General features: G+C 63.8%; 50 protein-coding genes (2 of these 50 only partly in view). 27 read left to right on the top strand and 23 right to left on the bottom strand.

Features of this window, described 5'->3' with window-relative positions:
- The 3 genes from F2P44_RS20260 to F2P44_RS20250 all read left to right on the top strand — a co-directional run.
- Positions 1-423: the 3' end of a M61 family metallopeptidase gene (locus tag F2P44_RS20260; protein ID WP_167088851.1), read on the top strand. It extends 1,497 nt beyond the left edge of the window; only the last 423 of its 1,920 coding nucleotides appear in the window; its start codon lies beyond the left edge, outside the window; its stop codon occupies positions 421-423.
- A 130-nt stretch (positions 424-553) separates the two neighbouring features.
- On the top strand, positions 554-1,531 hold the full coding sequence (locus F2P44_RS20255) for a sensor domain-containing diguanylate cyclase (RefSeq protein ID WP_167088850.1): 978 nt from the start codon (positions 554-556) through the stop codon (positions 1,529-1,531).
- 19 nt (positions 1,532-1,550) lie between these two features.
- The gene (locus F2P44_RS20250) at positions 1,551-1,901 is read left to right on the top strand and encodes a hypothetical protein (protein ID WP_054264689.1); all 351 of its coding nucleotides are present in this window, start codon (positions 1,551-1,553) and stop codon (positions 1,899-1,901) included.
- Positions 1,902-2,122: 221 nt separating this feature from the next.
- Here F2P44_RS20250 and F2P44_RS20245 read toward each other — a convergent pair whose 3' ends face one another.
- The 6 genes from F2P44_RS20245 to F2P44_RS36160 all read right to left on the bottom strand — a co-directional run bounded on the left by F2P44_RS20245 (position 2,123) and on the right by F2P44_RS36160 (position 7,000).
- Positions 2,123-2,884, bottom strand: a complete 762-nt coding sequence (locus F2P44_RS20245) for an alpha/beta hydrolase family protein (protein WP_167088849.1) — start codon at positions 2,882-2,884, stop codon at positions 2,123-2,125.
- A gap of 65 nt (positions 2,885-2,949) precedes the next feature.
- Positions 2,950-4,437, bottom strand: a complete 1,488-nt coding sequence (locus F2P44_RS20240; protein ID WP_167088848.1) for a Y-family DNA polymerase — start codon at positions 4,435-4,437, stop codon at positions 2,950-2,952.
- On the bottom strand, positions 4,367-5,074 hold the full coding sequence (gene imuA, locus F2P44_RS20235) for a translesion DNA synthesis-associated protein ImuA (RefSeq protein WP_167088847.1): 708 nt from the start codon (positions 5,072-5,074) through the stop codon (positions 4,367-4,369). Before imuA ends, F2P44_RS20240 begins: the two co-directional genes overlap by 71 nt.
- A gap of 133 nt (positions 5,075-5,207) precedes the next feature.
- Positions 5,208-5,630, bottom strand: a complete 423-nt coding sequence (locus tag F2P44_RS20230; protein WP_167088846.1) for a hypothetical protein — start codon at positions 5,628-5,630, stop codon at positions 5,208-5,210.
- 57 nt (positions 5,631-5,687) lie between these two features.
- A complete protein-coding gene (locus tag F2P44_RS20225; RefSeq protein WP_167088845.1) occupies positions 5,688-6,884 on the bottom strand; it encodes an extracellular catalytic domain type 1 short-chain-length polyhydroxyalkanoate depolymerase in 1,197 nt (398 codons plus the stop codon).
- On the bottom strand, positions 6,878-7,000 hold the full coding sequence (locus tag F2P44_RS36160; RefSeq protein WP_267877619.1) for a hypothetical protein: 123 nt from the start codon (positions 6,998-7,000) through the stop codon (positions 6,878-6,880). Before F2P44_RS36160 ends, F2P44_RS20225 begins: the two co-directional genes overlap by 7 nt.
- A 224-nt stretch (positions 7,001-7,224) precedes the next feature.
- Here F2P44_RS36160 and F2P44_RS20220 point away from each other — a divergent pair, with 224 nt between their 5' ends.
- Positions 7,225-7,749 carry a PRC-barrel domain-containing protein gene (locus tag F2P44_RS20220; protein ID WP_167088844.1) on the top strand — a complete coding sequence of 175 codons (525 nt, stop codon included), beginning with the start codon at positions 7,225-7,227 and terminating at the stop codon, positions 7,747-7,749.
- Positions 7,750-7,975: 226 nt separating this feature from the next.
- On the opposite strand, the gene hrpA is transcribed toward F2P44_RS20220, so the two are convergent.
- Positions 7,976-12,445, bottom strand: a complete 4,470-nt coding sequence (gene hrpA / locus F2P44_RS20215) for an ATP-dependent RNA helicase HrpA (protein ID WP_229423647.1) — start codon at positions 12,443-12,445, stop codon at positions 7,976-7,978.
- A gap of 53 nt (positions 12,446-12,498) precedes the next feature.
- On the opposite strand from hrpA, the gene argA reads away from it, so the two are divergent.
- Together argA and F2P44_RS20205 are read left to right on the top strand one after the other, a co-directional pair.
- Positions 12,499-13,809, top strand: coding sequence for an amino-acid N-acetyltransferase (gene argA / locus F2P44_RS20210; protein ID WP_167088843.1), 1,311 nt, complete (start codon positions 12,499-12,501; stop codon positions 13,807-13,809).
- Positions 13,810-13,844: 35 nt separating this feature from the next.
- Positions 13,845-14,117, top strand: a complete 273-nt coding sequence (locus F2P44_RS20205; protein ID WP_167088842.1) for an oxidative damage protection protein — start codon at positions 13,845-13,847, stop codon at positions 14,115-14,117.
- A 60-nt stretch (positions 14,118-14,177) separates the two neighbouring features.
- Here the strand turns inward: F2P44_RS20205 and F2P44_RS20200 are convergent, their stop codons facing one another.
- The gene (locus F2P44_RS20200) at positions 14,178-14,519 is read right to left on the bottom strand and encodes a putative periplasmic lipoprotein (protein WP_167088841.1); all 342 of its coding nucleotides are present in this window, start codon (positions 14,517-14,519) and stop codon (positions 14,178-14,180) included.
- Positions 14,520-14,594: 75 nt separating this feature from the next.
- Positions 14,595-15,272 (bottom strand): ribose-5-phosphate isomerase RpiA, encoded by a 678-nt coding sequence (rpiA, locus tag F2P44_RS20195; protein WP_167088840.1) that lies wholly within the window; start codon positions 15,270-15,272, stop codon positions 14,595-14,597.
- Positions 15,273-15,470: 198 nt separating this feature from the next.
- Here rpiA and F2P44_RS20190 point away from each other — a divergent pair, with 198 nt between their 5' ends.
- Genes F2P44_RS20190 through F2P44_RS20180 form a run of 3 tightly spaced genes read left to right on the top strand, consistent with a single transcriptional unit; the run spans position 15,471 to position 17,444 of the window.
- Positions 15,471-15,860, top strand: coding sequence for a response regulator (locus tag F2P44_RS20190; protein WP_167088839.1), 390 nt, complete (start codon positions 15,471-15,473; stop codon positions 15,858-15,860).
- Entirely contained in the window at positions 15,857-16,483 is a 627-nt protein-coding gene (locus tag F2P44_RS20185) for a chemotaxis protein CheC (protein ID WP_167088838.1), read from the top strand. Before F2P44_RS20190 ends, F2P44_RS20185 begins: the two co-directional genes overlap by 4 nt.
- 1 nt (position 16,484) lies before the next feature.
- Positions 16,485-17,444 carry a sensor domain-containing diguanylate cyclase gene (locus F2P44_RS20180; RefSeq protein WP_229423646.1) on the top strand — a complete coding sequence of 320 codons (960 nt, stop codon included), beginning with the start codon at positions 16,485-16,487 and terminating at the stop codon, positions 17,442-17,444.
- A 169-nt stretch (positions 17,445-17,613) separates the two neighbouring features.
- On the opposite strand, the gene F2P44_RS20175 is transcribed toward F2P44_RS20180, so the two are convergent.
- On the bottom strand, positions 17,614-18,081 hold the full coding sequence (locus F2P44_RS20175) for an Lrp/AsnC family transcriptional regulator (RefSeq protein WP_167088837.1): 468 nt from the start codon (positions 18,079-18,081) through the stop codon (positions 17,614-17,616).
- 127 nt (positions 18,082-18,208) lie between these two features.
- Between F2P44_RS20175 and F2P44_RS20170 the strand changes: the two genes are divergently transcribed.
- Genes F2P44_RS20170 through F2P44_RS20150 form a run of 5 tightly spaced genes read left to right on the top strand, consistent with a single transcriptional unit; the run spans position 18,209 to position 22,463 of the window.
- Entirely contained in the window at positions 18,209-18,481 is a 273-nt protein-coding gene (locus tag F2P44_RS20170; RefSeq protein ID WP_167088836.1) for a hypothetical protein, read from the top strand.
- A 58-nt stretch (positions 18,482-18,539) separates the two neighbouring features.
- Entirely contained in the window at positions 18,540-19,748 is a 1,209-nt protein-coding gene (locus F2P44_RS20165) for an efflux RND transporter periplasmic adaptor subunit (protein WP_167088835.1), read from the top strand.
- Positions 19,748-20,512, top strand: a complete 765-nt coding sequence (locus F2P44_RS20160) for an ABC transporter ATP-binding protein (RefSeq protein ID WP_229423645.1) — start codon at positions 19,748-19,750, stop codon at positions 20,510-20,512. The genes F2P44_RS20165 and F2P44_RS20160 overlap by 1 nt, the downstream gene beginning before the upstream one ends.
- Positions 20,509-21,732, top strand: coding sequence for an ABC transporter permease (locus F2P44_RS20155; protein ID WP_229423644.1), 1,224 nt, complete (start codon positions 20,509-20,511; stop codon positions 21,730-21,732). The genes F2P44_RS20160 and F2P44_RS20155 overlap by 4 nt, the downstream gene beginning before the upstream one ends.
- Positions 21,733-21,737: 5 nt before the next feature.
- Positions 21,738-22,463 carry a hypothetical protein gene (locus F2P44_RS20150; protein WP_167088834.1) on the top strand — a complete coding sequence of 242 codons (726 nt, stop codon included), beginning with the start codon at positions 21,738-21,740 and terminating at the stop codon, positions 22,461-22,463.
- A gap of 83 nt (positions 22,464-22,546) precedes the next feature.
- On the opposite strand, the gene F2P44_RS20145 is transcribed toward F2P44_RS20150, so the two are convergent.
- The 6 genes from F2P44_RS20145 to F2P44_RS20120 form a co-directional block, all read right to left on the bottom strand.
- The gene (locus F2P44_RS20145; RefSeq protein ID WP_167088833.1) at positions 22,547-22,927 is read right to left on the bottom strand and encodes a hypothetical protein; all 381 of its coding nucleotides are present in this window, start codon (positions 22,925-22,927) and stop codon (positions 22,547-22,549) included.
- Positions 22,924-24,564, bottom strand: a complete 1,641-nt coding sequence (locus tag F2P44_RS20140; protein ID WP_167088832.1) for a DUF4150 domain-containing protein — start codon at positions 24,562-24,564, stop codon at positions 22,924-22,926. The genes F2P44_RS20145 and F2P44_RS20140 overlap by 4 nt, the downstream gene beginning before the upstream one ends.
- A 32-nt stretch (positions 24,565-24,596) precedes the next feature.
- The gene (locus F2P44_RS20135) at positions 24,597-25,754 is read right to left on the bottom strand and encodes a DUF2169 family type VI secretion system accessory protein (protein WP_167088831.1); all 1,158 of its coding nucleotides are present in this window, start codon (positions 25,752-25,754) and stop codon (positions 24,597-24,599) included.
- A complete protein-coding gene (locus F2P44_RS20130; RefSeq protein WP_167088830.1) occupies positions 25,751-28,048 on the bottom strand; it encodes a type VI secretion system Vgr family protein in 2,298 nt (765 codons plus the stop codon). The genes F2P44_RS20135 and F2P44_RS20130 overlap by 4 nt, the downstream gene beginning before the upstream one ends.
- A gap of 217 nt (positions 28,049-28,265) precedes the next feature.
- Positions 28,266-28,766, bottom strand: coding sequence for a hypothetical protein (locus tag F2P44_RS20125; RefSeq protein ID WP_167088829.1), 501 nt, complete (start codon positions 28,764-28,766; stop codon positions 28,266-28,268).
- A 350-nt stretch (positions 28,767-29,116) separates the two neighbouring features.
- Positions 29,117-29,638: a Rhs element Vgr protein gene (locus F2P44_RS20120; protein ID WP_167088828.1), complete on the bottom strand. Its 522-nt coding sequence runs from the start codon at positions 29,636-29,638 to the stop codon at positions 29,117-29,119.
- A 179-nt stretch (positions 29,639-29,817) separates the two neighbouring features.
- Here F2P44_RS20120 and F2P44_RS20115 point away from each other — a divergent pair, with 179 nt between their 5' ends.
- Positions 29,818-30,780 (top strand): YxiH-YxzG fusion protein, encoded by a 963-nt coding sequence (locus F2P44_RS20115; protein WP_167088827.1) that lies wholly within the window; start codon positions 29,818-29,820, stop codon positions 30,778-30,780.
- A gap of 224 nt (positions 30,781-31,004) precedes the next feature.
- On the opposite strand, the gene eda is transcribed toward F2P44_RS20115, so the two are convergent.
- Both eda and edd read right to left on the bottom strand, forming a co-directional pair.
- Positions 31,005-31,628 (bottom strand): bifunctional 4-hydroxy-2-oxoglutarate aldolase/2-dehydro-3-deoxy-phosphogluconate aldolase, encoded by a 624-nt coding sequence (gene eda / locus F2P44_RS20110; protein ID WP_167088826.1) that lies wholly within the window; start codon positions 31,626-31,628, stop codon positions 31,005-31,007.
- On the bottom strand, positions 31,625-33,541 hold the full coding sequence (gene edd / locus F2P44_RS20105) for a phosphogluconate dehydratase (RefSeq protein WP_167088825.1): 1,917 nt from the start codon (positions 33,539-33,541) through the stop codon (positions 31,625-31,627). The genes eda and edd overlap by 4 nt, the downstream gene beginning before the upstream one ends.
- A gap of 275 nt (positions 33,542-33,816) precedes the next feature.
- Between edd and pgi the strand changes: the two genes are divergently transcribed.
- Both pgi and F2P44_RS20095 read left to right on the top strand, forming a co-directional pair.
- On the top strand, positions 33,817-35,460 hold the full coding sequence (gene pgi, locus F2P44_RS20100; protein WP_167088824.1) for a glucose-6-phosphate isomerase: 1,644 nt from the start codon (positions 33,817-33,819) through the stop codon (positions 35,458-35,460).
- Positions 35,460-36,356, top strand: a complete 897-nt coding sequence (locus F2P44_RS20095; protein WP_229423643.1) for an SMP-30/gluconolactonase/LRE family protein — start codon at positions 35,460-35,462, stop codon at positions 36,354-36,356. Before pgi ends, F2P44_RS20095 begins: the two co-directional genes overlap by 1 nt.
- 164 nt (positions 36,357-36,520) lie before the next feature.
- Here the strand turns inward: F2P44_RS20095 and F2P44_RS20090 are convergent, their stop codons facing one another.
- Positions 36,521-37,264, bottom strand: coding sequence for a hypothetical protein (locus tag F2P44_RS20090; RefSeq protein WP_167088823.1), 744 nt, complete (start codon positions 37,262-37,264; stop codon positions 36,521-36,523).
- A 192-nt stretch (positions 37,265-37,456) separates the two neighbouring features.
- Between F2P44_RS20090 and F2P44_RS20085 the strand changes: the two genes are divergently transcribed.
- Both F2P44_RS20085 and F2P44_RS20080 read left to right on the top strand, forming a co-directional pair.
- On the top strand, positions 37,457-39,013 hold the full coding sequence (locus tag F2P44_RS20085) for an ATPase domain-containing protein (RefSeq protein WP_167088822.1): 1,557 nt from the start codon (positions 37,457-37,459) through the stop codon (positions 39,011-39,013).
- Complete coding sequence (locus tag F2P44_RS20080; protein WP_167088821.1) at positions 39,010-40,233, top strand: sensor histidine kinase; 1,224 nt, start codon at positions 39,010-39,012, stop codon at positions 40,231-40,233. Before F2P44_RS20085 ends, F2P44_RS20080 begins: the two co-directional genes overlap by 4 nt.
- Positions 40,234-40,263: 30 nt before the next feature.
- On the opposite strand, the gene F2P44_RS20075 is transcribed toward F2P44_RS20080, so the two are convergent.
- Entirely contained in the window at positions 40,264-41,295 is a 1,032-nt protein-coding gene (locus tag F2P44_RS20075; protein WP_167088820.1) for a hypothetical protein, read from the bottom strand.
- Between the two features lie 376 nt (positions 41,296-41,671).
- Between F2P44_RS20075 and zwf the strand changes: the two genes are divergently transcribed.
- The 3 genes from zwf to tal all read left to right on the top strand — a co-directional run bounded on the left by zwf (position 41,672) and on the right by tal (position 45,089).
- Positions 41,672-43,138: a glucose-6-phosphate dehydrogenase gene (gene zwf, locus F2P44_RS20070; RefSeq protein ID WP_167088819.1), complete on the top strand. Its 1,467-nt coding sequence runs from the start codon at positions 41,672-41,674 to the stop codon at positions 43,136-43,138.
- Positions 43,139-43,244: 106 nt separating this feature from the next.
- Entirely contained in the window at positions 43,245-44,099 is an 855-nt protein-coding gene (locus tag F2P44_RS20065; protein ID WP_167088818.1) for an SIS domain-containing protein, read from the top strand.
- A gap of 57 nt (positions 44,100-44,156) precedes the next feature.
- Positions 44,157-45,089, top strand: coding sequence for a transaldolase (tal, locus tag F2P44_RS20060; RefSeq protein WP_167088817.1), 933 nt, complete (start codon positions 44,157-44,159; stop codon positions 45,087-45,089).
- 168 nt (positions 45,090-45,257) lie between these two features.
- Here the strand turns inward: tal and F2P44_RS20055 are convergent, their stop codons facing one another.
- Entirely contained in the window at positions 45,258-45,869 is a 612-nt protein-coding gene (locus F2P44_RS20055) for a TetR family transcriptional regulator (RefSeq protein ID WP_167088816.1), read from the bottom strand.
- A gap of 150 nt (positions 45,870-46,019) precedes the next feature.
- On the opposite strand from F2P44_RS20055, the gene F2P44_RS20050 reads away from it, so the two are divergent.
- The 5 genes from F2P44_RS20050 to F2P44_RS20030 all read left to right on the top strand — a co-directional run bounded on the left by F2P44_RS20050 (position 46,020) and on the right by F2P44_RS20030 (position 53,833).
- On the top strand, positions 46,020-47,270 hold the full coding sequence (locus F2P44_RS20050) for an efflux RND transporter periplasmic adaptor subunit (protein WP_167088815.1): 1,251 nt from the start codon (positions 46,020-46,022) through the stop codon (positions 47,268-47,270).
- Positions 47,271-47,290: 20 nt separating this feature from the next.
- Positions 47,291-50,452 carry an efflux RND transporter permease subunit gene (locus F2P44_RS20045; RefSeq protein ID WP_167088814.1) on the top strand — a complete coding sequence of 1,054 codons (3,162 nt, stop codon included), beginning with the start codon at positions 47,291-47,293 and terminating at the stop codon, positions 50,450-50,452.
- Between the two features lie 4 nt (positions 50,453-50,456).
- Positions 50,457-51,836, top strand: a complete 1,380-nt coding sequence (locus F2P44_RS20040) for an efflux transporter outer membrane subunit (protein WP_229423642.1) — start codon at positions 50,457-50,459, stop codon at positions 51,834-51,836.
- Positions 51,837-51,977: 141 nt separating this feature from the next.
- A complete protein-coding gene (locus tag F2P44_RS20035; protein ID WP_167088812.1) occupies positions 51,978-52,928 on the top strand; it encodes a M28 family peptidase in 951 nt (316 codons plus the stop codon).
- Between the two features lie 110 nt (positions 52,929-53,038).
- Positions 53,039-53,833, top strand: coding sequence for a transporter substrate-binding domain-containing protein (locus F2P44_RS20030; RefSeq protein ID WP_167088811.1), 795 nt, complete (start codon positions 53,039-53,041; stop codon positions 53,831-53,833).
- On the opposite strand, the gene F2P44_RS20025 is transcribed toward F2P44_RS20030, so the two are convergent.
- Positions 53,823-56,375 carry a GGDEF/EAL domain-containing response regulator gene (locus F2P44_RS20025; RefSeq protein WP_167088810.1) on the bottom strand — a complete coding sequence of 851 codons (2,553 nt, stop codon included), beginning with the start codon at positions 56,373-56,375 and terminating at the stop codon, positions 53,823-53,825. The two genes, F2P44_RS20030 and F2P44_RS20025, sit on opposite strands and share 11 nt — an antisense overlap.
- Positions 56,376-56,389: 14 nt before the next feature.
- Positions 56,390-57,529, bottom strand: partial view of a response regulator gene (locus F2P44_RS20020; RefSeq protein WP_167088809.1) — the 3' end only. Its footprint extends 1,947 nt past the window's final position; the window shows 1,140 of its 3,087 coding nt (coding positions 1,948-3,087); its start codon lies beyond the right edge, outside the window; it ends in the stop codon at positions 56,390-56,392.

The raw sequence follows: 57,529 nt of genomic DNA, 5'->3' as shown, positions 1-57,529 counted from the left end.
GCGCCGCTCGACGGCCTGGCCCGCGCGGGCTGGAAGCTGGTGTATACCGACACCCCCACCGAGCTCATCAAAGGCCAGGAAGAACGCAACAAGATGAGCGACTTCAGCTACTCGCTTGGCTTTTCCGTCAAGAACGATGGCACGATCGAGGGCATCGAATGGGATGGCGTGGGTTTTCGCGCCGGGCTGTCGGGCAATAGCAGCATCGTGGCTGTCAACAACCGTGCCTACAAGCCGGAACTGCTGAAAGCGGCCGTGAAGGCCGCGCGCGACGGCAAGTCTCCGCTCAGCTTGCTTGTCAAGAAAGGTAGCACTTTCCGCACCGTGGCACTCGATTACCAGGGCGGCTTGCGCTATCCGCGCCTGGAACGCATTCCCGGCAGCCAGGACCGGCTCGATGCCATCCTGCAAGCACGGCGCTGATCCGGGTAGGCGGAAAACCACACTCCGGCCGGGCGGCGCCGGATTGTTTGCGGCATTGCTGTCCATGCCGGCAGACACTGGTATATTCTGGAGCATTGCCGTCAAGCACGGCCCTCCTGAAGCCGCCGCAATGAGTACGAGCATCGAGGTAGCGCCGACCGAGGCGCAGGCAATCGCCCAGTTGTCGGAAGAAAACGCCTTGCTGCGCCAGGAGCTGGGGCGGCTGCGCGCATCCGAACGCACCTTCCGCGCGCTACTCGACCATGCGCCCCTGCTGATCTCGGCCAAGTCGCTCGATGGCACGATTCTCATGGCCAACCGCCACTTCGAGGTCCTGGACGGCTACGACGCGGCCGCCTTCGTGGGCCGCAAGGTGTTCGACCTGTTCCCGCCGGATATTGCCGAGCAGTTATGGCGCAACGACCTGCGCGCCGCCGCCGAACGGCGCCCCATCCACGAAGAAGAAACCGTGTACCACCGCGACCGCTCCCCGCACACCTATGCCACGGTCAAGTTTCCCTTGTTCGACGAGAGTGGCGCCGTGATTGCCACCTGCGCGGTGTCGAGCGACATCACCGAGGTGCGGACGGCCCAGGCCGACAGCCTGAACGATGAATTGACGGGGCTCAAGAACCGGCGCTATTTCAATATGCGTTTCGTGGAAGAGCAGCGGCGCGCGCAGCGCGATCAACGCCTGCTGACCTTGCTGCTGGCCGACGTCGACCGTTTCAAGGGGTACAACGACACGCACGGCCATCCGCAGGGCGACATGGTGCTGGCCGCCGTGGCGCAGGCGATCCGGCACACCCTGACCCGGCCGGGCGACCTGGCGTTCCGCCTCGGCGGCGATGAATTCGCCTGCCTGTTTACCGCCAACACCGAAGAGGAAAGCGTGGAGCTGGCCGAGCGCATCCGCGCGGCGCTGGCGGCCGAGGCCATCCCCCACCTGGCCAACGATCCGTATGGCACGGTGACCTTGTCGATCGGGCTGGCATTCCTGTATCCGCACGATGCCGATGATGTACTTGCGCAAGCTGCGGCCTACGAGCGGGGCGACCAGGCGCTGTACCGGGCCAAGCACAAGGGGCGCAATACCGTGTCGCGCTGATGGTGCTATGCTGCGCCTTATGACTACCGATACCGACATCCAGCTGAGCGGCCCGTTCAAGGCCAGCGACAGCAGCAGCCATTCCCACGACGTCAAGGCGATCCGCATTTTCGACGAGGGATACGGGATTATTGACGTGTACGTGGACTTCGCCGCGCCGATCGAAGGTGGGCTGTACAAGGACAAGGTCCTCGTCGGCAACATCATCGACCGCCTGCGCGCGCTGGGCTACGTGGGGCCGAACTTTGGGCACAGCGACCCGGGCTTGCAAGAGCGCAAGCTGATCGTACTGGAAGCGCCCGAAGAATTCAGCGCCTTCGCCAAGCTCAAGGGCTGGAAGAACCTGGCCGAAGAATTCGACGACGAATAAAGCGCGTCGCCCCCTCCCACAACCTTGCCGCGCCGCTTGAAACAGGGCGCGCGCCGTGCTGCATGCCCCTTGACTTCCAAGCCGTCCTGCCCGCACAGGGCTCGGCGCCCCGCAGCAATCCAAATTAACGATCTCGAGCAACGATGTCTTGAATGTACGCCGTGGCGCGCATTCCCGCGAACCCTGCTTCGCTCGCAGCCGGCAGCGGCATCGTTCTCCTCCTACGCGCTCACATAGCGCGCGCTCCACGCCGCAATCATCCCCGCCACCCATACCGCATCGTCCCTGCTCGTGAGCAAATGATCGGCATCGTCGAGCGACACGAAACTCTTGGGATGCTTGGCCGCCTGGAAAATATGCAGCGCATTTTCAATCCCGACCGTGCAATCCTGCGGCGCATGCATGACCATCAGGGGGCGCTTGAGCTGGCTCGTGCTGGCGTTCAGATTCTGCTCGGCGGCATCGCGCAAGAACTGGCGCTTGATGGTAAACGGCCGCCCGGCCAGTTGCACCAGGGCCTCGCCATCGGCTTCGATCAGCCCGAGCTGGTTCCCGAACAAGCCGCTGACATGCGAGGGATCGCTGGGCGCACCGATGGTCACGACGGCGCGCACCTCGTCGATGCTGGCGGCGGCGGCCAGCACGGCGGCGCCACCCAGGCTGTGTCCGATGAGGATCTCGGGCGCCTTGAGCGCGCCACGCATGAACGCGGCGGCAGCCACCAGATCCTGCACATTCGATGAAAAATTGGTATTCGCAAAATCGCCTTCGCTCGCGCCCAGCCCCGTGAAATCGAAGCGCAGCACCGCGATGCCGTGCTCGGTGAGGGCCTGGGCGATGCGGCTGGCCGCAAATACATCCTTGCCACAGGTAAAACAATGGGCAAACAGCGCATAGGCGCGCGCCGCACCGTCGGGCGCATCCAGACGGGCCGCCAGGGTGTGGCCATCGGCGCCGGTAAACGCTTGTTTTTCGCTGTACATTCGCGCTCCTCGTCCATAAAGAATCCAGGCATCTTACCCCGCTAGCGTTACCGCTGCCGCTTGCCTTAACCAAACAAGCCATGCAGGAACCAGCGCGGCGCGCTATCGCCATCGGCGCCGGCGATGCGCTCGCGGTAGACCCAGTAATGGGCATGATCCTGCCCTTGCGCAATGAAGTAATCGCGCGTCTGCGACTGGCTCCACCAGCCCGCCTCGATCCGCTCGGGGGTCGAGGCCATGCGCAGGGGCGAGCCGTAAAACGGCCGGTGATCGCGCATCAGCAGCGCCACCGGCTTGGCCAGCAGCCAGGCCGGGCGCGGCAGGCTGAGCAAGTCCGGCGGCAATTGCGGCTGCGTCTGCTGCTGCGCCGTGCGCCGCGTGCGCTGCACCGGCACCCAGCGGTTGGCCAGCTCGGGCCGGTAATCGGCACGCGGGGCCGCCTGCAGCACATTCTCGGGACCGAGGCGTGCCACCAGCAGTTCGAGCATGCGCCACTGGTCCTGCTCGCTGCCGCCGGGTTCGGGAAACAGCGACTCGCTCGGCATGGCCATGGCCTGCACCTCGGGCGCTTCGAGCACCAGGCCGATCACATGCGCTTCCAGGCTCAGGCTGCCCAGGCGCTCGCGCAGCAGTCGCACCAGATGCTCATCGCGCCAGGTCGGCTCGGCCAGGATGATGTCGAGCACGGTGGGCGGGCGCGCCACCCTGCCGCGCTCGTGTTCGAGCAGCAGCACGATGCGCCCCACCGCCAGCTGGTGCGCGCACAGCCAGCCCGTCATTTGCAGCAGCAGGCTGTGGGCGCCGGCCAGCAGGGCATCGGCCTGCTCGACCCGGTCGAACAATTCCAGCCGGGCCTGGAAGCTGGTGGGCGCGGCGATCCAGTCGAACAGCTCGGCCGTCATGCCGTAGGCGGCATCGAGCACGCCCAGCAAGGCGCCGCCGCAACGGCGCTGCAAGCCCGGCCGCGGCAGGCGCCGCAGCTGGCCCAGCGACAGGCAGCCGATGCCCTCGAGCCAGGCGGCAAACGGGCGCGCCGGCAGCGGCAAGGCGGCCGGCAGAAGGTCGAGGCGACGTTTCAGCGATGCCATGCCGAGCGCGTGGCCGCTGCCGCCGCGCGCCAGCAGCCAGGCGCCGCGCGCCGTCGGCGCGCAGCTCAGACGGGCGCTGAAGCCAAGCGCGCGCACGCTGGCGCGGATGCGCCGGCACAGCGCGCGCACCCCGCCGAACAGGCGCAGGCTGGCCCCCACGTCCATCAGCAAGCTCGCTTCCTCGGCCAGGGTGACCTGGGGCGTGTATTGCAGCAGCGCCATGGCCAGCGCCTGCATGGCCGCCGCCTCGCGCACGGGCTCGCGCTCGTGCAGGCGCGCCGCCGGCAGCAGCATCAGCACGCCGCCGCGGCGCATGCCCTCGCGCACCCCGCCCGCCCGCGCCAGCGGCGAGGCGGCCAGCACGCGCCCGTGTTCCAGCACGACGCTGGCGGCGTCAGCCGACCAGTGCGGGCTGAATACGTCGAGCGGGAGCCGGGGCAGGTAAAGGCCGATCCAGAGTCGCATGGCGTTGCAGTAAAGAAGGAGTCAGGGGCAGGAACAGCGGCGCGTCGCGCTGCGGTCCCCGGCGTTTGACGAAACCGATATCGAGCCCGCCGGGGGCCGGACGCAGGCTCAGGCGCAGCGGCGCGGGCGACGCATCCTGGGCCGCCGCGAGCGGGCGCAGCAGGAAGAACAGGGCTTCGCCGCACTGGGCCGCCAGGTGCAGGCGGCGCAGCGCATCGGGACGCGCATGGCTGGCCCAGAACAGCAGCGCGCCGCAACTACCGCTGCGCAACACCTGCTCGGCCGCCCACAGGGCATCGGCATTGCGCGGGCTGCGCACCCAGATCATCCGGGAAGGGGGCAGCCCGAGTGCGGCCAGCGCCAGCGCCTGGGGTGGATGGGGTGGCTGCAGCAGCACGATGCGGCGCTCGGCGACCTTGGCCAGGGCCGGGCGCAGCAGGCGCAATTCGCCGATGCCGCTTTGCTGCAGCAGCAGTTCGACCAGGCAGCCGCTGGGCCAGCCGCCGCCGGGCAACTGGGGCGACAGGGTGGGATGGCCGCTGTCGACACAACGCGTGCCGGCATGGGCCAGCTGGGAAGCGCGCCACAGGGCGGGATGCAAGGTCTCGGGCGCGGCAAGGAAATCAGGGGAGCTCATGGTCAGATCAACAAAAGTACTGTATGTTTATACAGTACTCTGTCACTACCAATTTGGCAAGGCCTATCGTGCGTACCAGCGTCCTCCTACAACCGGGGTCAGACCTCTGATTAGAAATTTTTCCAGTCAAGCATCATCTCTGCAGCAACCACGCCCGCAGGGCGCCGGGCAAGACCATCAGGGCCATGCCTAATACAACAAGAGTACTTAAGCCAATGACAAACCCTGACTGATCAGGCACGATTTCCTTCTTAGAAAAATTGTACAAGCCGTAATCGATTGCGATAAACAGGATGAACAGCAGCAAGAAGCCCAAAGACACGCACAACCAGTCGGTCCAGCTATCGATACCCAGCTCGACGGCGCCTTTTCCAATCCAGTAATACAGCGCTATCGGCACCGTCACGGCGCAACAGAATACCGACCTCCCCACTATATGCTCGGACTCGGGCAGGAACGTAAAAATCAAGGCAACAATCAACCCGCAGAGCGCCACCAATCCGACGCCGGTCGCGAAAACATTTTTCTTGTCTAGATTTGCATACCAGTGGCGCATGGGTGGATTCCGGCAGGGATGAATAGGTGCGCATCATTGCCCAGAAACAAACCAAGGTCAACGCCGGTGCTTGCCGAAAAAATCGACCAGCATCTTGCTGGCATCCGGCCCCGCCGCCGAATTGAACGACAGGCGCGCGTCGCCCCCGCTCCAGGCATGCTGCAGCTGGGCGATCTGGGCCACGCGCAGCATCAGCTTGCGTCCGCGATACACATCGTGCAGCTGGTGCGGCAAGCCGCTGCGCCCGCCCGCCTTGTGCACCACCCGCACCGGCGTCGCCGCCGGCAAATCATTGAGCAGCATCGCCTGGCGCCGCAAGTGCACCTGGTTGACCGGCCGCACCACCCGGTCGTCGTCACCCTGGATCAGGATGGTCGGCATGGATGGAAAGTCCGGGCGCCGTTCGAGCACCTCGGCGATGGCGCTGTCGACCCGCGCGCCATTACCATGTTGCATGACCCCAAGCGCTCCGACCGTGCTGTGTCCCGCGCCATACAGCGGCCCCGAATGCAGCCCGAGCCCGGCGAACAGCTCCGGATGGTTGAGCGCGACGATATTGGCCATGCCCGCTCCCGCCGACATCCCGCAGATAAACACCCGCGAGCGGTCCAGGCCGTACGCGGCCAGCACTTGTCCAATCATGCCGACAATCACCGGCACATCGCCGCCGCCCTGCTGGGTAGCGCGGTCATACCATTTCCAGCAACGGCGCGGATGGGCAGTGAGCGATTGTTGCGGGTACAGCACGGCATAGCCGGCTTTTTGCGCCATCTGGTTCATGCGCGTGCCCTGGGCAAACTGGGTGGCGCTCTGCTCGCAGCCGTGCAACATGACGATCAGCGGCCAGCCCGAGAGCGGCGGCGCGCCATCGGGCAGATACAACCAGTAACTCATCGGGCGCAGCACTTGTCCGCTCTGGCCGGCGTAGCGCGCAGTGAGCCACTTGCCCGGCGCTGGCGCGTCTTTGAGCAAAGCTGCCGGCGCGGCGCGCGGCGCTGGTGTGGGTTTCGGCGTGGATGCGGCGGTGGCGGCGGGTCTGGGTTTCGGCGCGGGCTTGGGCGCGCTTGTGGCAGCGGGTCTGGATTTCTGCGCGGACTTGGGCGCGCTGGTGGAGGCGGGTTTCGGTTTGGCGCGCGCTTTGGGCGCGGGCTTGGGCGGCGCAAACAGGGCCGTGAGCAGGCGCGCGGCCGAGCGTTGCTGTTTTTTCCCCACGCGCATCAGGCTGCGCAGCAAGGGGGCGCTCGACTTTACCATCGCAAACGCACCATCACGCGCTGGTGCAGGCGCGCCCACAGGATGGCGGCGGACGCGCGGGTGGGAATCGGTTTGCCGAGCGGGCCGGCGGGGTTGCAGCGTGCGGTGACGAACATGGTGACGGGCTCCTTTCAACCAGCATAGCGTGGACCCATGGCGCCGCTCCGTGCGTTGCGCCGCTTAGCGGGTCCGATGAACAAAAAAGCAACATCGGCGGGAGACGCGTGCGGGCCGACACCATTGAGGCATATCAAAGAACGGCTTGCGCAAAAACCTAGTCTGTTTGCATAAGGACTGCGGCCGGCGAGGTCCGCACACCCAAAAACACCAGGAGAACGAGATGAATTACACAGAGCGCGACAAATATGGCATGTACAAAGGCAGCGCCGGTCCGGGCCCTGCCCTGATGGGCGCCGACACCCTGATCGGCGACAACGTGGTCAATGCCCAGGAAGACGACCTGGGCGAGATCAAGGAAATCATGCTCGACATGCGCAGCGGGCAAGTCGCGTATGCGGTGCTGGCCTTCGGCGGCATGCTGGGGCTGGGCGAAAAACTGTTTGCGGTGCCGTGGCAAGCGTTGCACCTCGACACCGTCAACAAGCGCTTCGTGCTCAATGTGGAAAAGGAGCGCCTGAAAAACGCGCCCGGCTTCGATCCCGATGCCTGGCCGGACATGAGCGATGTCGGCTGGGCCAACCAGATACACGGGTTTTACGGCATCGACAACAGCACCGGCGGCGGCATGGGCACGGCCACGCAGTCCGGCATGAGCGGCGCAGGAACGAGCACGATGAGCGGCAGCTCGGGCACGAGCGGCATGGGCGGCGGCTCGGGGACGAGCGGCATGGGCGCCGGACTATGAAGCGTGCTTGACGAATAAGCGCTGACGGCGCGGGCGCCAGTGCGGCGTCCCCGCGCGCACCCGTGTGACCCGCGCGAATAGCCGGGCACGCCGGCCGAAAGTGTCCACGCGTGGCGCCCTGCGGCTTCCGTACGTCTGAGCCTCAACCTGGATAAGACGCACGCCTGCGGCTTCCGCATGCCTGTGGCTTCCGCATGCCTGTGGCTTCCGCACGCCTGCGCCTGGATCAGCGCTGCATCGACTCCCACACCTTTTGCAGGCGCTTGGCCGACACCGGCATTGGCGTGCGCAATTCCTGCGCATACAGCGACACGCGCAGTTCTTCGAGCATCCAGCGGAACTCCACCATCTTGGGATCGGTGTTCTTCCCTGCCAGACGGTCGCGCGCGGCGCGCATGAAGTGGCTGGCGGACTGGGTCCACTCGGCCATCAGCTTGGCGTCACGCGTGGGATCGGCACGCAGTTTTTCCAGTCGCACATTGATCGCCTTGAGATAGCGCGGGAAATGCGCAAGCTGGGCGTAATCGTTATCGATCAGGAAGCGCTTGTGCACCAGCCCCTGCAACTGCGACTGCATGTCGGCCGCGGCCTGCGCCTGCACGCCTTGCAGCTTCTTGGGCAAGCCATGGAACTCGGTCAACACTTGCGACACCAGTCGTGCAATCTCGTTCACCAGCAAGGTCAGGCGTGACTTGCCTTCGTCCTTGCGCTTGTTGAACGAGGCCGCGTCGGTCGGCAGCGGATCTTGCAGGCAGGCGATATCGATCGCCTTCTGGATGATCTGGTCGCGCAACTCTTCCTGCGAGCCCATCGCCATGAACTGCATGCCCATCTGCTGCAGACCAGGAATGTTCTTCTCGACAAACTTGATCTGCTCCTTGAACTGCAACGCAAACAGGCGGCGCAGGCCGACACGGTGAGTGGCGCTGGCCACGGTCGGGTCGTCGAACACTTCCAGGTCGCAGTGGGTCTGCTTGTCGACCAGCGCCGGAAAGCCGATCAGGGTCAGCTTGCCCTGCACGATTTCCAGCAGCTCCGGCAATTCGCCGAAGGTCCACGAGGTCAGGCCGGTATGCTGGCTGACCTTGGGCGCGTTCGCCTGCGAGGCCGCAGCCGAACCCGCCGCCGATGACGCCGGCGCCGCCGCCGAAACGCTCGTGGCCGTCGCCTGCACCTTGCCCGGCGCCGCCGGAATCGACACTTCCGCCAGCTTCTGGAAGCTCTGGCGCGCCTGCCCGCCGAATTCGGCCTGCAAAGTCGCCAGGTTGCATCCCATGTCGAGCTGGCGTCCGTGCTCGTCGATCACCTTGAAATTCATGAAGTGATGCGCCGGCAGCGTTTCGGGCTTGAAGTCGGTCGTCATCACCATCAGGCTCGTTTGCGAGCGGATATCGGCGATGATCGCGTCGATCAGGTCACCGCGCCCGAACTTGCCCGCCTCGTGCACGCGTTCGCAAAAGCGCGCCGCGTAATCGGGCAGCGGCACGCAATGGCGGCGCAGCTTCTGCGGCAGCGATTTCAAAAGCAGATGCACCTTCTCCTTGAGCATGCCCGGCACCAGCCAGTCGGCGCGCTCGCGCGGCAACTGGTTCAGCGCAAACAGCGGCACCGCCAGCGTGACCCCGTCGCGCAGGCTGCCCGGCTCGAAATGGTAGGTGAGCTGCATCTCGATCCCGGTCACCGACATCATTTTCGGGAACAATTCGGTGGTCACCCCGGCCGCCTCGTGCCGCATCAATTCGTCGCGGTTCAGGAACAGCAGCTTCGGTTCCTTGAAGGTGGCGTCCTTGTGCCACTTCTCGAAGCCGGCGCCGTTGACCACATCGGTCGGAATGAGCTTGTCGTAGAACGCGGCGATCAGATGGTCGTCCACCAGCACGTCGAGACGGCGCGACTTGTGCTCCAGGTTTTCGATCTCTTTGATCAGCTTGTGGTTATGCGCGAAAAACGGCGCGCGCGTATCGTAGTCGCCCGCCACCAGCGCATCGCGAATGAAGATCTCGCGCGCTTCGGCGGGATTGAACTGGCCGTAGTTGATGCGGCGCTGGCTGTAGATCACCAGCCCGTGCAAGGTCGCGCGTTCGGACGCGGTGACCTGCGCGGCGCGCTTTTCCCAGCGCGGCTCGCCCCACGATTTTTTCAGCAGGTGGCTGCCCACCCGCTCGATCCATTCGGGCGCGATGTTGGCCACGCAGCGCGCGTACAGGCGCGTGGTCTCCACCAGTTCGGCCGCCATGATCCACTTGCCCGGTTTTTTGGTTAGCGAAGAACCCGGCCACACGTGGTACTTGATGCCGCGCGCGCCCAGGTAGCCGGCGCCCGGCTCATCCTCGGACTTGAAGCCGATATTCCCCAACAGGCCAGTAAGCAGGGCCGTATGCAGGTTCTCGTACGTGGCCGGCAGCTCGTTCATGCGCCAGCCCTGCTCCTTGACGATGGTAAGCAGCTGCGAATGCACGTCGCGCCATTCGCGCAGGCGCACCTGCGAGAGGAAATTGGTGCGGCAGTTTTCCATCAGCTGGCGGTTGGTTTTCTTGTGCTCGATGGCCCCTTCGAACCACGTCCAGATCTTGATATAGGTGAGGAATTCGGACTTCTCGTCGGCGAACTTCTTGTGCGCCTCGTCGGCCGCCTGCTGGTGCTCCATCGGCCGGTCGCGCGGGTCCTGCACCGACAGCGCCGAGGCGATGATCAGCATCTCGGTCAGGCAGGCGTTTTCCAGCGCGGCCAGGATCATGCGTCCGACGCGCGGGTCGAGCGGCAGCTTGGCCAGCTTGTGGCCGAGCGGGGTCAGGTCGTTCGATTCGTCGACCGCGCCCACTTCCTGCAGCAGCTGGTAGCCGTCGGCGATCGCGCGCCCCTGCGGCGGCTCGATGAACGGGAAGGTCTCCACATCGGTCAGGTGCAGGGACTTCATGCGCAGGATGACCGCCGCCAGCGACGAGCGCAGGATTTCCGGCTCGGTGAACTTGGGGCGCTGAAGGTAATCGTTTTCTTCGTACAGGCGGATGCAGACGCCGTCGGCCACGCGCCCGCACCGGCCGGCGCGCTGGTTAGCGGCCGACTGCGCGATCGGCTCCACCTGCAATTGCTCGACCTTGTTGCGGAAGCTGTAGCGCTTCACGCGCGCCAGGCCGGCGTCGACCACGTAGCGGATGCCCGGCACCGTCAGCGAGGTCTCGGCCACGTTGGTGGCCAACACGATGCGGCGCGCATTGGTGATCTTGAAGACCTTTTCCTGCTCCTCGACCGACAGGCGGGCGAACAGCGGCAGGATTTCCACGTGCGGCGGATGGTGCTTGCGCAGCGCCTCGGCGCAATCGCGGATCTCGCGTTCGCCCGGCAGGAACACCAGCACGTCGCCCGAGCCGATGCGGCACAACTCGTCGACGCCATCGACCACCGCGTCCATCAGGTCGCGCTTGTCGCGCGCGGCCTGCGCCTTGGGCATCGGTTTGCCCGCCGCCGGCGGCGGCGTCGCCGCCACCGGATCGCGGTCGACCGGGCGATAGCGCACTTCCACCTTGTACAGGCGGCCCGACACTTCGATCACCGGCGCCAGCTTGTCGCCGTTGGCGAAATGGCGCGCGAAACGGTCGGCATCGATCGTCGCCGAGGTGATGATCACTTTCAGGTCGGGACGGCGCGGCAGCAACTGCTTGAGATAACCAAGCAGGAAGTCGATGTTCAGGCTGCGCTCGTGCGCTTCATCGATGATGATGGTGTCGTAGTTCTTGAGCAGCGGATCGGTCTGGGTTTCGGCCAGCAGGATCCCGTCCGTCATCAGCTTGACCGAGGCGCCCGGCTGCAAGGTGTCGGTAAAACGCACCTTGAAGCCCACGTGCACGCCCAGCGGCGTGCCCAGTTCCTGCGCGATGCGCTTGGCGGTGGACGACGCGGCGATCCGGCGCGGCTGGGTGTGGCCGATCAGGCCCTTCTGGCCGCGTCCCAGTTCCAGGCAAATCTTGGGCAGCTGGGTGGTCTTGCCGGAACCTGTTTCGCCGGAGACGATGATGACCTGGTTCTCCAGCAGCGCCTTGGCAATGTCCTGGCGGCGCCCGGAGACCGGCAAGTCCTCGGGAAAGGTAATTGGCGGCAGTGGCGTGCGAAACACCTCGCGCGGCGCACGCGCCGGACGTTCACCGGCAACCTGGCCTTCACGCGGGGCACGCTCACCGACAGCCTGGCCGTCGCGCGGCGCACGTTCACCTGCCGGCTGGCCTTCACGCGGTGGACGCGGCGTGCGCGCCGGACGTTCACCTGCTGGCTGACCTTCACGCGGCGCACGCTCACCATCCGGCTGGCCTTCACGCGGTGGACGCGGGGCACGCGCCACACGTTCGCCGGCTGGCTGGCCTTCGCGCGGCGCGCGTTCACCTGCCGGTTGGCCTTCCCGTGATGGACGCGGGGCACGCGCCGCACGTTCACCGGCTGGCAGGCCTTCGCGCGAGGCACGATCGCCCGGGGCACGATCGCCCGGGGCACGCTCGCCCGGGGCACGCCCGCCCGCCGCCTGACCTTCCCTTGGTGGACGCTGCCCGGCGCCCGGGCGCTCGCCCTCCCCCGGCTGGCGCGGCGCGCGCGGCTGGCGAGACTGGGACGAACGCGGCACGGCTTGAGGCGCCTCGCTGGCATTGCGGGGCGTGGCGACAGGTGGCGACGGCGGTGTGGAAGGCTTGTTACTCTGTTCTGACATTGTTTTTACATGAATTTAGCGCGCAAGTCGCGCAGCGAATTATAATGCGCCAAATGGAAACCCCTAACCAATTCGTCCAATGGCTGCGCTCAGTCGCGCCGTACATCCACGCGTTCCGTGGCAAGACCTTCGTGGTCGCCTTTCCGGGTGAACTCGTCACCGCCGGCGCGTTGCCGGTGCTGGCCCAGGATTTGTCGCTGCTGGTGGCGCTCGATATCCGGGTCGTGATCGTGCACGGCTCGCGGCCCCAGGTCGCCGAGCAGCTCGCGCTAAGGAACGTCGAAGGCCGTTTTCACAACGGCATCCGCATCACCGACACCGCCGCCCTCGAATGCGCGAAAGAAGCGGCCGGCGAACTGCGCCTCGACATCGAGGCCGCCTTCAGCCAGGGCTTGCCCAACACGCCGATGGCGCACGCCGCGATCCGCATCATCTCGGGTAACTTCGTCACCGCCCGTCCGCTGGGCGTGATCGATGGGGTCGATCTCGAACTGACCGGCATGCCGCGCAAGATCGCCGCCGAGACCATCCACGCGATCCTGGCCACCGACAGCCCGGTGCTGCTCTCGCCGCTGGGCTTTTCGCCGACCGGCGAAGCGTTCAACCTGACCATGGAAGACGTGGCCGTGTCGGCCGCGATCGCCCTGCACGCCGACAAACTCGTGTTCATCACCGAAACCCCGATGATGCTCGATGAAGGCGGCGCCGAAATCCGCGAACTGTCCTCGCACCAGGCCGAAGCCGTGCTGCAGGCGGGCTTCTTGCCGGCCGACGCCGCGTTCTACCTGCAGCACGCCATCAAGGCTTGCAACAGCGGCGTGCCACGCGCCCACATCGTGCCGTTCGAGATGGATGGCTCGGCCCTGCTCGAACTATTCACCCACGATGGCGTGGGCACCATGATCAGCCACGAAAACCTGGAAAGCCTGCGCCGCGCCACCATCGAAGACGTGGGCGGCATCATCAAGCTGATCGAACCGCTGGAAGCGGACGGCACGCTGGTCAAGCGCGGACGCGAACTGATCGAACGCGAGATCGACCAGTTCTCCGTCATCGAGCACGATGGCGTGATCTTCGGCTGCGCCGCCCTGTATCCGTTCCCGGAATCGAAAATGGGCGAAATGGCGTGCCTGACCGTGAACCCGGAAGTGCAGGCCCAGGGCGACGGCGAGCGTATCCTCAAGCACGTGGAAAACCGCGCCCGCGCGGCTGGCCTCAAGCAGCTGTTCGTGCTCACCACGCGCACCTCGCACTGGTTCCAGAAGCGCGGCTTCAAGCCGGCCACGGTCGACGCCCTGCCCAAGGACCGCCAGCATATGTATAACTGGCAGCGCAAATCCCAAGTACTGATTAAGTCTTTATAATCACGCCTTTACACTTATCCGCTTGAGGAGTACACATGGCCCGTACCGTCCATTGCATCAAACTGAACAAGGAAGCCGAAGGACTCGACTTCCCACCTTACCCGGGCGAACTGGGCAAGAAAATCTGGGAATCGGTGTCGAAGGAAGCCTGGGCGGCATGGCTCAAGCACCAGACCATGCTGGTCAATGAAAACCGCCTGAACCTGGCCGACCAGCGCGCGCGCAAATACCTGGCCACGCAGATGGGAAAGCATTTCTTCGGCGACGGCGCCGACGCTGCCCAAGGCTACGTCCCACCGGCCGACTGATCGCGCCAGCATCACGGCGCTGCCCCGCAGGGACAGCGCCACTCCTGCCTTATTTCCGCTTCAGATCTGCTTACACTGGCGCAATTCGCACTTGGCCTGGAAAATGGTCCGGTTATTGCACACCATGCGGTACACCTCGACCGGGCCCGGCGGCGTCATCAGGCCGGCACCCACGCCACCCGTACAACCCTGCTTCTTGGCCATGTTTTCCACCGTGACCGACGAAACGCCCGGGCGGAACGGCACATGCGCAATCGGCTGGCCCTTGGCGTCAAGCGCTGGCGCTTGCACCGGCGCCGCCATCTTCACGGGCGCGGGCCGCGCCTCGACTTTTTGTTTCCTGCCCGACGAACAGCCGCCCAGCACCGCCACACACATCACCGCCAAAAGCAATCGCTTCATGTTATCCCCGTCGTTGAACTACTTCTTTAACATCATGTCTGATCGATTTCTTGCCGAATCGATGTCTTGGATGGCTTAAAACGTCAGCGTCTTGACGCCTTCGCTGGTTCCCAGCAGGCACACGTCGGCCCCGCGCTGGGCAAACAGGCCGACGGCGATGACGCCGACGATCTGGTTGATCTGTTGCTCCAGTCCGGCCGGAGCGCTGATCGTCAGGCCGGCCACGTCGATGATCTCGCCGCCGTTATCGGTAATGAAGGCTTGTTCGGTGCCGGGTTTCAGGCGCAGGCGCGGCTGGCCGCCCAGGGCCGCCAGGCGCCGCATCACGGCCGCGCGCGCCATTGGCAGCACTTCGACCGGCAGCGCAAAGGCGCCCATGGTCTGCACCAGCTTGGAACCGTCGGCGATGCAGACGAACTGGCGCGACACGGAGGCGACGATTTTCTCGCGCGTCAGGGCCGCCCCGCCGCCCTTGATCATGGCGCCGCTGGCGGTAATCTCGTCGGCACCGTCGATGTAGACGGCAATCTCGGTCACGTCGTTCAGGTCGTACACGGCAATGCCGTGGCCGCGCAGGCGCGCCGCGGTCGCTTCGGACGAAGCCACCGTGCCCTTGATGCGGTCCTTGATGGTGGCCAGCTCATCGATGAAGAAATTGGCGGTGGAGCCCGTGCCAACGCCGATGATCTCGCCGTCGACCACGTAGGCGATGGCGGCGCGTGCCACGGCTTGTTTCAATTCGTCTTGAGTCATGTCAGGAAATAGGGGAGAAAAAGAAGGAATGCTCTTATTTTAACGGATCGCACCCCGCCAATACACCTTTCCTGTCCAATTTTGTTGCCATGTCGCATGAACGTAAGCAAGTCGGCGCCACGGCTGCCCCGTTTTACCTATACGGGGTGGGAAACTATGCGAAAATGCCTTGATGCATAGATTCCCTGGGAAAGTGACATGAACGAAACGAAAACTGTCCTCGTCATCGATGACAGCCGGGTGTCGCGGCTGATGGCCCGCCAATTCATCCTCAGCCGGCAGCCCGGCTGGCAGGTGGAAGAAGCCGGCACCGGCGAAGAAGCGATCGAGAAGGTGAAAACCCTCTCTCCCGTGCTGATTCTGATCGACGTCAACATGCCCGGCATGGGCGGCCTGGCCGCTGCCGAGCACCTGCGCGCGGCTTGCCCGGACGCCCACATTTCCCTCGTCACCGCCAACGTCCAGAACGCCACCCGCAACCGCGCCACGGAACTGGGCATCGGTTTCATGGAAAAGCCCATCACCGAAGCGCGCATGCACGCCCTGATCGGCGCCCTGGACGGCGCCCTGGACGGCGCCCTGGAATGAGCACGTTCAATCTCAGCGAACTGCAGCACGATGCGCTGGTCGAGATCTTCAACATCGGCGTAGGTCATGCGGCCAAGTCGATGAGCGAGATCGTCAATGAGAAAGTGACGATGTCGGTACCGTCGATCAGCTTCCTCAACCGTGCTGAAGCCGCTGAGATGCTCGGCAACAAGGACAGTGCGCGCGTATGCGGCGTCAGCCAGCACTACGAAGGCGCGTTCAAGACCGAAGCCATCTTGATGTTCCCCGAAGACAAGAGCCTCGATATCGTGCGCCTGATGGTGGGCGAGTCGGTGCCGCTCAAGGAATTGACGGAAATGGAGCAGGAAGCGCTGAGCGAGATCGGCAACATCATTCTCAATTCCTGCGTCGGCACCCTGGCGAATATCTTTGCGCAAGAATTGAGTGGGTCCCTGCCCGAGTACCACGTCGGCACCAGTGAAGAAATCCTGAGCGCCACCGGCGGCCAGGGCGATACCGTGGTGCTGATGCTGCATATCGACTTCATCCTCGAAAAACACCAGATCCACGGCTATGTTGCCTTCATCCTCGACCTGACCGCGCTGCAGGACCTGCAAGACCAGGTCGACCGCTACCTTGCCAAGATCATGGGTCCGGCCTGACATGGCGGACGCTGCGGCACCCGGCCAGGGCATGCTTGAGAGCGTGCTCGGCGCGATCAATCTGGGCACGATCGTGCTCGACCATGCACAGCGCGTGGTGGTCTGGAACCGCTGGATGAGCCAGTATTCGGAGCTGAGCGCCGAGCGTGTCGTGGGGCAGGATTTTTTTGCACTGTTCCCCGAGCTGGGCGGCAAGCGTATCGACAGCGCCGTGCGCCAGGCGCTGCGCGACAATTTTCCATCGGTGTTGTCGCAGACCTTGCACAAGGCCCCGTTTGGGCTGTTCGTCAACGCCGCCGCGCGCGAGGCGGGCGAGCGCATGCAGCAAGCCGTGGCGGTGACGCCGCTGGAGGTGCCGGGGCTGGCGCGCCATTGCCTGATCCAGATTACCGACGTCAGCGTGGCGGTCAACCGCGAACGGCTGCTGCGCGACCAGGCGCTGGAACTGCGCTCGCAGACATTTTCGGACGGCCTGACCGGGATCGCCAACCGGCGCCATTTCGATGTGGCGATGGACAAGGAAATGCGGCGCGCCAAGCGTTCCGGCACGCCGCTGTCGCTGCTGATGATCGATATCGACTTCTTCAAGCCCTACAACGACCATTACGGGCACCAGCAGGGAGATGACACCCTGATCAAGGTGGCGCACGCGCTGGCGGCCATGCTGCAGCGGCCAGCCGACCTGATCGCGCGCTATGGCGGGGAAGAGTTCGCGGTGATCCTGCCGGAGATGACGGCGGAACACAGCCAGACGCTGGCCGAGAAGATGCGCGAGCGCATTGCCGCGTTGGCGATTCCGCATGCCAAGGCCGAGCAGACCGACCATGTGACGGTGAGCATCGGCCTGGCGACGCACGCACTGGAAAATCCGAGCGATATTGCGGTGCTGCTGGGCGAAGCGGACCGGGCGCTGTACATGGCCAAGGCGGCGGGCCGTAACCAGGTGGTGAGGTTTAGTTAGTCCTAACATTGATGTTGGTACGTTTCCCTCGCAAGGCCACAAACCTCGAAACCGTCGTTCCTGCCATTGGCAGAAACGACTTCCCGCGAAGGCGGGAACCCAAGTTCGTGCTGTTGCCGAGTGGCGGTTCAACAAACTTGGGTTCCCGCCTTCGCGGGAACGACAGAGGCTACGGCTCCGGCGAATAACTGCGCTTCATCACCCGCAACACAAACGTCGACCTGCTATGCCGCAATCCCGGCAGCTTGTACAACCTGCGCCGCAAAAACTCTTCATACCCCGCCGTGCCTGCCACCGCCACCTTGATCAGGTAATCGTACTCCCCGGTCAGCAAATACGCTTCCAGCACTTCCGGCATATCGGCCAGCGCCTGTCCGAAGCGCTCGAAGGTATCGTCATCATGCCGGTCGAGCGTGACCTCGATCATCACCGTATCGGGCACGCCCAGCGCCTTTTGGCTCAGCAGCACCGTATAGCCCTCGATCACCCCCGCCTCCTCCATCTGCCGCACCCGGTTCCAGCATGGCGACGCCGACAGGCCGATTTTCTCGGCCAGCTGCGTATTGGAAATCCGTCCATCGCGGCGCAGCTCGCGCAAGATTTTGCGGTCAATCTCATCAAGTTCGGCAGCATTCATGGCTTTTCGTATTCCAAAAGAAGAATTTCCACGATATCACATTCCCAACAGAAGAATCTTCCGGAAAACTAAAAAGCTCCCCCTACTTCAAAAGCCTATTCCGCCGCCCTCCGGATATCCTTTCAACATGAACGATAGCCACCTCCCCCTGAGTTTCTCCGTCTCCAAGACGGCCACCCTGGACACCCTCGAAGCCGTGCTGGCCATTGCCCGCCGCGGCGGCCTGCAACTGGCCGCGCTCGCGCTCGACAGCCGCGCCGGCGATGATACCGTCTTCCTGAACCTGCGCGCCCCCGACGCCGACCTGCTCGACCTGTTCATGGCGCGCCTGAACAACGTGATCGGCATCACCGACATTTGCCCCCAGGATGAAAAAGTTACGCGTATGCATGTTGCCTAATTAGCATAAATGGCGGACACTACAACGTCGCGCTGCCGCGCCAGACTTGTTGAAGCCCATGACACTATTTACCCGGAAACGCGTAGCGATCCTGATCGCCGTGGCCGCTGCCGGCGCCGCCGGCGCTGCCTACCTGCAATCGACAAAAGCGCCCGTCATCCCGGAGTCGCGCTACCGCGCCGCGCCGGTCGACACCGGCACCATCACCCAGACCGTCACGGCCACCGGCACCATCAACCCGGTGGCGCTGATCAATGTCGGCTCGCAAGTATCGGGCACGGTGGTCGAGCTCAAGGCCGACTTCAACGACCACGTGAAAAAGGGCCAGGTCCTGCTCAAACTCGACCCGACCATCTTCAACGCCCAGATCCGCCAGGTCGAAGCGGGGCTGGCCTCGGCCCAGGCCTCGATGCGGCTGGCGCAAGCGAACTTCGAGCGCAACGAACGGCTGGTGGCCCAGAATTACGTGTCCAGCCTGACCCTGGACCAGGCGCGGCGCGAGCTGGACGTGGCCAAGGCGAATATCAAGCTGTCCGAAGCGCAACTGGCACGCGCCCAGGCCGACCTCGACAACAGCGTGATCCGCGCCCCCATCGACGGCGTCGTGATCAAGCGCACCATCGACCTGGGCCAGACCGTGGCGGCCTCCTTCACCACGCCAAACCTGTTCCAGATCGCCAAGGACCTGACCAAGATGCAGATCGACACCAGCGTCTCGGAAGCCGACGTGGGCGCGCTGAAAGATGGCCAGCCGGCCCACTTCGTGGTCGACGCCTATCCCGACCGGGAATTCGCGGCCAGCATGCGCCAGTTCCGCCTGGCGGCGAACGTGGTGCAGAACGTGGTCACCTACAACGTCGTGCTCGACGTGGAAAACAAGGAAGAATTGCTGAAACCCGGCATGACGGCCCAGGTGCGCCTGGTGGTCGGCAACCGTCCCAACGTGCTGCGCATTCCCACGGCCGCCCTGCGTTTCCGCCTCAGCGATGAAGAGCTGGAAAAAGAACAGAAGAAACAAAAGGCCGACGGCAAGACGCCGCCCGCCGTGCCGCCGCCGGCCGAAGATGACGACATCACCTTCCGCAGCAAGAGCGAAACAGCACGCATCTTCAAGGTCTACAAGCTCGACGAGAAGAACGCCGCCAAACCGGTCGACATCAAGATCGGCCTGTCCAACTTCCGCTACACCGAAGTGCTGTCGGGCGATCTGAAAAAAGGCGACAAAGTCATCACGCGCGCCAACGCCAGCGCCAAGAGCGAGTTCTGATGCCGGCGCAGGACACGCCGCTGATCGATATCCGCCAGGTCACGAAAAGCTATTTTTCGGGCAGCATGGAAACCCAAGTGCTGTTCGGCATCGACCTGCTGGTGCCGCGCGGCGATTTTCTGGCCGTGATGGGGCAATCCGGCTCGGGCAAGTCGACCCTGATGAATATTTTCGGCTGCCTCGACCAGGCCACCGGCGGCACCTACCTGCTCAACGGCATCGATACCGTGACCCTGTCGCGCGCCGAACTGGCGACCGTGCGCAACCGGACCATCGGCTTCGTGTTCCAGAGCTTCAACCTGATCAAGCGCATGAGCGTGGCCGAGAACGTGGCCTTGCCGCTGATCTACGCCGGCGTCTCGCGCGCCAAAGCGCATGCCAAGGCGCTGGTCGAACTGGACCGGGTTGGGCTGGCCGAGTACGCCAAGCGCACGCCCAATCAATTGTCCGGAGGCCAGCAGCAACGGGTGGCGATCGCCCGCGCGCTGGTGGGCGATCCGCCGCTGATCCTGGCCGACGAGCCAACCGGCAACCTCGACACCCAGACCAGCGTCGAGATCATGCGCTCCTTCCAGCAATTAAATAGCGAGCGTGGCATCACGATCCTGCTGGTCACGCACGAGCCCGACATCGCCGCGTACAGCAAGCGCCTGATGCGCCTGAAAGATGGGCGTGTGCTGTACGACGGCCCGGCCGCCGAGGGCTTGCGCGACCTGGCGCTCAGCCACGAGCAGCAGGTGCTGGCACACGGAGGCGCGCCATGAATTTCTTCCAGGTCGTGATCGAAGCGTTCCGTTCGATGAGCGCGAACCGCCTGCGCACCGCGCTGACCATGCTCGGCATCATCATCGGGATTACCTCGGTGGTGCTGCTGCTGGCCCTGGGCGACAGCATGCAGCGCTTCATCGGCAAGGAACTCGAAGCGCTGGGCACGAATATGCTGTTCATTTCGCCCGGCGGCAACCGCGCCGCCGCCCAGCGCATGCGCGCCGGGGCCGCCCCCGCATTGACGCTGGCCGATGCGGCCGCCCTCAATTCGCTGTCCAGCCTGTCCGGCGCGGCGCCGGCGCTGCAAGGCGGCTTCAAGCTGGCGGTCGGCAACGAAACGGCGTCGAGCAGCGTGAGCGGGGTGACGCCAGCCATGTTCAAGATCCGCAACTGGAAGATGGAGCTCGGCAGCGTGTTCAGCGAAGCCGACGTGCGCGCCGCCTCGCGCAGCGTGATCATCGGGCACAAGGTGGCCGACCAGTTCTTCTACAAGATGGACCCGCTCGGCAAATATATCCGCATCGAAAACGTCGCCTTCCAGGTCGTTGGCGTGCTGCATGGCGAAGGCAAGCAGGTCGACGGGCCGGACCTGTCGGAACTGGTGCTGGTGCCGATCACCGCCGCCCGCGCCCACCTGATCCGCAATCCCTTTCCGGACAATGTGCATTACGTCGTGGCGCAGGGCAAATCGGACGGCAACTTGCTCGATGCCATCGAAGACATCAACGAAACCTTGCGCGACCGCCATCACATCAAGTTCGAGGAGCCGGACGACTTCCGCATCGACAACCTGGCCTCGTTCGCGGAGACGGCCGGCAAGATCAGCGCCGGCATTGCCGCCCTGCTCGGCGTGATCGGCGCCATTTCGCTGGTGGTGGGCGGGATTGGCATCATGAACATCATGCTGGTGTCGGTGACCGAGCGCACGCGCGAGATTGGCATCCGCATGGCCATCGGGGCCAAGCCGCGCGATGTGCTGCTGCAATTTCTGACCGAGGCGGTGGTGATTTGCCTCGCTGGCGGCGTGCTCGGCATCGCCATCGCCGTGGGGCTGGCGGCGGCGATCACCGCCACCGGCAAGTTCGCGGTCGTGATCACCCTGTCCGCCGTGATCGTTGCCTGCGGCTTTTCCAGCCTGGTGGGCGTGTTCTTCGGTTTTTACCCGGCACGGCGCGCGTCCAGGCTGCTGCCGGTCGATTGTTTGCGTTACGAATAGACTAGATGAAATTCACCTTACTGATTGCCATGATGCTCGCGGCCGGCACCGCTCCCGCCCAGGAGGCCGACGCCGTCAAGGAAGTTGACACGGTGCAGGTCAACGCGCTGCGCGATCCCGACTTCAAGACCTACCGGGCGTTTGTTGCCGGGCTGGACGCGTTCGACAGCAAGCACGCGCTGGCGCCAGCCTCGGCCCTGCGCTTTCTGCTGCGCCCGAGCGCAGCGGACGCCAGCATCGAGGGCGTGACGATCCGGATTGCCGGCAACGAGACCAGCATCGGGGTGCCGCTGGCGGCCGATGGGACGTTTGCGATGCCGCGCAATCAGGCGGCGCTGGACGAGGACGCCGAAATCATCCTCAACCGCAAGAAAGGCAGCTTCCGCTGGCGCCCGGACGTGCACACGCCCGAGGTGCCGGCCAACGCGCGCCGCCTGGGGGATATACGGCTGGAATGCGAAGTGCGCTGGGCGGTGGACCGCCAGGACCTCCCGTTCGTCAAGCGGACGCTGATTACGACGCTAGGCGGCCCCTGCAGTAACGCGCGCGTGCACGTGATCCAGCTGGCGCCGCGCGCGCTTGCGGGCTATCGCATGGTGGCGGGAGAACGCACCGTGACTGCGCCGGCCGGGGCTGTTGGCCCGGACGGAATGACGTACGTGGTACCGCTGCACGATGCGAGCTGGCCGGACGATGCGCTGGTGGAGTTTGAGTTTGCGGGGCAGAAGTGATTTCTGGTGCAGTTGTGCTGGCGCATGAGGAGGTCGACCTGACAGCCTCTCGTGTACGCCATCAATAAACATCCAAACCGCATTTACTCCTCAAACTCTACATACGCATGCCTCACACCGTCGATGACAATTTCCTCATAAACTTCGCGAGGAGATCCGGAAATGGTTAAGCTGAACTCAGCCAGAACTTTTTCGAATTCCGGTGTCAACAGTCGCTCACGAACTGCATATTTTAGGGGCAATTCGGAGAAAGGTACCGGCAAATTAACGGTGCCCGCTAATACACGTTCACACAGCGGCATCACCCATTTCCAAACCTCGTGCTCATCATTATTTGGATCAATATGATTCCGCATATAATCTAACAACACCATTGTTTCACGCCTGAGTCGTTGCTCATCGACCTCTGCATAAAAATAGGTATCCTTCAATAGCTTTACAAGTCTTCTCTTCGTTACACTCATGGCACTTTTCCAATCACAATAGGAGCGGTAAAATTGCCGCGATTAGTGATAAGCGTTTGAATACCGCCTCCAGGTTGGCGATATCCATTTTGCGTAGTCGGGGCAATAACTGCTTCAAATACAGTTGCCGGCTTTTTTGCGACAACCTCCACAATATCAAATCGCAGAGTTTGTTGACTCTCCAATGGAATACCAATCCGGTCAGCTATTTGATCATAACTCATATTTTTTAACTTGGATATTTCGTCTTTAGTGGCGAAAAATGCAGAATACTCTCCAGGCATTTTCCCATCAGGGACAATTTTATATAAAACATCTCCGGGCATCAAATCGATTGCTTTTGGCAACGTAGAGCCACTTTCGATCAACTCCTGTGCAAGACGTGCTGATGTAGGAAGATCAATGCCTTGAGAAGTGTATGAATTTATCAAAGCGCGCCCTTCAGGCGTCATAATTGCACCGTCAGTGATTCCAAGCGTCTTGTACCCGTTTGGACCGCTAAATCCGTTGGGTGGCGGACGCGCTCTCTTGGGAGCATGTGAAATATAGATGCCGCCGCGAGCTGCAGGAGCACCTGTCGCAGCTGGCGTGATTACTCCTGTGGCAGCAGAAGCACTAGCGGTTGTAGCGGCTGCCGCCGCATCCTTGGCTTTAGCCACATCCAACAGCTTTTTCGTTTTCGCAGCACGTCCAGCTTTCAGCAAGCCAAACCCGAACGTGATGACCTCGAATCCACCCCGCGATATCGATTCAACGTACTGCCCCTTCGTCCATGGATTGGTCACAGGCCGGGCTATGGCTTGTGCAAGCTTTCCTGCATCTTGCGCGATACTCGTCGTATTGACATTGCCAAGACTAATTTCTTCGAGAAAAATCTGCTCATCAAGCGCCGCAAGCAGCTGACCATCCACCGTACCAAATCGGCGCACCAGCTTGGGGACACCCTTCATCCCTTCGTAGAAAAGTTCGCTTAAGCCAAAGGCAAGGTCCTTCGCACCGCCGAGCAAACCGCGTCCGAGCTGCGCATCCCAATCACTGACCGTTCCCGGTGTCCCCTGGATCTTGCCGATCCAGCCATCCAACACAGAATTGGTCCTGTCAAAATCGACGAACTCGTCGAACGCATCGAAATCCAGGCGTCCTGCAATCACCTTCTCCCGGAGTGCTTTGAGCGCCAACAATTTCTTGCTGATACGCACCACAGCGCCGGCCGGCGCGGCGGTGCCCTTCGCCGGTGGCGACGCCACAGTTTTGGCCATTGTCACAACCTGCCCGCGCGCACCGCCCATGCCCGCGCTGTCGCAATTGATACGGCAACCGCTGTCGTGACGCGCGACGGCAATCCCGTTGACCTTGACGTTGGAATGCCCCTCCAGGATCTGCACATAGCCTGTGGACAGCGAGGTGCCGGACACAATGTGCGCGCCCGCATTCGCGTGCGTTTTCCTGAAGAGATCGCCGACGCGGTAGACCGGCGTTCCCCGCGCTTTCACATCCGGCGACGCCGCGTACTTGTAATCGAGCTGTGCGAAGCTGTTGAACGCCACCACGCACTTGCCGACCTGGCACAAATCAGGCTCCGTGGCGACGACCAGCCAGCCGTCAGCATGCGCGATATGTCGGACCTGACCCATCATCCACCCCGCTCAATGGTTGCACTACCGGCTCGTCACCCACGTTCCCGATTCGGGATACGGGTGGAAGCAATCGCAATGTCCACCACCGGATCGTGGTAGTCGAAGTGGGTCCGCCACACAATCGACACCTGGCGCCGGTCCAGGTCGAAACGCAGGGTGTCGAGCAGCGGCACGCTGACCACATCGCTCCCACCGGCCAGCCTGGCCACGACAATGAGCATCCACCCAGGCAGCGCCATGTCGGTTCGTTCCGCCAGCAGGCCGGTCATCGTCACGATTTCGTCGCCGCGCAGATGCGGGGTCGCCACCAGGTCGGCCGGGGCATTCTGAAAATAGCGTGCGTCGAAATTCTCCGGCAGCAGCGGATAGCGGGTGGCACGCCAGCGCGCGTCGTAGTCCCCCTGATAATTCACCCGGGGTGTACACCAGCGTGCAATCGCCCCCAAGCCCTGGGGCGCCAGATGCTGGAATGGATGCGTGACCGGATCAAGCGCAGCTTCGATTTGCGGAGCATCCAGTACCTTCTGGCCGGCCACCCAGCGCGCGACGAAGGCGCGCCCCGACCGCCCGAGATGCCGGTAATCGGCGGGCTTTGGCAACCAGCCGATTCCCGCCGGATTGGCGCAATGCCTGATCGTGTCGGGTCCACCATCGCCGGTGAATTCAGCGCCCACGTCAATGCAGCCGCCATACGCCAACCGGTAATCGAGACAGACAGATTCCACAGGCGACGCCGGCCCGACGCGCCAGCCAAACACCCGCTTGCGAAACTGGCGCGGCCCATGCAGGCGTACCAATTTCTTGAGATGACCAACGCGTAGTCCCGCGATCCACTGCGTACGCGGGACCCCGCCGGGCGCCAGTGCGCGGCCGCTGACGAGGATATCCGTGCCGGGTTTATACGGCACTAAATCACCATCTTCCTGGATCACCGCGCGCAGCGGATCGGCCGATGCCGGTCCGCTGTACACATCACCGGCAACGATGGGATCTTGGTCCGCAGCGAGAGTCACGCGCTCGCCGTGCGCGGCAAAGTCGAAGGTGGCGCGCACCACCAGAACATCGAGACGTTCGCCTTCGGGACCGGACTGCTGAAACCAGAAATGCGGTACGCCCGTATGGTTATGGATGGTGGCGCATGTCCCCGCGTCGCTGGCGGGCCTCTCCTCCTCGGAGACGGCCGCCATCATGTGGCTTTCTCCCCATCGTCTCCCGGCGGGCTTGCGGCGCCGCCCGAATTGAGAAGCACATCCCCCGGCCCGTCAACATGGACCTTGCCGCTCGCCTTGATATGAATGTCCTTGCTTTCAAGGTAAATCGCATCCGGCGTCATGACGAATTTCGAACCACCGCACACCAGCTCTATCCTGTCACCTGCGGACACGGAGACGACCTTGCCGACCTTGGTCGTCTGGCTCCTGCCGACCACCGTCGCCATGATCATGCCGACATTCAGGTTGTAGGCCATGCCCACCGTATCGATCCGGCCCATGCCGACGTTCTGCATCGACGCCATGCCGATCGTCTCGGTCTTCATCCGCGCGACATTGATCGACCAGTTTTTACCGATCTTGTCCTTCTCGTTTTTGGCAACCGTCTTGCTGCGGTTCACGCCAACGCTAACCGTTTCATTCTTGCCGACGGTCTCGCTGCGGTTGCCGCCGATGGAGATCGATTCGTCGATGCCGACGACTTCGCTGCGGTTCTCTCCAATGCTGATACGCTCGTCACGGTCGACGCGTTCCGTGCGGTTGTTGTGCACCGTGATCGCTTCGTCCCGGTCGACGGTTTCGGTCCGGTCGCGTTTGATGCGGCTGGTTTCGTCACGGTCGACCGTCTTGCGCCGGTCGTTGCCGACCCACTTGTCTTCGTCGTGTTCGACTTCAGTCAGCTGATCCTTCTCCGCATGCAGCCATAACTGCTCCTGCCCCTTCTTGTCCTCGAAGCGCAAGGCATTCGCGTTGTCGTAGCTGCCGCCCGGCGTCGAGCGTGACAGGATGCCGCTCTGGGTTTTATTCGCCGGCAGCGCCCATGGCGGCAGGGTATTCGCATTCGGCACCATGCCCGTGATGATCGGCCGGTCCGGATTTCCATCCATGAACTGCACCAGCACTTCCGTCCCGACGCGCGGGATCGACACCATCCCGAAGTTTTCACCCGCCCAGGGCGTCGCGACCCGAATCCAGGCCGAACTCTTTTCGTCACTGGCACCGGCACGGTCCCAATGAAACTGGACGCGTACCCGGCCATACATATCGGTATGAATTTCTTCGCCGGCGGGGCCGACGACAGTGGCCGTCTGAATGCCGTGAATTTTCGTCTCGCTGCTGTTATGGCTGCGGGGAGCGCGCCAGGGGACGATTTTTCGTACGCAGAGCAGTTCATTGTCGTAATGGGACGGCGCCGTCGAACTCACATGGTAGTTATTGCTCGCGCTGTGAATCGCCTCGACGATGAGGAATTCCCTGGCCTGCTCGTCATGCTCCATCGCCCCGCGGTCGACATGACCGGTAAGACGAAACCAGCGGCCCGGCATGACATGGCGGCTGTTGCCAGCGCCCTTGAAGCTCTTGCCAGCCGCTTCCAGCGCTTCCATGCGGGTTTGTGCCACCGACCGCGCATCGCCACCATCCTTGAATCCAAACGCGCCCGTGTATTCGTAAGACTCGACATGCAGCACCTCGCCTTGCCGATGACAGGTCGGCAAGGAAGTCAGCGCAGGCTGCGGCGACTTGAAGTCGTACGATGCCAGCGCGATACTGCCCGCCGTGACTTGGCGCCCCGGCGACCATTCGCCGATGCCGTCCTCCTCCACTGCGCCGCCATGACGCTGGAAGGCAATCTCCGGATCGCCGTCAATTGGAGGAGCCGCACTCGAATCATCCGATAACACGAGCGTATGGCCAGTGGCGTTGTGTTCGAACCAATAAAAAATGCCGGCGGTGGCCCAGCGCCGCTCCAGGAAATTGCTGTCGGTCTCGTCGAACTGGCAGCAATCCGTCATCATGCCGCTCGCCCCCTGCACCCGCCATTCCCAATCGGCCAGGTTGGCGTAATCCCCGAAGATGCTCCGCGCCTGCTCATACAGGGTGGTGTAATGAAACAGATAGTTATCCTTGCGCAGGCTCAGATACTTGAACCACGGCGCCAGCCGCGCTTCGTAAAACGACACGCCGCCATCGACGCGTTTCAGCGAAAAACCGAATACCCTTCCGGAAAAATGACGCAGGCTGCCATCCTTGCGCACCAGCTCGATGCACATGAGCTTTCCCTGGACTGCTTTCAGCGCAATGCCTGGATCGTCCGACAACAGTTCGACGATAAACTCGAACGGCCGGGACAATCCTTCCGACGCATGAAGCTGATTCACGAGCAATTGCGCAACGGGGCCGTCATCGTGGGGAAAGGACAAGCGCAACAGGCGGTCGTGCTGGCGCTCGCCCACTAGGTCTTGCAAGCATTCAGAATAGGAAATCGTCTCCATGTCCCAGTCCACTGTTGTCGGTTTAAGATATTTCCGCTTGGAATCTTTAAACGACAGTAGAGGAACGAAAGCAAGGCTGGATTGAGCGAACGCAGAGATGGCACGAAGCAGCGCGACATCGCGGAGATGGTGTTGCAAGTAAAGCGAAATTTCTTATGATTAAGGCTTAGCCTGTGCGGGGACAACACCTTCGCCGGCGACACCCCGTTTCGGAGTCCTAGCCGGCGCAGCCAGGCCGGTTCTTGCCGTCCCCTGTCACGCTATTGAGCGTGCCAAGCTGCACCCCGCCATCCGCCTTGCCGCTCAGGCAAAACCGGGCCCGGTAAGCGCGTGGCGCGGTGGCCAGCGTGGGCGGCTTGATATCGATCAGCACTTCGTAGACCTTGCCCGGCTGCAGCGGCAAGGCTGACGTTTTCGGCAAGACCGGCAAGCGCCCCGCATACGGTATGCACAGGCGAAACGTCACAAGAAACGCCCGCTCCGGCGGAATCGCCATCGCCCACATCAGCGTACGCCCGCCCGCCGTCACATCGGTCACGCCGATCGAGCGGAATTCGGGCGAGCCGAACAGGCGCTCATCCTTCTGGAAGACCGTAAAACACGGCAAGCCCCCGCTGCCTTGCCGGACATCGAGTTCGCCAATGTGGGGGGCGGCGCATGCGCCCGCGCTGGACGTGAGCGCGACCAAACAACACAGGATTTGCAGGCTGGGCCGCATGAAACACCCCCGGAAATGATGTCGTAAATAAACATCAAGAGTAGAGGGCTGGCTCCGCACAGTGTTGACTCAGCACATACGGTAACGCTGCGTGGGACTTGACGCAGCGTCGAGGTATTTATCTTACAAGCCGCAAGGCGCGCCGGGACATCGGCCAGCGTGCGCTGCTGGCCCAGCTCATAGCGGCAACGCAAGCCGACGCGCAACGCGCCACCACACCGGATAGCCCAGCTGGTACTGCCATCCCTACACCATCTCACACAGGAACGAATGCCGCCATGCTGGCCGGGCAGATGCCGGCTGCGCTGCCCTCCCGATGAACGCACGGTGAAGTTCCCCAAGATTTGGGACTAGGCCTTGCGTCTTGCCAGTCGCTTCAGATGCAGCATGCAGCGGCCACAATCGCGTGGCAGATTCGCCACGCTGGCCGGATCAGCGAGAAAGCCAGCCAGTACCTCTTCATACAGTGGCAGGCTGTCTGCGTAGCGCTGCTGGCGCATCGATACCGGTGAACTCAGGTACCTGAGTGCGAAATAATCGGCCAGCAGATCGCCCTGGGCCTCCATGTTGAAGTCCGCCAGTGTCTTGCCCGGTGCCAGATCGTAGGCGTACGACAGCCCGATGCGCACCGCGCCCCGCAGGCGCACCGCGTATCCCAATTGATGCTGCCATACATGCGCCATCTCATGAAGGAACCAATGCCGGTTACTGACGGATGCCTGGGCGTAGTCGTCGAGAAAGCAGGACGCATGAAAGTACAGGTGACCGTTCGGCGTCATCGCGCAGTTACTCGGCTGGAAGGGCATGTAGCGCCGGCCGTGGATGCGCACGCGCCGGTAGTCGATGGCATCCCGGAACAGCAGGGACGCCATCCTGATTTCGCCTGCGGTGAGCGTTCGGTAACGGCGCGACCCCGGGTGCTGAGAAAGCATTGTGTCCATTGTTGGTTTTGCGGATACTGAGCTACTATGAAAGGTTGAACGCTACTCCTGCTTCCCCCGGACAACCGGATGCGCTTATCCGGAAGCCGGATTCTCCCCCGTCCCAATACATGAAAAAAGTCCTTCTCCCGACCCTCTCGTACACACTGAAGGAAGCGATTGGCAAACATACCTTTATCACATTCAACGTAGGGCCGGGCGGTGAGGTGTACGTCCTTCTCGCCCTCGACACGCTGGACTACCGTACAAAGGATAACGCATTCGCATCCTTCGCGAAAACCGTTCCGGATTCGCCGCAGCGTTACCGTGTCCTGGTCTTTCGCAAAGGCGAACTCGAACTCGATCTTGCCATTCACGGAGAGCGATTCAACATTCACACTATCCAGCCACTGGGAAACGACCTCCTTCTAGCGTGTTCGCGCTCGGAGTATAGACGGGAAGACGATGTCGACCTGAATGCGCGCGTCTATTCGCGAGACGGCACCTTCCTTAGAGCGTTTCTACTCGGCGATGGTCTTGAAACCATCCAAACGACCAGGCATGGCGACATCTGGGCTTCCTACTTCGACGAAGGAGTTTTAGGAAACTACGGATGGCCCGATCCGGTGGGCGCTGCCGGTTTGGTCGCCTGGAATGAACTGGGTGAAAAAGTGTACGAGTACGACCCTGTCGGGCCAGTAGACCGGATCATCGATTGCTATGCGCTGAACGTGGCGAGCGCCGAGGACGTATGGTGCTGCTACTATACGAACTTCCCGCTCGTCCATGTCCACAAGAAGCGCATCGCCTCGACCTGGAACGTCCCCGTCGCGGGCAGCAATGCATTCGCCATCGCCGCTGCACACGTTCTATTTGCCGGTGGCTACGACAAACGCGACTCGTTCACGCTTGTTCGTCTTGACCCGGATGGCACGTCAACGCTGATAGGCGAATTCGAACTGACCGGCGACGACGGCGTCGCCGTGAAGCCTCTCCGAACGATTGGGAGAGGGGCCGTACTCTACGTTTTAGACGACGCAGTTCTCTACGAAATCGATCTGAAACGCGTGCTCCCAAGGCGGGGCCACGGCTGATTCATTAGTGGAGAGCCGGCTCCGGGCCAGCCGCTGATACTTGATTATCGGTGTGCAAAGCGACAGAACCCTACCATCTCGTGCATGAACCAGTGACGCGCGTGCACTTGAACCTGCGCGTAATCGATGGCATCGCCGAACAGGGCCGACGCCATGCCGATCTCCCCGGGCGTCATGCGACGCCCGGGTTTGCCGCGCCAGCACGCTAGCACGGCAGCGCCGCCTTAACGCAGTGCGGAAGCGGCCCTGGCCAGCTCGGTGATCCGAGCCCAGTCGCCGGCCAGGATCGCATCTTTCGGCGTGAGCCACGAACCGCCCACGCAGGCCACGTTCTTACATGCCAAGAACTGCGGCGCGGTCTCGATCGAGATGCCGCCGGTCGGGCAGAACGTCACGTCCGGCAGCGGACCGCCGATGGCATTGAGCATGCCCACGCCGCCGGCCGGCACCGCCGGGAACAGCTTGAGCTGGCGGAAGCCCGCTTCGCGCGCGGCCATCACTTCCGACGGCGTCATCACGCCCGGCAGCAGCGGCAAGCCGCTCTTGCGCGCCGCGTCGATCAATGCCGGCGTCAGGCCCGGCGAGACGCCGAACACCGCGCCCGCATCGCGTGCGGCGGCAAATTCATCGGCCTGCGTCAGCGTGCCGACGCCGACGATGGCGCCTTCCACCTGCGCCATCGCGCGGATCGCGCCCAGGCCGTGCGCGGTGCGCAGGGTCACTTCGAGCACGCGGATGCCGCCCGCAACGAGCGCCTTTGCCAGCGGCACCGCGTGTTCTGGATCGTCGATGGCGATCACGGGAATCACGCTCGCCGAGCGCATGATGTCGAGTAGGGTCATGGTCATTTTGGGTTCTTGATCAAAAAGTCTTCGTCGGAGCCGGGCACGGTGTCGCCAATGTCGGCGGTGTCGTGCAGCGACACGGTGGTGGGAATCGGCGATGGCAGCGGGAAGGTGGTGGCACCCTTCTCCGCTTCGCTGATCGCATTGCGGAACATCGTAAACAATTCGCGGCCCATGCCGATATGGCTGGACGACAGGTCGGCCGTGGCTTGCGAGCGCGCGGCCCACACGGCAGCCGGCACCAGCGCTTCCAGGGTGCCGGTGGTGGCGTCGAGGCGGATGATGTCGCCGTCGCGCACCAGGCCCAGCGGGCCGCCCGCCAGGATCTCCGGCGACACGTGAATCGCCGCCGGCACCTTGCCCGACGCGCCAGACATGCGTCCGTCGGTCACCAGCGCCACGTGGCGCCCGGCATCTTGCAGATTGGCCAGCGCCGGCGTGAGCGCGTGCAGTTCCGGCATGCCGTTGGCGCGCGGCCCCTGGAAGCGCAGCACGGCCACGAAATCGCGATCGAGCTTGCCCGCTGTGTAGGCGTGCATGAAGTCTTCCTGCGAATTGAAGGTCAGCGCCGGTGCCTCGACGATGCGGTGTTCTTCCTTGACTGCCGAGATTTTCATCACCGCGCGGCCCAGGTTACCGGCCACCAGGATCATGCCGCCGTCGTGCGCGAATGGCGCCGAGGCAGGGCGCAGCACGCTGTCGTCGCCGGTGAGGGCAGGAAGCTCCTTCCAGATCGCCTTCTCGCCATCGAGGAACGGTTCGGCGCAATGCGCGCGCAAGCCCTTGCCCAGGATGGTGGTCACGTCGTCGTGCAAGAGGCCCGCGTCGAGCAGTTCGCGGATCACGAAACCGGGGCCGCCGGCGGCCTGGAAGTGGTTCACGTCGGCGTCGCCGTTCGGGTAGATCCGGGTGAGCATCGGGATGATCGCCGACAGTTCGTTGAAGTCGTTCCAGTCGATCACGATGCCGGCCGCCTTGGCGATGGCTACCAGGTGCAGGGTGTGGTTGGTCGAACCGCCAGTGGCCAGCAAGCCCACCACCGCGTTGACGATGCACTTTTCATCGACGATCTGGCCGACCGGCGTGTAGCTGCCGCCCTGCTGCGAAATGGCGACCGCGCGCTGCGCGGCGGCCCGCGTGAGGCCGTCGCGCAGCGCCGTGCCGGGGGTGATGAAGGCGGCGCCCGGCATGTGCAGGCCCATGATCTCCATCAGCATCTGGTTGCTGTTGGCGGTACCGTAAAAGGTGCAGGTGCCGGCGCCGTGATACGACTGCGACTCGCATTCGAGCAGCTCGTCGCGCGTGGCCTTGCCCTGCGCGTACAGCTGGCGGATGCGCGCCTTTTCCTTGTTCGACATCCCGGTCGTCATCGGCCCGGCCGGCACGAACACCGCCGGCAGGTGGCCGAAGTGCAGCGCGCCGATCAGCAGGCCCGGCACGATCTTGTCGCACACGCCCAGGTACACGGCCGAATCGAACATATTGTGCGACAGCGCGATGGCCGTCGCCATGGCGATGGCGTCGCGCGAAAACAGCGACAATTCCATGCCCGGCTGGCCTTGCGTGACGCCATCGCACATGGCGGGCACGCCGCCGGCGAACTGCGCCACCGCGCCAACCTCGCGCACCGCATCCTTGATCATGGCCGGGAAGTGCTCGAACGGCTGGTGCGCCGACAGCATGTCGTTGTACGCCGAGACAATCGCCACCGACGGCTTCTTCACTTGCTTGAGCATCAGCTTGTCGTTGGCGGGAAAGGCGGCAAAGCCGTGCGCCAGGTTGGTACACGACAGCGCGCCGCGCTGCGGACCGTCGACGCGCGCCGCGTCGAGGTGCGCCAGATACGCCGCGCGCGATGGCCGGCTGCGTTCGATGATGCGTTTGGTGACCGATTCAACTACGGGATGCAACGCCATGGTCGTTCCTTATGAATTTATTTCGTGAAATTTTACTACAAAATTGGCGCAAACCGTACATTCTGGTCGTCCGGCTTGCTTAATTCAATCGTCAATTGCCCATCCACAGCCGATAAAGCGACCCGGCAACATCGGTCATGCGGCCTCGCCACCGCTCGTGGCCGCCAACTTTATGTAGTGAATTTACGTGAATTTCTGTATTATTGGATAATCTTCTTCGATGCGCTGGCCGCGCGGCCGGCACCCGATCTTAACCAACCGAACAGCGAGTACCAATGCGCCAGCCTGCCCTTACCTCCACCGCCAGCTTCCAGGCCCTCGAAACGCACGCGATCGAAGCCGAAGACTGGGAATTGCGCGGCCTGTTCGCCGCCGACCCGCAACGCTTCCCCAAACTGACCGTCGATGCGGCGGGTTTGTTCCTAGACTATTCAAAAAACCGGCTTGACGGGCGCACGCTTGAACTGCTGGTCGAGCTGGCGCGGGAACGCGGCGTCGAAAGCCAGCGCGACGCCATGTTCTCCGGCGAACGCATCAACCTGACCGAACGGCGCGCCGTGCTGCACACCGCCCTGCGCGCCCCGCGTGGCACGCCGCTGGTGGTCGACGGCCAGGATGTCAACGCCGACGTCCACGTGGTGCTCGACCGGGTCCGCCTGTTCACCGACGCGGTGCGCGCCGGCACCTGGCTTGGCCACAGCGGCAAACCGATTACCGACATCGTCAACATCGGTATCGGCGGCTCCGACCTGGGGCCGAAGATGGTCTGCCTGGCGCTGCGTCAATACGCGCACCCGCGCCTGACCATGCACTTCGTCTCCAACGTCGACGGCCACGACATGGACGCCGCGCTGGGCAAGGTCGATCCCGAAACGACCTTGTTCATCATCGCCTCCAAGACCTTCACCACCACCGAAACGATGATGAACGCGCAAACCGCGCGCGCCTGGTTCCTGCAACATGCGCCGGAAGACGCGCTGGCGCGCCACTTCGTCGCCGTCTCCACCAACACGGAAGCGATCAAGGCCTTCGGCATCGACCCGGCCAATATGTTCCCGTTCTGGGACTGGGTCGGCGGACGCTATTCGGTATGGTCGGCAATCGGCCTGTCGGTGGCACTGTGCGTCGGTTTCGGCCACTTCAGCGATTTGCTGGCCGGCGCCCACGCGATGGACCAGCACTTCCAGCAGGCGCCCTTGGAGGCCAACATGCCGGTGCTGCTTGCGCTGGTGGGCTTCTGGAACCGCCAGTTCCTCGGTTGCAGCTCGGTGTCGATCGCGCCATATCACCAGGACCTGAACCGCTTCCCGGCCTACCTCCAGCAGCTCGACATGGAAAGCAACGGCAAGCGCGTGACCAAGGGCGGCCAGCCGGTCGACACGCCAACCTGTCCGGTGATCTGGGGCGATTGCGGCACCAACGGCCAGCACGCCTACTTCCAGCTGCTGCACCAGGGCAGCGACGTCACGCCGATCGACTTCATCGCCGCGCTGCGTCCCGCGCACGAACTGGAAAACCACCACGCCGCGCTGCTGGCCAACTGCTTCGCCCAGTCGGAAGCCTTCATGCGCGGTAAAACCATCGACGAAGTGCGCATCGATTTGCAGTCGCAAGGACTGTCGCTGGCCGAAAGCGAAACGCTGGCGCCGCACAAGACCTTCCCCGGCAACCGTCCGAGCAATACGATCCTGATGGAGTACCTCAAGCCGTACACGCTGGGCGCCCTGATCGCGCTGTACGAACACAAGACCTTCGTGCAGGGCGTGATCTGGGACGTGAACAGTTTCGATCAGTGGGGCGTCGAACTGGGCAAGGTGCTGGCCAAGAAGATCGAGGCCGAACTGACGGGCGAACCGCAGCCCGAGCTGCACGACAGCTCCACCAATGGCCTGATCGCCATGGCCAAGGCGGCGGTGTAATGGACGCCGGCGCCTTTACCGTCGTCCACGACACGCCAATGCTGGTGGGCGAATGCCCGCTCTGGCATGCCGGCGAACAGACCTTGTACTGGGTCGACATCGGCGGCTTCACGGTGCACGCGCTGCACCCGGGGAGCGGCGCGCACCGTTCGTGGCGCTTGGCGAGCGAACCGGCGGCGCTGGCCATCGACGCCGGCGGCGGCCTGGTGGTCGCCACCCGCGCCGGCTTTGTGCACCTCGATACGGCCAGCAACGACGTCACCGACATCGCCGCCGCGCCGTACGACATGGCCACCACGCGCTTTAACGATGGCCGGGTCGACCCGGCCGGGCGCTTCTGGGTCGGCACCATCTACGAGCCGCGCGACCAGCAGGCGGCGCAGATGTTCTGCCTGGAGAAAGGCGTTGTCAGCCTCAAATGGTCGGGCGGAATGATGAATTCCAACGGACTCGGTTTCACGCCGGACGGGCACGCGATGTATCACGCCGACACCGCCGCCCACCGGATCGACCGCTATCGCTTCGATGCGGCCAGCGGCGAGGCCAAGGCGCGCGAAACCTTCCAGCTGTTTTCGCCCGATAAGAAGGCGGCCGATTACGGCGGCCGGCCCGATGGCGCGGCAGTCGACAGCGAAGGCGCGTACTGGTGCGCGATGTTCGAGGGCGCGCGGCTGCTGCGCTTTGCGGCGTCGGGTGAGCTGCTGCGCGAAGTGAAGCTGCCGGTCAAATGCCCGACCATGATTGCGTTTGGCGGCGAGGATCTGCGCACCCTGTATGTGACCAGCGCCAGCCACGGACGGCCGGAAGCGGAGCACGAGAGCTATCCGTTGAATGGACACGTGCTGTCGCTGCGAGTGGATGTAGCGGGGCGCGAGGAATACGCGTACCGGCCCTGAGCCCCATCCTTCCCGCGCAGGCGGGAACCCAAGTTTCTCGGCGCTCGCAACTACAGCACGAACTTGGGGGGAACGCATGCGTTCCCGCCTGCGCGGGGAGTCGTTTCTGCCAATGGCAGGAACGACGGTGGTTATGCGGACGACGGCACCGGGGACTACCGCCGCTACAACTTCGGCGTCATCGTATACAAATTCTTGAACTCATTCTCCGTCCCCGGCCCCTTCTCTTTCCCCTGCATCTCGCGCTTGAGCACCACCAGCCGGTTGTTCACCACCCCGAACGTGAACTCTTCCTTCGTGGTCTTCTCATACGACATGAACACCATGAACTTGGCCTTGATCGTGTGATTCGTCACCGCCGCCAGCGGCACCCCGTCCGGCCCGAGCCAGAAGCGCGCCTCGATGGTGTTGTCCTTGATGCTGACGTTCTGGTTCACCTCTTCCTGCGGCGTCATCACCACCTCCAGCAGCCTGGCCGGCTTGCCCTGGTACGTATCGGCGCGCTCCGACTTGAACTGGCTGATCGCCAGCGCCTGCAGCAAGCGCGGCGCGTAATTGACCGCCACCGCCAGCCGCGGCGCCGAACTCGACGCCACCAGCTGCGTCAGCGCCTGCTTGCGCTTGGCCCCCTTCGCCACGCTCGACTCGTCCGCCGCGCGCTTGAGCAAGCCGCGGTCCCAGCGAATCTCCAGCCCGGCCGGATCGTCCACCACCTGCGCCGCCGCCATCGCCGTCTCCGGCCCCTTGAGCGGCTTGGCGTCGAATTCCGTGTGCGTTTCGCGCGCCTCATACGCCGCGCGCAGCGTGCCCTGACCCTGCAACAGTGCGAGCGCTGCCTTCATGTCGTCGAGCCCGCTCGCGCATGCCGGTCCGACACAAAAAACCGCCGCAATTACCAAATATTTCATATCCATCCTATTGAGTTAGTCACTGCCAGGGCGATCGATGCGCTTCTGAATGTCATCGATTCCGCTGAGTAATATACCTGCGAACAACGGTGCACGGCAAAATGCCGCGTGCGGCGGAACGATTCAATGCCCGGTGATAAACTAGCGTGCAATTAAGAATGCACAAAACACACTGAAGGAAGCCAATTGAACATGCTGGTCAAAACAGGCATCGCCGGACTGGACGAAGTCCTGCTTGGAGGCATCCCGCGCGGGAACAACCTGATCGTGGAAGGTGCGCCCGGCACCGGCAAGACCACGCTCGGCCTCGGCTTCATTTACGCCGGCGCTGCACTGCACGACGAGCCGGGCGCGATCGTGTCGTTCGAGCTCGATGCGGCCAAGCTGCTGCGCGATGCCGCCGGCTTCAATTGGGACTTGCAAGGGCTGATCGACGCCGGCAAGATCAAGGTGATCCAGACCAGTCCCGCGGTGCTGCTCAGCGAGTTCCGCAACGCCGACGGCGCCTTTGCCGACGCCCTCAAATCGATGGGCGCCAAGCGCCTGCTGATCGACGGCCTGACCCCGATGCGCCTGTACGCCGAGGTGCACGACAAACCCTTCCGCGAAGACGTGCACCTGCTGATCGAAGGCCTGGCGCGCATGGGCGTGACCACCATGGTCACGGCTGAACGCGACGAGAGCTTGGGCTCGGTGCCGTCGCACGAGCGCTTCGTGTTCGACACCATCGTCTCGCTCACGCGCGAAGAGCAGCGCCGCCGCGTGCACCGGCGCCTGACGGTGCTCAAGTCGCGCGGCCAGGACTTCATCGCCGGCAGCCACACCATGCGCATCGAAGGCGGGCGTGGGGTGCACATCTACCGCCGCGCGCAGTCGCGCCCAATCAGTTCGAACGACCAGCCAACCTCCGACCAGCGTGTTTCGACCGGCTCCAAGGCCATCGACGACATGATGGACGGCGGCCTGTACGCCGGCTCGGTCACCATGGTCAGCGGCATTTCCGGCACCGGCAAGACGGTGTTGAGCGTGCAGTTCCTCACCGCGGCCATCGGCACCGGCCACAAGACGCTGCTGGTGAGCCTGGACGAACACCCGCGCCAGTTGATCCGCAACGCCGCCACGCTCGGTTTCGACCTGGCCGCCCTGATGGACAGCGGCGACCTGTTCATCCACTACGAGTCGCCGCTCGAACTCGAACTCGATATCCACTTCGACCGCATCATCAAGCTGGTCGAGGAAAAAGGCATCGACTGCGTGGTGTTCGATTCCTGCGCGGTGTACGAAATGACCAGCCCTTCCGAGGTGGCCGACTACCTGTACGCGCTGGCCACCTTCTTCAAGAACCGGCTGGCGACCATCCTCTTCAATTACGAGAGTCCCGAGCTGCTGGGCATTTCGCAGATCAGCGAAGAACTCAAGGGCTCGCACCTGGTCGACAACATCATCCTGCTCAACTACGTCGAAATCTCCACCGTGCTGCGGCGCGCGATCGCCGTGCCCAAGGTGCGCGGCAGCTGCAATCGCCAGATCACGCGCGAATACGTGATCGCCGAAGGCGGCTTGCAGTTGCTCGACGAAGCAAGCGGCCATGCCGATCCGGCCGGCGTGGTGCCGCAACTGCCGTTCTCCTCGTATTACGGCCTGCTTTCGCGCTCGCCGTCGCGCCAGAGTCCTCTCATCGAGGACGCCGTGGCGCACGGAACGCGCTTGCCTGACTCGGTCGACCTGCCGACCGACAATCCGGCATGATCAACCTGGCCGTGGCCGGCGACGCCGGCATCGACTGGGACGAATGGGTCACGCCGCTGACCCAGTTTGCGCAGGCCAGCGGACTGACGGTGTCGCTGTACGATGTGCGCGGCTGGCGCCAGGTCGGCCCGCTGCTTGCCTCGTCCACCACGCGCGTACTGGGCACCTCGACCCTGTGGCGCGACGACGGCCCCGGCACGGCGCTGGAAAGGCGCATCGCCGCGCGCGTGTTTGCAGGCGACATCGCCGAGGATGGCAGTTTTCACGGCATGCGCGTATGCAGCCTGGCGCTGACCCAGTTCGGCCAGGTGTACGGCGTGCTGGTGTACGGCTGGCGCTTCAGCGATTTCAGTTCGCCCATGGCCTGCGAGCGCATCGGCGCGGCGGTGGGCGTGTCGGGCAATGCGCTGTGGAGCGAAGTGCGGCTTGAGTCACCGGTGTCGGAAGCGCGCCTGGCGACCTACGGCGCGCTGCTGCAAACGCTGGCCGGGTCGATCGACCGCCAGCGCGAAACCATCGAAGAACTCAATCGCGTCAACCGCGCGCGCGATCTGTTCCTGGCCACGGTGTCGCACGAAATGCGCACGCCGCTGTCGGCGCTGTCGATGCGCATCGAGGTACTGCTCAAGACCGTGCCGGACCTGCCGGCCAAGGTGGAAACCGGCCTGACGGCGATGCGCGTGCATATCGGCCAGGAAGCGGCCATGATCGATGACCTGATCGACGCGGCGCGCACGCTGACCGGGCAAATGTCGATTGCGCGCACGCCGGTGGTGCTGGGCCAGGTGCTGCGCGACGCGCTGTCGACGGTGGAAGGCAACGCCAGCGAAAAGGAGATTGTGCTCGCCGTGACGCCGCCCGATCATGGCGACCAGGTGCATCTGGAGGCCGATGGACGGCGTTTGCAGCAGGTGCTGTGGAACCTGCTGTTCAACGCGATCAAGTTCACGCCGCGCGGCGGCACCATCCGCGTCGATATCAGCCAGGGCGCCGAACAGGTGGAGATCGCCGTGGCCGATTCCGGCCAGGGGATCGCGGCGGACGATCTGCCGCATGTGTTCGGGGCCTTCAATTTGCAGCGCCACGCCAATGCCGCGGGACTGGGACTGGGTCTGTACATCGCGCGGCATCTGGTGGAACTGCATGGCGGCACCTTGTCGGTGGCCAGCGCGGGCAAGGACAAGGGAGCCACGTTTACGATTCGCCTGCCGGTGCGGTGACAGGGCCATCCCGGCAGTGCGCGATGCTCGTCACTTGCGCTGCGCGCAGGAAGCCGGCGTTTGGCCGAGCTCACTGAGCCAGGCGCACAGGGTGCCTCCGGCAAACGGATAGGCCGGATGCGGCGCCTGCGGATCGCCGCCCTCCTTCGGCATGGTGCTTTCCAGGAGCGGAGAACGCGTCGCCAGGTCCGGATCCGCGTCGGCAAAGGTGCCGCAGCGGTTCAACTCGTAGATCCAGGCATGCAGCATGTGGAATTGTGGCGTCCATTTGACGTCGGGGGCGACCGGCAAGCCTTTTGCGATGGCACTGGCCGGCAGGCACTCTTTCGGGCTCAGCCCCTGCCGGAACGTCAGTTTGCGCGCATCCAGGGTGGGATGTTCGTAGTTCAGCCCCGTGAAGCAAGCGCCGTTGTGATGGTGCCAGACATCCGTGTCGCCGGCAAATCCCTCACCAAAGGCGTGCAGGTTCGGCACGTAACTGTCTCCGGGCGGATATTTCCCCCCGTTGAGGCGGGTTGGCGATGGCCCGGAATAGTAGAAAACGGCCCACAGGCGGCCCCTGGCATCGTAATTGAGCCCTTCCGGCGCGCCAGGGTCGAACACGTAGCCCAGCGAGCCTTTTTCCGGACGCTGGACCCAATGCGTGCCGTGGCCGTGGAAGGACGGCGTCCACGGCACGAAACCGGCGCGGATGGCGGCGCCGATGTTGCGGTAAGCCTTCGTTGCCTGGTAGGCGGCGGCCAGCTGGCGGTCGAGTTCAGTGCTCTTCGCCCCGGCTTCGGCTGTCGCTATCGCGATATCCTTGCGGTCGAGGACATGATCGGCGTTGCGGTCGAAAAAGGCGATGTACTGGCCCGTCCTGACCTGCTGCCTGAGCAGGCGGATGTCGTTCCGCGTCACCGTTCCGTCGCCATCGAAATCGCTGGTGCTCAGCACGGGGGTGGCCTTGGTCGTCGGCGCGCAGAAGCCCGCGTGTGCGTGATCGTCCTGGGCCAGCGCGCTGCCGCCCGATGCGGCGAACAGGATGGCCAGGGCGGCCGTGAGTGGGTGGATCGATTGCATGATGAATCCTCCGAAAAGTCAGGCGACATGTCGACGATTCGATTCGGTAACATGTCCAATTGCACATACCTTGAAAAAGGCTGTGCGCCGGGCACGAGGCGGGGCGGTCGTGCGCTTGCCCGTTCCTCATCCGTTCCAAGCAAGGTTATCAGCGCAGCGATCCTTGACCTTGCGGCATCCACAGGTTTTCGAGAAGGCCCGCGCAATCGGCTTGCGCCAGGAATACGTAGTAAAATTTCTTGCGAACCATCTAAATATGTAGTAAATTTACACAACCAGCTTTGCTACCCTTTCTGCTTGTGCTCCCTTGCGTGCGCCAGCCATCGGCAACTAGCGGCATCATCATCCGGCCCCCTACTTTCAGCGATCACATACTATGGCTCTTACCGATTTTGACCTCGTTCTTTTTGGCGGCAGCGGCGATCTGTCGATGCGCAAGCTGCTCCCTGCGATGTACGCGCGCGATGTCGCCAAGGACCTGCCGCAGACCGCCCGCATCATCTGCGTCGGCCGCAACGACATCTCGCAAGAAGAATTCCTGCAAACCGTCGACAGCACCTCAAAGCCGCACGTCAAGAAGCTGGTCGAAGAAGGCTGGGCCAATTTCGTCAAGCGCATCGTCTACGTCTCGCTCAACGCCACCGACGCCTCCACTTACGGCGCGCTGGTCGACGCCCTGCGCAACGACGACAAGATCACCCGCGTCTATTACCTGGCCACGCCGCCGCACCTGTTCGCGCAAATTTGCGACAACCTCGCCAGCGCGGGTCTTGCCACCACCAACTCGCGCGTGGTCCTCGAAAAACCGCTCGGACGCGACCTGGAATCGGCCAAGCAGATCAACGCCGAAGTCGGCAAGGTCTTCGCCGAATCGCAGATCTACCGGATCGACCACTACCTCGGCAAAGAGACCGTCCAGAACCTGCTGGCCCTGCGCTTCGGGAACATCCTGTTCGAGCCGCTGTGGCGCCGCGAGTGGATTTCGGACGTGCAGATCACCATCGCCGAAAAAATCGGCGTGGGCAACCGCATGGGTTACTACGATACGTCCGGCGCCTTGCGCGACATGCTGCAAAATCACCTGTTGCAACTGCTCTGTATCGTCGCCATGGAACCGCCCACCTCGATCGCTCCGGACGCCGTGCGCGACGCCAAGCTGCAGGTGCTGCGCTCCCTCAAGCGCTTCACCCCGACCACGCTGGCGCAAAACATCGTGCGCGGCCAGTACCGCGCCGGTCATGTCGACGGCAAGGCCGTACCGAGCTACCGCGACGAACCGGACGCGCCGCAACAGTCGCGCACCGAAACCTTTGTCGCCATCAAGGCCGAAATCGATACCTGGCGCTGGGCCGGCGTGCCGTTTTATCTGCGCACCGGCAAGCGCATGGCCGACGGCCTGGCCGAAATCGTGGTGCGCTTCAAGCAGATCCCGCACTCGATCTTCAACCAGCCGACCAGCAGCTTCCAGCCAAATAGCCTGGTGATCCGCCTGCAACCGGACGAAGGCCTGTCGCTCAACCTGATGGCCAAGACCCCGGGCGACAGCATGCGCCTGAAACAGGCCGAACTCGAACTCGATTTCCGCGAGCAGTTCAAGACCCCGCGCATGGATGCCTACGAGCGCCTGCTGCTCGACGTGCTGCGCGGCCAACTGACCTTGTTCATGCGCGGCGACGAGCTGGAAGCGGCGTGGGAATGGGTCGAACCGATCCTCGACCACTGGGACCAGGAAGACAGCGTACCGATTCCATACAGCGCCGGCACCTGGGGCCCTGCCGCAGCCAGCGCCCTGATCGGACGCGATGGCTTGCAGTGGCGCGAAGAAGCGCTCCCCGAAGACTAACAAATGGAAGCGCAAGGAGTCTGGCCCTGCATGGCCAGACCGTTACGCAGGCGCGGTGCGATGCACCGCGAAACCCCTGCTTCACCCTTCCCCGAAGACTGAACCAGTGCTACTCGACTCCATCCGCACCCAGCTCGATTCCCTCTCGAAGTCCGAGAAAAAAGTCGCGCTGGCGGTGCTCGAACATCCGGCGGCCACGGTCAGCCAGAACATCACGGCGCTGGCCAAGAGCGCCCAGGTGTCCGAGCCAACCGTGGTGCGCTTTTGCCGCACCCTCGGCTACGACGGCTGGCACGAGTTCAAGCTCAAACTCGCCCAGGGCCTGGCCCTGGCCCTGCCCGGCGCCAACGAACAGCCAACCCAGGACGACCTGGCGGCGGACCTGGTCAACAAGATCTGCAGCCGTTCCATCAATACCCTGCTCGACCTGCGCAACAACCTCAATCCCGAAGCGATCCAGCGCGCGCTCGATATTTTGTCGCGCGCGAAAAAGATCGAGTTCTATGGCCAGGGCACGTCCGGCATCGTCGCCACCGACGCCCAGCACAAGTTCTTCCGCTCCGGCGTGCCGACCGTGGCCTACGCCGATCCGGCCATCCACAGCATCGCCGCCTCGCTGCTGCACGCGGGCGATGCCGTGGTGGCCATTTCCCAGCGCGGCAACAATTCGGCGCTGGTGCGTTCGGCCAAGCTGGCGCGCCGTGGCGGGGCCGACGTGATCGTGCTGGCGCCATCGGGCACCCCGCTGGCCGACATGGCCACGGTACTCATTCCGATCGACCTGGTGTTCAACATCGACCCGTACACGCCGATTTCGGCGCGCCTGGCCTATCTGGTGGTGATCGACGTGCTGGCGGTGGGCCTGGCCTTGCAGCGTGGGCCGGAGTTCCGCAAGAAGATGCAGAATGCGCAAAAGGCGTTGCAGGAATTCGACATGCAGTTTGATTCCTTTATCGGATAGACAAGTCTGTACATGGTTGTACAATAAGGTTCGATCTCCTTACCCGTTAGCGCAACCATGAACCAACTCGAACAACTCAAGCAATTCACCAAGGTCGTTGCCGACACCGGCGATTTTCAGTCGATCAAACAGTACACGCCGCGCGACGCGACCACCAATCCGTCGCTGATCCTCAAGGCGGTGCAAAAACCCGAATACAAACCCCTGCTCGAAAAAGCCGTGCGCGACTTTCCGGACCTGTCCACCGGCGACGTGATCGACCGCGTGCTGGTCGCCTTCGGCATGGAAATCCTCAAGATCATTCCGGGCCGCGTCTCCACCGAGATCGATGCGCGCCTGTCGTTCGATACCGAAGCGACCGTGGCCAAGGGCCGCGAGCTGATCGCCCTGTACGAAGACGCCGGCGCAGGCCGCGAGCGCGTCCTGATCAAGATCGCGTCGACCTGGGAAGGCATCCGCGCCGCCGAGATTTTGCAGAAGGAAGGCATCCGCTGCAATATGACCTTGCTGTTTTCGCTGGCCCAGGCGATTGCCTGCGCCGAAGCGGGCGCGCAGCTCATTTCGCCGTTCGTCGGGCGCATCTACGACTGGTTCAAGAAGGCCAACGATCTTGAGTACACGGGCGCGGAAGACCCGGGCGTGCAGTCGGTCAAGCGCATTTATAACTACTACCGCAAGTTCGGCTACACCACCGAAGTGATGGGCGCGAGCTTCCGCAATACCTCGCAGATCCTGGAACTGGCCGGCTGCGACCTGCTGACCATCAGCCCCGAGCTGCTGCAAAAGCTCGCCGACAGCAATGAGCCGGTCGAGCGCAAGCTGACGCCGACTGCGTCGGCGGTGTCGATCGAGAAGGTGGCGATTGATGAAAAGACGTTCCGCTTCATGATGAATGAAGATGCGATGGCGACCGAGAAGCTGGCGGAAGGTATCCGTGCGTTCTGCGCCGATTCGGGCAAGCTGAAACAGATCATTACGGGCATGCGTTAATCACCGATGTCACGTCGCCCCCGCGCAGGCGGGGGCCCAAGTCTTTTCCGCAGCCACCGTCTGAGCTACGAACTTGGGTTCCCGCCGAGTGCCGCCTTGGCGCGGGAAGTCGTTTCTGGCAATGCCAGGAACGACGGATCTGAGGACGGTGAGTACGACGGATCCCTTTCAGGCGCGGAGAGAATCAAGATGCGTATCGACGATTTCCACGCCCAACTGCTCCAGGTCGAAATCGGGCGTGATCAGCCAGCTACGCACCAGCCCTTCGATCAGGATGAACAATCCCAGCGCCGCCGCATGCGGCTTGACCGCGCCTTTTAAGCGGCCATGGGCAATCCCTTCCCTCACAATCCGTTCGGCACTGGCCATGAACTGCTCGCGATGCTGCCTGCGGCGCCCCCGCATGGCCGACATTTCACCGACATATTCGAGTTTCAGGGTGGCGATCTCGAACACCCGGCGCGCCTTCGGATCGTGAATGGTCAGGTCGAACACGCACAGCGCATAGCTGCGCAAATGCCCCAGCGGGTCGGCCCCGCCCGCGCAATCAAGCGTCTGCATCGCCGCTTCGAGCGGCATGGTGGCGCGTTCCATCATGGCGTTGAACAGCGCACCCTTATCCTCGAAATGCCAGTAAATCGCACCGCGCGTCACGCCCGCCGCCGTCGCGATATGCTGCAAGGTGGTTCCCGACACCCCCTGCTCGACAAACAGCTGTTCCGCGGCATCCATGATGCTGTCGCGCGTCGCCAGCGCATCTTCCTTTGTCCTGCGGACCATGCAACTCCTCCCTTTCAGGGGGCGTCAAACATTAAACATACAGTCATGTTAGTATATTCCAAAATCAGGAAGCCCGCGATGAAGTTCGTAATTACACCCCTCCGGCGGATGTAACCACAGCCCATCCCTTACTTAAAGGATGCACACGTAATGCGCCACACCCTCCTCCCTTCCCCGTCCCTGACCCGGATCGCCGCCTGCACGCTCGCTGCGCTGGCTTTGTTATCGGCCTGCGGCGACAAGAAAGACGCCGCGCCCGGCGCTGGCGCCCAGCGCCCGCCACCGGAAGTGGGGGTGATTACAGCCAACTTCGAACCGGTCGCCCTGCAAACCGAACTGCCGGGCCGGGTCGAACCGATCCGCGTGGCCCAGGTCCGGGCGCGGGTGAATGGCGTGGTGCTCAAGCGCTTGTTTACAGAGGGTAGCGAAGTCAAGGCCGGCCAGGAACTGTTCCAGATCGATCCGGCGTCGTACGCCGCCTCGCTGCTGAGCGCCCAGGCGACCCTCGGCAAGGCCCAGGCCAACCTGACCCAGGCCGCCGCCCAGGCCGAACGCTACAAGCCGCTGGTGGAAGCGAACGCGGTCAGCAAGCAGGAATACATCAACGTCGTGGCCACCCAGAAGCAGGCCGAGGCCGACGTGGCAGCCGCCAAAGCGGCGCTGCAGATCGCCCGGATCAATAACGCCTACACCCGGGTCACGGCGCCGATCGCCGGCCGTATCGGGCGCGCCCTGGTCACCGAAGGCGCGCTGGTCAGCGCAACAGAAGCGACCCAGCTGGCCCTGATCCAGCAAACCAATCACGTCTACGTCAACTTCACCCAGTCGGCCTCCGACCTGCAGCGCCTGCGCAAGTCGGCCAGCCTGAAAGTGCGCAACGCCGAGTCGCTGCCGGTATCGATCTTGCTGGAAGACGGCTCCGAACTGCCAAGCAAGGGCAAGCTGCTGTTTTCCGACGTGAGCGTCGACCCGACCTCGGGCCAGGTCACCCTGCGCGCCGAAGTGCCGAACCAGGATGGCTTGCTGCTGCCCGGCCAGTACGTGCGCGTGCGCCTGTCGCAGGCTGAACTGCCGGCCGGCATGCTCATTCCCCAGCAAGCCGTCACGCGCGGCAGCCAGGGCGACACGGTCATCATCGTCGGCCCGGACGGCAAACCCGGCCCGCGTCCGGTCAAGGTGGCGTCGCAGCAGAACGGCAAATGGATTGTCCTCGAAGGCATCAAGCCGGGCGAGCAGGTCGTGGTCGATGGCTTCCAGAAGATGCAGGCGCCCGGCATGACGGTCAAGCCGGTGCCATGGACGCCGGGCGCAGCGCCAGCCGCCGGTGGCGCTCCCGCCGCTGCCGCACCCGCTGCCAGCGCTGCGCCGGCGGCCAGTGCCGCCGCGGCCGCCAGCCGTTAAACATATAACAGGACTCCTTCATGGCTCGTTTCTTTATTGATCGCCCCATTTTTGCGTGGGTGATCGCATTATTCATCATGGTTGTCGGCGCGGTGGCGATCACCCAGCTGCCGATCGCCCAATACCCCACCGTGGCGCCGCCGGCCATCGTGGTCACCACCTCCTACCCGGGCGCGTCGGCCCAGACCCTGGAGGACAGCGTCATCAGCGTGATCGAACGCGAGATGAACGGTTCGCCCGGCCTGATCTACATGGAATCGAACAGCCAGGCCAACGGCACCGGCACCATCACGCTCAGTTTCGAGACCGGTACCAATGCCGACCTGGCCCAGGTCGACGTGCAGAACCGCCTCGGCCGCGCCACCCCGCGCCTGCCGCAGGCGGTGGTGCAGCAGGGCGTGCGCGTGGACAAGGCGCGCTCGAACTTCCTGCTGTTTACCATCCTCTCGTCGGACGACCCGAAATGGGACCCGATTGCGCTCGGCGACTACGCCTCGCGCACCGTACTGCCGGAAATCCAGCGTATTCGCGGCGTGGGCCAGGCCCAGTTGTTCGGTACCGAAAAAGCCATGCGCATCTGGATCGATCCGGCCAAACTGGTGGGCTTCAACCTGTCGCCGGCCGATGTGAACAACGCCATCCGCACCCAGAATGCGCAAGTCGCCTCGGGCACCATCGGCGACTTGCCGAACCTGGGCGGACAAGCCATCACCGCCACCGTGGTCGTGACCGGCCAGCTGGCCAGCATCGAGCAGTTCGGCAACATCATCCTGCGCTCCAATCCGGACGGCGCGACCGTGCGCCTGAAAGACGTGGCCCGCATCGAAATCGGCGGCCAGAGCTACTCCACCTCGGCGCGCCTGAACGGCAAGCCGTCGACCGGCATCGGCATCCAGCTTTCGCCGAGCGGCAATGCGCTGGAAACGGCCAAGCTGGTGCGCGCGCGCATGAACGAACTGTCCAAATACTTCCCGGCCGGGATGAAATACGCGGTGCCGTTCGACAGCTCGGCGTTCGTCGAGATCTCCATCAAGCAAGTGCTGGAAACCCTGGTCGAAGCGGTCATCCTGGTATTCCTGGTGATGTACCTGTTCCTGCAAAATTTCCGCTACACCCTGATTCCCACCATCGTGGTGCCGGTGGCATTGCTCGGCTCGCTCGCGACCCTGCTGGCGCTGGGCTTTTCGATCAACGTGCTCACCATGTTCGGCATGGTGCTGGTGATCGGTATCGTGGTCGATGACGCCATCGTGGTGGTCGAAAACGTCGAACGCATCATGAGCGAAGAAGGCTTGCCGCCGCTCGAAGCGACGCGCAAGGCGATGGGCAAGATTTCGGGCGCCATCATCGGCGTGACCGTGGTGCTGGTGTCGGTGTTCGTGCCGCTGGCCTTCTTTGGCGGCGCGGTCGGTAATATTTATCGCCAGTTTTCGGCGGTGATGGTCTCGTCGATCCTGTTCTCGGCTTTCATGGCGCTCTCGCTCACGCCGGCCATGTGCGCCCACTTCTTGAAACCCGTCGAAGCCGGCCACAACCACGCCAAGAAAGGCTTCTTCGGCTGGTTCAACCGCGGCTTCACGCGCACCGCCAAGAAGTACGAAGGCTGGGTCGCCACCACCTTGCGCCACACCGGCCGCTCGATGATCGTGTTCGTCGCGCTGGTCGCCGTGGTCGGGCTGCTGTTCGTGCGTTTGCCGAACTCCTTCCTGCCGAACGAAGACCAGGGCTACATCATCGCCAACTTCCAGCTGCCGCCTGGCGCCACGCTGGAACGCACCGGCAAGGCGCTGCGCGAAGCGGAAGACTTCATCCTCAAGCAGTCGGAAGTGGCCAGCATGGTCGGGGTGCAGGGTTTCAGCTTTTCCGGCTCGGGCCAGAACATGGCGCTCGGCTTCATCACGCTCAAGAACTGGAAAGAGCGCGGCGGCGCCGGCCACAGCGCCAGCGACGTGGCCGGGCGCATTTCGGGCCGCATGAGCCGCGTGCGCGACGCTTTCATCTTCGCCATCAGCCCGCCGCCGATTCCCGAACTGGGCAGCAGCACCGGCTTCTCGTTCCGCCTGCAAGACCGTGCCGGCCTCGGACGCGCAGCCCTGCTCGCCGCGCGCGGCCAGGTGCTCGGTGCGGCCAGCAAGAGCCCTGTGCTGGCCGGCGTGCGTCCGGAAGGCCTGGAAGATGCGCCGCAGGTGCAGCTCGACATCGACCGCGACAAGGCCAGCGCCCAGGGCGTGACCTTTGACGCCATCAACACCGCCATTTCGACCTCGCTCGGCTCGTCCTACGTGAACGACTTCCCGAACGCCGGGCGCTTGCAGCGCGTGGTGGTCCAGGCCGACGCCAAGGACCGCATGCAGCCGGAAGACTTGCTGAAACTGAACGCGGTCAACAACAAGGGCCAGCAAGTGCCGCTGTCCTCGTTCGCCACGACGCGCTGGATCACCGGCCCGATGCAGACGGTGCGCTACAACGGCTACCCGACCATGCGCATCGCCGGCGACGCCGCGCCGGGCCGCAGCACCGGCGACGCGCTGGCTGAAATGGAACGCATCGCGTCCGAATTGCCGCCAGGCTTCGGCTTCGAATGGACTGGCCAGTCGCGCGAAGAAAAACTGTCCGGCTCGACTGTGTTCGTGCTGCTCGGTTTCGCCCTGCTGGCGGTATTCCTGGCCCTGGCCGCGCTGTACGAAAGCTGGTCGATTCCGGTGGCCGTGCTGCTGGTGGTGCCGCTCGGCGTGCTGGGCGCGCTGATCGCGGCCGGCGGACGCGGCTTCCCGAATGACGTCTACTTCAAGGTCGGCCTGATCACCATCATCGGCCTCGGTGCCAAGAATGCGGTCCTGATCATCGAATTCGCCAAGGACTTGCAGGCGCAGGGCAAACCGCTGGTGGAAGCGGCCATCGAAGCGTGCCACCTGCGCTTCCGTCCGATCCTGATGACTTCGTTCGCCTTCATCCTCGGCGTGATGCCGCTGGTGATCGCCAGCGGCGCCGGTTCGGCCAGCCAGCGCGCCATCGGTACCGGCGTGGCCGGCGGCATGATCACCGCGACCGCACTGGGCGTGTTCTTCATCCCCGTGTTCTTCGTGGTGGTGCGCAAACTATTCAAGGGCAGCGAACGCCAGCGCAAGAAATACGCGCACGAAGATGGCGCCGCTTTGACCGCAGAGGTAAAACATGACTAAATTGATGACCCGACTGTCTCCGCTGGCCCTGATCCTGGTCCTGGCCGGCTGCGCCTCGATGGCACCCAGGTACGAGCGTCCGGCCGCGCCGGTGGCGCCCGCCTTCCCGGCGCCAGCGATCAGCAGCGCCAGCACCGAAGCGGCATCCAGCATCGCCTGGCAGCGCTTCTTCGCCGATGCACGCTTGAAGCAACTGATCGAACTGGCGCTGGCAAATAACCGCGACCTGCGCGTGGCGATCCTGAACATCGAACAGGCGCGCGCGCAGCACCAGATCCGCCGCGCCGAGCGCCTGCCTTCGCTCAACGCCACCGTCAGCGGCAGCCGCGTGCCGGGAGCGGACGACAGCATCAACAGCAGCTACACGGCCGGGTTTGGCATCAGCTCGTTCGAGCTGGACCTGTTCGGCCGCGTGCGCAGCCTGAGCGACGCCGGCCTGGCCCAGTACCTGGCCAGCGAGGAAGCGCGCAAGAGCACGCACATCAGCCTGGTCGCCTCGGTCGCCAACGCTTATCTGAGCCTCCTGGCCGATGAAGAATTGCTGGGCCTGACGCAAAAAACCCTGGGCGCGCGCGAGGAATCGCTCAAGCTGATCCAGCTCAAGTTCGACCATGGCGTGGTGTCCAAGCTCGACCTGCAACAGGGATTGTCGCTGCTCGACAGCGCCCGCGTGGTACTGGCCCAGCAACAGCGCCAGCGCGCCCAGGACCTCAATCTGCTGACCTTGCTGGTCGGCCAGACCTTGCCGGCCGGGCCGGATACCAGCACCACGCTGGCGGCGATGTCGCTGAGCGAATTGCCGGCCGGCTTGCCGTCGGACTTGCTGACGGTGCGCCCGGACATCCGCGCCGCCGAGCAGCAGCTGATCGCCGCCAATGCCAACATCGGCGCGGCGCGCGCGGCTTTCTTCCCGCGCATCACGCTCACGGGCAGCGCCGGCAGCGCCAGCAAGGAGCTGAGCGGCTTGTTCAAGAGCGCTTCCTACGGCTGGAGCTTTGCGCCGCAGATGGTGCTGCCGATCTTCGACTACGGCCGCAACAACGCCAACCTGGGCAGCGCCAAGGCGGGGCGCGACATCGCCGTGGCGCAGTACGAAAAATCGGTGCAGACGGCATTCCGCGAAGTATCGGACGCGCTGGCGGGCCAGGCCGCGTTCGGCGAGCAGCTGCGCGCCCAGCGTTCGGTGGCCCAGGCCGAGGCCGAGCGCTTCAAGCTGTCGGACTTGCGCTACCGCAGCGGCGCCTCCAGCTACCTCGATTTGCTCGACGCCCAGCGTTCGCTGTTTTCCGCCGAACAGGCGGCGGTGCAAGCCAATTTGCAGCGGCTGCAAAACCAGGTCACCTTGTACCGCGTGCTCGGCGGCGGCTGGACCGCTGCGCAATAAATCCCTCTCCCCGACGGGGCCGGGTCTGGCATCCAGACCCGGCCCCGGCTGTACAATCGCGCTTGTCGTCACTCCGCCTGGCCGGGAACTTCACGGCCATTCATCCTGTCTACCGATCCCGGGGCCACAATGCGCATTCGAATGAGCACGCTGTTCAACACCACCATGGCCGTGCTGGCCGCCGCGCTGACCGCTCCCGCCGCTGCCGCGCCGCAAGCCGACCTGCCCGCCCGCCTGGCCGCCCATGTGCGCCACATCGCTTCAAGCGAACACAACACTAGCACCCCGGCCGCGCTCGAAAAAGCCGCCCTGTACCTCGAAGCCACCCTCGCCGCCCAGGGCTACGCGGTGCGGCGCGACGAATATGCCTATGACGGCCAGCGCGTGCGCAACCTGGAAGTGTCGATCGCCAATATTGCCAAGGGCAAGCGGCCGGAGCGCGTCTATATCGTCGGCGCGCATTACGATTCCGCGCCGGGCACGCCGGGCGCCAACGACAACGGCAGCGGCACCGCCGCCGTGCTCGAACTGGCGCGCATGTTCAAGCGCGTGATCCCCGCCCCCGGTAACGAACTCAGGTTTGTCCTGTTTGTCAACGAGGAACCGCCGTATTTCGGCGGCGAAGGCATGGGCAGCCGCCATCACGCCAGGGCGCTCAAGGCGCGCGGCGAGCGTGTCGAGGCGGCACTGGTCCTGGAAACCATCGGCTACTACTCCAGCGACAAGAACAGCCAGCGCTATCCACCCGGCGTGTCCGCCTTTTACCCGGACCAGGGCAATTTCATCGCCTTTGTCGGCACGCTCGGCTCGACCGGGCTGGTACGCAAAACCGTGGCGGCGTTCCGCAAGGCCTCCACCTTCCCAGCCGAGTCGCTGGCCGCGCCATCGTTCGTCAAGGGCGTCACCTGGTCCGATCACACTTCCTACAACAAGGAGGGCTACGACGCGGTCATGATTACCGATACCGCGACCATGCGCTATCCGCACTATCACCGTGGCAGCGACACCCCCGACAAACTCGACTACGCCAGCATGGGCAAGGTGGTCGAAGGCATGGCCAGCGTCATCCAGGGGATGATCCAGGCCCGCTAAAGGCGAGCGGCAAAACACACAGCGCCGTGGCAATCGGCGCGCGCTGTATTGGATGGAAATCTTGTTTCGCGGTATCCTGTACCAAGATCTTCTCCTGGAGCGAGTGCACGGTGAGCCACTATCGAATGCTGCTGAAGTCCGCCTTGCTGGCCTCGTGCCTGGCGCTCGCCGCCGCTGGCGCGCAGGCCCGCATCAAGGTCATCGTCGCCACCGATTCATGGGCCCAGCTCATGTACCTGGACAGTCGCAAGGTGCCCAAGGGCGAGCTGGCCGATTTCGTCAACCGGATGAACGACGTGCAGGACAAGTTTCATTTCGAACTGATCATTTACCCGCGCCTGCGCCTCGACCGCGTCTTCATCGACAAGGAAGCCGACGTGTATCCCTTGCGCACCACCGCGTGGACCAGGCCGGAACTCGGCTTGCTGCCGACCAAGACCATCTTCACCAGCGGCGATATCTATTTCGCGCGCCGCGCCAACCGCTTCGGCGGGCACAAGGTGTTCGACGATCTGACCGTGCCCACGGTAGCCGGGGTGCGCGGCTATCATTACCAGCTATTCAACAACAACCCCGACGAAACCTATATCAAGAAAAATTTCAAGGCGTATCTGGTCGACTCCAATGAAAGCGTGATCCGCTTCGTGCTGGCCGACCATGCCGATATCGGCATCGTGCCCGAAGTCATCATGGCGAAGTACCTGAACGACCCCAAGGTGCGCCAGCAAGTGATCGTGGCCGGGCGCTACGACTCGCAGGTCGAGCTGTCCAACCTGGTCAGGAAAGATGGCCCCATTTCCGTGGAGGAAATGAACGCCATCGTCGACCTCTTGATCGCATCGGGCGATGTGAAAAGACTCAAGGCCAAACTCAGCATTCAGCCCAAGCGCTCGCCTAAAAAGTGACGTGGCGGGTACTGAAATCGGCGAGGAAGGCGCTGGTGGCGTCGCCCATCAAGGGCCGGCTGAACAGATAGCCCTGCATCACGTCGCAGCCCAGGTCGCGCAGGTAGCGCGCCTGTCCGGCCTCTTCCACGCCCTCGGCGATCACTTCCAGCCCCAGGCTTTGCCCGAGCGCGATCACGGCCCGCACAATGGCCGCGTTGCCGCTATTGTTCATCATGTCGCGCACGAAGGACATGTCGATCTTGAGCTTGTGGACCTTGAGTTGCTGCAGATAGGCAAGCGACGAGTAGCCGGTGCCGAAATCGTCAATCGACAGGCGCACCCCGAGCGCGCGCAAGTCGGCCAGCGACTGGAACGCGAGCTCGCGTTCGAGCATCACGAAGCTTTCGGTGATTTCGAGTTCCAGCTGTTGCGGGGCGATGCCGGCCTCGTCGAGCGCGCACTTGACCGACTCCAGCAAGCGCCCGCGGCTGAGCTGCACCGCCGAGATATTCACCGCCGTGTGGCGCGGCGCCAGCCCGGCGTCGCTCCAGCGCCGGATCTGCTGGCAAGCCGTTTTCAAGACCCAGTCGCCCAGTTCGACGATCAGGCCGCATTCCTCGGCCAGCGGGATAAACGAGACCGGCGCCACCTCCCCGCGTACCGGATGGGTCCAGCGGATCAGCGCTTCCAGGCCGACCAGTTCGCCGCTGCGCAAGTCCAGCTGGGGCTGGTAATGCAGCGAAAACTCGCGCCGTTCGAGCGCGCCGCGCAAGTCCGCTTCCAGTGCCAGCCTTTCCCTGGCGCGGCTACTCATTTCCGGCGAGAAAAAGCGCAAGCTGCCCGGGCCCTTGGCCTTGGCCTGGTGCAGGGCCGCGGCGGCATTGCTTTGCAAGCTACCCACATCGGCACCGTCGGCCGGATACAGGGCGATGCCGACGCAGGCGCCGACGTAGGCGCTGGTGCCGTCCAGCTGGTATGGCAGGGACAGGGCGTCGATGATGCGCTGTGCGACCAGGTCGACGCCGGGCGCGTTCGTATCGCGCTCGAGCACGATATTGAACTCGTCGCCGCCCACGCGCGCGATCGCATCCACCCCGGGCAACAGCGCGCGCAGGCGCATCGCCACCTCGGTGAGCAAGCGGTCGCCGGCACTGTGTCCCAGACTTTCATTGATGGTCATGAAGTTGTCGAGGTTGACGAATAGCAGCGCAAACTCGGATTGCGCGTGCCCGGCCTGCGTCACGGCGTGCACCAGCAATTCGCCGAACAGGGCGCGGTTGGACAAGCCGGTCAGGGGATCGCGGCGGGTGACGAAATCGAGCTGTTGTTCGGCCTGCCGCCTTTGCGTGATATTCGCATACGACCCGCGCCAGCCGCGTGGCTTGCCCTCGGCGTCGAATACCCGTTTGGCCACATGCTCGACCCAGCGTTCGCTGCCGTCGCGGGCGCGGATGCGGCAGGCGAACGGCCCCAGCTCGTCGAGGCCGCTGGCCGGCCCGAACTCGGCCCAGGCCGCCAGATCGGCCGGGTCGATGATCTTTTCCATCAAGCCCGGGTCGGTGAAAAAGTCGGCCGGCGCATAGCCCGACACCGTGCTGCACGCGGGCGAGACGTACTGGTAGCTGCCGTCCGGACCCAGCCAGTATTCCCAGTTGGGCGAGTAGTCCGCCAGGATGCGGTATTTCTCTTCGCTTTTCTGGAGCATGGCGGTGCGCTGGGCGACCAGGCGTTCGAGCTGGCGCCGCAGGCGGCCCAGCTCCAGGTGCATGCGCACCCGGGCGCGCACTTCCTCGATGTCGAACGGCTTGGTGATGTAGTCGGCCGCGCCCAGCTCGAAGCCCTTGAGCTTGTCCTGCCGGCTGTCGGCCACGGTGACGAAAATGATCGGGATGCGGCTATGCTCGGGCAGCGACTTGAGGTGCTGGCACACCTCATGGCCGCCCATGCCGGGCATCATGATGTCGAGCAAGATCAAGTCGGGCGGCGCCTCGCTGCGCACCATCTCCAGCGCCTTCGCGCCCGAAGCGGCGATCAGGATGCGGTAATCGTCGCGCAATGCGTCCAGCAGCCCGTGCAGGTTCTGGGGCACGTCGTCGACCAGCAGCACGGTCGGCGCGCTGGCCGGCTCGGCGCCATGGTCGGCGTCGAACAGGGCCGCGTCCTCGCGGTAGCGCTGCAAGGTCAGCTGGGTGCTCACGCGCAGCAGCAGCAATTCCGGATCGACCGGCTTGGTGATGTAGTCGGCCACGCCCAGTTCGAGGCCGCCGGCGACGTCGGCCGCGTCGTCCAGGGAGGAGACGAAGATCACGGGAATATGGGTGGTGGCCGGGTCCGATTTCAGGCGCGACAGGACGGTATAGCCATCCATGCCCGGCATTTTGATGTCGAGCAGAATCAATTCCGGCTGCGGACTGCGGCGTGCCAGTTCGAGCGCCTTGTCGCCCGACGTGGCGGCCGTCATCGTGTGGTTCGCGCTCAGGATATTCATCAAGAGATGCAGGTTTTCGTGCACGTCGTCGACGATCAGGATACGCGGGCGGGGTCGGTTGAATCGGCTCATGGATGGGTTCCGGGTTACTGCTGGCGGAGGGGGCTGTCGGCCTGCGGCGACGGCTCGGCATGGTCGTGGCTGGCCTGGCTCAGGCGCAGGCGCAAGGCCTGGGCCAGCGCCACCGCTTGCTCGAGCGCAAACGCGTCGGCACAGGCGGCGATCTCGGCAATGGCGGCGGCGGCGCTGGTGCCGACTGCGCTCGCGCGCAATTCCGCCAGCAAGGAGGCGGCCTGCCCCAGATCGTAGTCGAGTGCGTTTGCCAGCTGGTCGAGCAAGGCAATCAGGGTGGGGGCCGGCAAGGCCGCGCCGGCGGCTGCGTTTGCGTCCGCCTCCGCGTTGGCGGCGGCCATGCCGCCAAGCTCGGCAAGCAGCGCGGCCAGCAAGTCCTGCATCGATTCCAGGTCGGCCGCGGCGGGAGGCTCGCCCTTCTTGAGCTTGCTATTGATCGCACCCAGCCGGGCAAACAAGGCGGTCGCCCCCAGATTGCCGGTCACGCCAAGCAGGAGATGGCAGTACGCGTCGGCGGCCTGGTAGTCGGGCAGCGCCAGCATGGATGCCAGTTGCGCGCCGGCGTCACCGTAATGGTCGCGGAAGCGCAGCAATTGCCTGCGGTAGGCGTCGGCCTTGCCGCCGATGCGGCGGATGCCTTCACGCACGTCCAGGCTGGTGAGCGCCAGCAAATCCGCGGGGAAGCGGATCGGCGCCGGCGCCGGTGCGGGCAGCGCGATGTCTTGCGGCGCCAGCCGGATCCAGCGCGCCAGGGTGGCCATCAACCGTTCGGGCGCGATCGGCTTGGTCACATGGTCGTTCATGCCGGCGGCGCGGCTCTGCTCGGCGTCATGGGCCATCGCCAGGGCGGTCATGGCGATGATGGGCAGCGTGCCGAAGCGTTCGCCATCATCCATGGCGGCCATGGCGCGGATCCGGCGCGCCGCCTCGAAACCATCCATCAGCGGCATCTGGATATCCATCAGCACGCCGTCGTAGTTCCCGCTGCGCACCATATCGACGGCTTGCCGGCCATTGACCGCCTCGTCCACCAGGATGCCCTCGCTGCGCAATAGTTCGCTTGCAAATTCGCGGTTGATGTCATTGTCCTCGGCCAGCAACAGGCGCGCGCCCGCCAAGCCCGAGGTGCGCAGGCGCAGGGCCGGGCGGCGCTG

The sequence above is a fragment of the Massilia frigida genome (genome assembly GCF_011682175.1).
Taxonomy (GTDB): Bacteria; Pseudomonadota; Gammaproteobacteria; order Burkholderiales; family Burkholderiaceae_D; genus Telluria_A; species Telluria_A frigida.
This window is presented reverse-complemented; position numbering and strand designations above follow the sequence as displayed.

Coding starts and splice junctions, on each gene's coding strand:
- F2P44_RS20255 (WP_167088850.1), top strand. CDS start 554: ATGAGTACGAGCATCGAGGTAGCGCCGACCGAGGCGCAGGCAATCGCC.
- F2P44_RS20250 (WP_054264689.1), top strand. CDS start 1,551: ATGACTACCGATACCGACATCCAGCTGAGCGGCCCGTTCAAGGCCAGC.
- F2P44_RS20245 (WP_167088849.1), bottom strand. CDS start 2,884: ATGTACAGCGAAAAACAAGCGTTTACCGGCGCCGATGGCCACACCCTG.
- F2P44_RS20240 (WP_167088848.1), bottom strand. CDS start 4,437: ATGCGACTCTGGATCGGCCTTTACCTGCCCCGGCTCCCGCTCGACGTA.
- imuA (WP_167088847.1), bottom strand. CDS start 5,074: ATGAGCTCCCCTGATTTCCTTGCCGCGCCCGAGACCTTGCATCCCGCC.
- F2P44_RS20230 (WP_167088846.1), bottom strand. CDS start 5,630: ATGCGCCACTGGTATGCAAATCTAGACAAGAAAAATGTTTTCGCGACC.
- F2P44_RS20225 (WP_167088845.1), bottom strand. CDS start 6,884: ATGGTAAAGTCGAGCGCCCCCTTGCTGCGCAGCCTGATGCGCGTGGGG.
- F2P44_RS36160 (WP_267877619.1), bottom strand. CDS start 7,000: ATGTTCGTCACCGCACGCTGCAACCCCGCCGGCCCGCTCGGCAAACCG.
- F2P44_RS20220 (WP_167088844.1), top strand. CDS start 7,225: ATGAATTACACAGAGCGCGACAAATATGGCATGTACAAAGGCAGCGCC.
- hrpA (WP_229423647.1), bottom strand. CDS start 12,445: ATGTCAGAACAGAGTAACAAGCCTTCCACACCGCCGTCGCCACCTGTC.
- argA (WP_167088843.1), top strand. CDS start 12,499: ATGGAAACCCCTAACCAATTCGTCCAATGGCTGCGCTCAGTCGCGCCG.
- F2P44_RS20205 (WP_167088842.1), top strand. CDS start 13,845: ATGGCCCGTACCGTCCATTGCATCAAACTGAACAAGGAAGCCGAAGGA.
- F2P44_RS20200 (WP_167088841.1), bottom strand. CDS start 14,519: ATGAAGCGATTGCTTTTGGCGGTGATGTGTGTGGCGGTGCTGGGCGGC.
- rpiA (WP_167088840.1), bottom strand. CDS start 15,272: ATGACTCAAGACGAATTGAAACAAGCCGTGGCACGCGCCGCCATCGCC.
- F2P44_RS20190 (WP_167088839.1), top strand. CDS start 15,471: ATGAACGAAACGAAAACTGTCCTCGTCATCGATGACAGCCGGGTGTCG.
- F2P44_RS20185 (WP_167088838.1), top strand. CDS start 15,857: ATGAGCACGTTCAATCTCAGCGAACTGCAGCACGATGCGCTGGTCGAG.
- F2P44_RS20180 (WP_229423646.1), top strand. CDS start 16,485: ATGGCGGACGCTGCGGCACCCGGCCAGGGCATGCTTGAGAGCGTGCTC.
- F2P44_RS20175 (WP_167088837.1), bottom strand. CDS start 18,081: ATGAATGCTGCCGAACTTGATGAGATTGACCGCAAAATCTTGCGCGAG.
- F2P44_RS20170 (WP_167088836.1), top strand. CDS start 18,209: ATGAACGATAGCCACCTCCCCCTGAGTTTCTCCGTCTCCAAGACGGCC.
- F2P44_RS20165 (WP_167088835.1), top strand. CDS start 18,540: ATGACACTATTTACCCGGAAACGCGTAGCGATCCTGATCGCCGTGGCC.
- F2P44_RS20160 (WP_229423645.1), top strand. CDS start 19,748: ATGCCGGCGCAGGACACGCCGCTGATCGATATCCGCCAGGTCACGAAA.
- F2P44_RS20155 (WP_229423644.1), top strand. CDS start 20,509: ATGAATTTCTTCCAGGTCGTGATCGAAGCGTTCCGTTCGATGAGCGCG.
- F2P44_RS20150 (WP_167088834.1), top strand. CDS start 21,738: ATGAAATTCACCTTACTGATTGCCATGATGCTCGCGGCCGGCACCGCT.
- F2P44_RS20145 (WP_167088833.1), bottom strand. CDS start 22,927: ATGAGTGTAACGAAGAGAAGACTTGTAAAGCTATTGAAGGATACCTAT.
- F2P44_RS20140 (WP_167088832.1), bottom strand. CDS start 24,564: ATGATGGGTCAGGTCCGACATATCGCGCATGCTGACGGCTGGCTGGTC.
- F2P44_RS20135 (WP_167088831.1), bottom strand. CDS start 25,754: ATGATGGCGGCCGTCTCCGAGGAGGAGAGGCCCGCCAGCGACGCGGGG.
- F2P44_RS20130 (WP_167088830.1), bottom strand. CDS start 28,048: ATGGAGACGATTTCCTATTCTGAATGCTTGCAAGACCTAGTGGGCGAG.
- F2P44_RS20125 (WP_167088829.1), bottom strand. CDS start 28,766: ATGCGGCCCAGCCTGCAAATCCTGTGTTGTTTGGTCGCGCTCACGTCC.
- F2P44_RS20120 (WP_167088828.1), bottom strand. CDS start 29,638: ATGGCGTCCCTGCTGTTCCGGGATGCCATCGACTACCGGCGCGTGCGC.
- F2P44_RS20115 (WP_167088827.1), top strand. CDS start 29,818: ATGAAAAAAGTCCTTCTCCCGACCCTCTCGTACACACTGAAGGAAGCG.
- eda (WP_167088826.1), bottom strand. CDS start 31,628: ATGACCATGACCCTACTCGACATCATGCGCTCGGCGAGCGTGATTCCC.
- edd (WP_167088825.1), bottom strand. CDS start 33,541: ATGGCGTTGCATCCCGTAGTTGAATCGGTCACCAAACGCATCATCGAA.
- pgi (WP_167088824.1), top strand. CDS start 33,817: ATGCGCCAGCCTGCCCTTACCTCCACCGCCAGCTTCCAGGCCCTCGAA.
- F2P44_RS20095 (WP_229423643.1), top strand. CDS start 35,460: ATGGACGCCGGCGCCTTTACCGTCGTCCACGACACGCCAATGCTGGTG.
- F2P44_RS20090 (WP_167088823.1), bottom strand. CDS start 37,264: ATGAAATATTTGGTAATTGCGGCGGTTTTTTGTGTCGGACCGGCATGC.
- F2P44_RS20085 (WP_167088822.1), top strand. CDS start 37,457: ATGCTGGTCAAAACAGGCATCGCCGGACTGGACGAAGTCCTGCTTGGA.
- F2P44_RS20080 (WP_167088821.1), top strand. CDS start 39,010: ATGATCAACCTGGCCGTGGCCGGCGACGCCGGCATCGACTGGGACGAA.
- F2P44_RS20075 (WP_167088820.1), bottom strand. CDS start 41,295: ATGCAATCGATCCACCCACTCACGGCCGCCCTGGCCATCCTGTTCGCC.
- zwf (WP_167088819.1), top strand. CDS start 41,672: ATGGCTCTTACCGATTTTGACCTCGTTCTTTTTGGCGGCAGCGGCGAT.
- tal (WP_167088817.1), top strand. CDS start 44,157: ATGAACCAACTCGAACAACTCAAGCAATTCACCAAGGTCGTTGCCGAC.
- F2P44_RS20055 (WP_167088816.1), bottom strand. CDS start 45,869: ATGGTCCGCAGGACAAAGGAAGATGCGCTGGCGACGCGCGACAGCATC.
- F2P44_RS20050 (WP_167088815.1), top strand. CDS start 46,020: ATGCGCCACACCCTCCTCCCTTCCCCGTCCCTGACCCGGATCGCCGCC.
- F2P44_RS20045 (WP_167088814.1), top strand. CDS start 47,291: ATGGCTCGTTTCTTTATTGATCGCCCCATTTTTGCGTGGGTGATCGCA.
- F2P44_RS20040 (WP_229423642.1), top strand. CDS start 50,457: ATGACCCGACTGTCTCCGCTGGCCCTGATCCTGGTCCTGGCCGGCTGC.
- F2P44_RS20035 (WP_167088812.1), top strand. CDS start 51,978: ATGAGCACGCTGTTCAACACCACCATGGCCGTGCTGGCCGCCGCGCTG.
- F2P44_RS20025 (WP_167088810.1), bottom strand. CDS start 56,375: ATGAGCCGATTCAACCGACCCCGCCCGCGTATCCTGATCGTCGACGAC.